The organism is Escherichia sp. WS3227_2 (genome assembly GCF_046486495.1).
Taxonomy (GTDB): Bacteria; Pseudomonadota; Gammaproteobacteria; order Enterobacterales; family Enterobacteriaceae; genus Escherichia; species Escherichia coli.
Genome location: NZ_JBJQLG010000001.1, coordinates 517,152 through 574,822, shown reverse-complemented (window position 1 = coordinate 574,822; position 57,671 = coordinate 517,152). Strand labels below are relative to the sequence as shown.

The window sequence follows — 57,671 nt, the reverse complement described above, 5'->3', positions numbered from 1 at the left end:
GCGCAAATCTGTGCTTTAGCGCGCAACCTTATGTGCATATGCTCAAAATAATATTTAAATAGTACTGATTAAATTAGCATTTGCACAATGATTATTATTCTCCCGCTGCTTATACTAATTCCCGAGTTCATTGTCGTAACGGCATAAATAAAACTCATAAATAACACCTTCCCCATAATAATAAAAATCAGCATAAGTACCCGAGGTAAATAAAATGATTCTGGACACCGTTGACGTAAAAAAGAAAGGCGTGCATACCCGCTATTTAATATTACTGATTATTTTTATTGTTACCGCCGTTAACTACGCCGATCGTGCAACGCTGTCTATTGCTGGTACCGAAGTGGCAAAAGAGTTGCAGTTAAGTGCGGTTTCGATGGGTTACATCTTCTCTGCTTTTGGCTGGGCCTACTTGCTGATGCAAATCCCCGGCGGCTGGCTGCTTGATAAGTTTGGTTCGAAAAAAGTTTACACCTACAGCCTCTTTTTCTGGTCGCTATTCACCTTCCTGCAAGGCTTTGTTGATATGTTCCCGCTGGCCTGGGCAGGGATCTCCATGTTCTTTATGCGCTTTATGCTGGGGTTCTCGGAGGCGCCATCATTCCCGGCGAACGCCCGTATTGTCGCCGCCTGGTTCCCAACGAAAGAACGTGGTACTGCCTCCGCCATCTTTAACTCGGCGCAATATTTCTCGCTGGCGCTCTTTTCGCCGCTGCTTGGCTGGCTGACTTTCGCCTGGGGCTGGGAGCACGTCTTTACCGTTATGGGGGTAATTGGTTTTGTGCTGACGGCGCTGTGGATCAAGTTGATTCATAACCCGACAGATCACCCACGTATGTCTGCGGAAGAGCTGAAGTTTATCTCAGAAAATGGCGCGGTGGTCGATATGGACCACAAAAAGCCGGGCAGTGTGGCAGCAAGCGGTCCCAAACTGCATTACATCAAGCAATTGCTCTCTAACCGCATGATGCTGGGCGTATTTTTCGGACAATATTTTATCAACACCATCACCTGGTTCTTCCTCACCTGGTTCCCAATTTATCTGGTGCAGGAAAAAGGCATGTCGATTCTGAAAGTGGGTCTGGTCGCCTCGATTCCGGCACTGTGTGGCTTTGCGGGCGGCGTGCTGGGAGGTGTCTTCTCGGATTATCTGATCAAACGCGGTTTGTCCCTGACCCTGGCACGTAAGCTACCGATTGTGCTGGGAATGTTGCTGGCTTCCACCATCATCTTATGTAACTACACCAACAACACCACGCTGGTGGTCATGCTGATGGCGCTGGCTTTCTTTGGCAAAGGATTTGGTGCGCTGGGCTGGCCGGTAATTTCTGACACCGCGCCGAAAGAGATTGTTGGCCTCTGCGGCGGCGTCTTTAACGTCTTTGGCAATGTTGCCTCCATTGTCACTCCACTGGTGATTGGCTATCTGGTAAGTGAACTGCACTCCTTCAATGCAGCACTGGTTTTCGTGGGATGTTCAGCGCTGATGGCGATGGTCTGCTACCTCTTCGTAGTTGGCGACATTAAACGTATGGAATTGCAGAAATAAGCAAAGGTATAAGCGATGAATAACGATGTTTTCCCGAATAAATTCAAAGCCGCACTGGCTGCGAAACAGGTACAAATTGGTTGCTGGTCAGCACTCTCTAACCCGATTAGCACTGAAGTTCTTGGTTTGGCTGGGTTTGACTGGCTGGTGCTGGATGGCGAACATGCGCCAAACGATATCTCCACGTTTATTCCGCAGTTAATGGCCCTGAAAGGCAGCGCCAGCGCGCCAGTAGTGCGAGTGCCGACCAACGAGCCGGTAATTATTAAGCGTCTTCTGGATATCGGTTTCTATAACTTCCTGATTCCTTTTGTAGAAACAAAAGAGGAAGCAGAGCAGGCGGTGGCATCAACTCGTTACCCACCGGAAGGCATTCGCGGCGTCTCCGTTTCTCACCGCGCCAATATGTTTGGCACCGTGGCGGATTATTTCGCTCAGTCGAACAAGAACATCACTATTCTGGTCCAGATAGAAAGTCAGCAGGGCGTAGATAACGTCGATGCCATTGCCGCTACCGAAGGCGTAGACGGTATCTTCGTCGGCCCCAGCGATCTGGCTGCGGCATTAGGCCATCTCGGCAATGCCTCGCACCCGGATGTACAAAAAGCAATTCAGCATATTTTTAACCGTGCCAGTGCGCACGGCAAACCCAGCGGTATCCTCGCACCGGTCGAAGCCGATGCGCGTCGTTATCTGGAATGGGGGGCGACGTTTGTGGCTGTCGGCAGCGATCTCGGCGTCTTCCGCTCTGCCACTCAGAAACTGGCTGATACCTTTAAAAAATAACCACCACCGCAACAAGAGAGATGATTGATATGACTATGAAAGTTGGTTTTATTGGCCTGGGGATTATGGGTAAACCAATGAGTAAAAACCTTCTGAAAGCAGGTTACTCGCTGGTGGTTGCTGACCGTAACCCAGAAGCTATTGCTGACGTGATTGCTGCAGGAGCAGAAACAGCCTCTACGGCTAAAGCGATCGCTGAACAGTGCGACGTCATCATAACCATGCTGCCAAACTCCCCTCATGTGAAAGAGGTCGCGCTGGGTGAGAATGGCATTATTGAAGGCGCGAAGCCTGGTACGGTATTGATCGATATGAGTTCTATCGCACCGCTGGCAAGCCGTGAAATCAGCGAAGCGCTGAAAGCGAAAGGCATTGATATGCTGGATGCTCCGGTGAGCGGCGGTGAACCGAAAGCTATCGACGGTACGCTGTCAGTGATGGTGGGCGGCGACAAGGCTATTTTCGACAAATACTATGATTTGATGAAAGCAATGGCGGGTTCCGTGGTGCATACCGGGGAAATTGGTGCAGGTAACGTTACCAAACTGGCGAATCAGGTCATTGTGGCGCTGAATATTGCCGCGATGTCAGAAGCGTTAACGCTGGCAACCAAAGCGGGCGTTAACCCGGATTTGGTGTATCAGGCAATTCGCGGTGGACTGGCGGGCAGTACCGTGCTGGATGCCAAAGCGCCGATGGTGATGGACCGCAACTTCAAGCCGGGCTTCCGTATTGATCTGCATATTAAGGATCTGGCGAATGCACTGGATACTTCCCACGGCGTCGGCGCGCAACTGCCGCTCACAGCTGCGGTTATGGAGATGATGCAGGCACTGCGAGCAGATGGTTTAGGAACGGCGGATCATAGCGCTCTGGCGTGCTACTACGAAAAACTGGCGAAAGTCGAAGTTACTCGTTAATGACGTCGTGCCCGGATGGCGTATTGCAATCCGGGCCTGGAATCCAGGCCGAATAAGAGAAACGCCCTCCGGCGTCATGTGGTAACAGGCATAGGTATGAAAATCGTAATCGCCCCAGACTCTTATAAAGAAAGTTTATCTGCCAGCGAGGTTGCGCAGGCGATAGAAAAAGGATTTCGGGAAATTTTTCCTGATGCACAGTACGTTTCTGTTCCGGTTGCCGACGGTGGCGAAGGAACGGTGGAAGCGATGATTGCAGCCACCCAGGGTTCCGAACGTCACGCCTGGGTTACAGGGCCGCTGGGCGAGAAAGTGAATGCCAGTTGGGGGATCTCCGGCGATGGCAAAACCGCGTTTATTGAAATGGCGGCGGCCAGTGGGCTGGAGCTGGTACCTGCGGAAAAACGCGATCCACTCGTGACCACTTCACGCGGCACAGGCGAGTTAATCCTGCAGGCGCTGGAGAGCGGTGCAACAAACATTATTATCGGCATTGGCGGCAGCGCTACAAATGATGGCGGCGCAGGCATGGTACAGGCGCTGGGGGCGAAATTATGCGACGCCAACGGCAATGAAATTGGTTTTGGCGGCGGTAGCCTTAATACTCTGAATTATATTGATATTTCCGGCCTCGATCCGCGCTTAAAAGATTGCGCCATTCGTGTCGCTTGTGATGTCACCAATCCGCTGGTGGGCGATAACGGCGCATCGCGCATCTTTGGCCCACAAAAGGGAGCCAGTGAAGCGATGATTGTCGAGCTGGACAATAACCTCTCTCACTATGCCGATGTCATTAAAAAAGCGCTGCATGTTGATGTGAAAGATGTCCCCGGCGCAGGAGCTGCGGGTGGTATGGGCGCGGCGCTGATGGCGTTTCTTGGTGCAGAACTGAAAAGTGGTATTGAAATAGTCACTACGGCGCTGAATCTGGAGGAACATATTCACGATTGTACGCTGGTGATCACCGGTGAAGGGCGTATTGACAGCCAGAGTATTCACGGCAAGGTTCCGATTGGCGTCGCAAACGTGGCAAAAAAGTACCATAAACCGGTGATTGGCATTGCGGGTAGCCTGACCAATGATGTTGGCGTTGTACATCAGCATGGCATTGATGCGGTCTTCAGCGTATTGACCAGCATTGGTACGTTGGACGAAGCATTCCGCGGGGCTTATGACAATATCTGCCGTGCTTCACGTAATATCGCCGCGACACTGGCGATTGGAATGCGCAACGCGGGGTGACAAGGGCGCGCAAACCCTCTATACTGCGCGCCGAAGCTGACCAGACAGTCGCCGCTTCGTCGTCGTCCTCTTCGGGGGAGACGGGCGGAGGGGAGGAAAGTCCGGGCTCCATAGGGCAGGGTGCCAGGTAACGCCTGGGGGGGAAACCCACGACCAGTGCAACAGAGAGCAAACCGCCGATGGCCCGCGCAAGCGGGATCAGGTAAGGGTGAAAGGGTGCGGTAAGAGCGCACCGCGCGGCTGGTAACAGTCCGTGGCACGGTAAACTCCACCCGGAGCAAGGCCAAATAGGGGTTCATAAGGTACGGCCCGTACTGAACCCGGGTAGGCTGCTTGAGCCAGTGAGCGATTGCTGGCCTAGATGAATGACTGTCCACGACAGAACCCGGCTTATCGGTCAGTTTCACCTGTTTTACGTAAAAACCCGCTTCGGCGGGTTTTTGCTTTTTGGAGCATAGTGTAAGATGAATAAATATCTGCGGTATTAATAATAGACTTTGTAAGAAGTTATTAAGTCTATATTGCATTTAAAAGGTCGTAATCATACGTATAGTCCTCTCTGGTATAATATTGCTTCTCTGAGTTATAAGCTTCATATGTATTATATTTTACGACTTCAAAGCAATTGTCTGGAGAATTTTCGTCATTCTCGAGTGTATTATCTGGAAGGAATTCCTCTGAGCTAGAGTCCTCTATGTTTAAATCTGTATTGTAATTAATTTTTGGAACGATTAGATAAGCATTTTCTTTGACGCTTTCATAATCTTTAATGATTATATCGATGTAATAATCTATTTTTTCTAATGAGAATGCTTTCATCTCTGGTAATTTAATTCTGTTCAAGTAATTGTTAATTTTCGATGAGCTTTTATATATTTCTTTTGTTAATTCATTTTCTAATTCATCTGTTAGAGTTGCTCTTGGTATAGATTCTATAATTGCAAGTCTCATAATTTTTAATTGTTCTTCGGTAATATCTCCAAGCGCATTTAAACAACTTTCGACAAGCTTAATTTTTTCTTCAGAATACATATCGCTAATGCTTGTTATAACAGGCGTTATTTTTAGTAAATAATCCCAGGAGATTGTGGCGTTTTGTGTTGAACTAACGAAATTTACCTGAAACATGTTGGCATTAGTAAAATCTGTGTCATCCAATTTAAAAGGATTTAAAATTGTATTGGCCATATGTTTATCTGTAAAATCATAAAGTTCTAAATCGACATTCCGTAAGTCCAGAGAGGATAGATCAACTATACCTCCAGTCCCACAACTAAAGATTACGTTCAACCTCCTGATTTCATTGTAAATGTCTTTCAATGGGCAATTAACATTGATATTGCCTGTGGATATTTCCTGGTTTTTTAACGGTTCATTAATGGTAAGTTCACAGGTATTGTCTGATCGTTGAATAATTCGGGCGTTATAACCAAAAAAATCCATACGAAGAGACGAATCATTATAAAGAATTACATTTTGTAAGTACGCTAATTCTTTTTGAAAATCACCAGTGATAATGCATTTCCCACCTGGTTGTAGCGCGTTAAGTAAAGTGACCATTTCAATAGAGGTCTGTTTTAGTTTTTCTATACCTGGTGCTAGTGCTTCGAGGTTATTAACTATGGGGCTTTCAGGAAGATCATTCATTTTTCGACGGACTAAATCACTACTAATATCATTACCAATTGATGAAACAGGGGACATTATTTTATCCTTTATAAATAATCAATAAAAATCATTATTAAAATGATCGGGTGAAAAAAGAGAATTTGCCAACAATCTGAAGGAATGGAGGTTTTATTAAAGTACGTAGGGGGGGGTAAGATGGCTTCTTTTCGGGTGAATTTTGCACAATACTTAGAAATCGTCTCCTTAATACACTCCAGCTCTTTTTTATTGACGGCTGAGCAAGTACATTGTTCGCCAAAAGGTGCAAAAGTGCCTACATCTAATGTTTGTATGATATAATCGTCATGTTCTCCTGTAGAAATATCTATGATGAATGGACTCATATTTTCCGGTTGGATTCGGATCATGACAGAAGGAACATCGCCTTGATAGAAATTCAATGCAGTAATTGCAGATAATACTCTCCGCAGTTCATTACTTATACTGTATATTTTATTAACGTCATTGGTGGAGACAATTTCTGCAAACTTTCTTTTTACCGTCCAATAATCAATATTTCTATTGTGATTGTTAACCACTGCGTGCATTGGCGGGATTGAAGGGTGAAAAATATGTGCAATTGGGAAGCCTTTCATTGATGCCTGCCTTGTCATCATGACAAACAATAATAGATGCTTATTTTCCTCGCAGGGTTCTTTCGCACTATCAAAAAACGCTCATTTACCCGGCATTACAGTAAACGAAGCAACATTCTGTGGCCTACGCCGATCAAAAGCTCTGTGAAAATTCCCCTTGTTGTCTTTGGCAGACCTTATCGCGGCGACCAGCAATTATTCGTTTTGTGATCCTCAACACAAAATGCTATTCGTCACCTATGAGGGGAGAAGAATTTATGGAAAACGATTGCATTCACAAAATGACGTCCTGTCAGAAGAGAAAAAGTTGACGTTAATCAATTGTTCGAGATGATCAATACCTGTATTCGAAATTTTAAAAAATTGATAAAATAAATGTTTGTTCTCCAACAAATAGCGTGAAAAAATGTGACGTGCCGCATTATTTATCACTGAAAATGATTTATTTATAATAAAATTTGAGAACTTGCTCATTAAATTTAACTCAAAATTTGCCTGGTAATTATCCGGTAATTGCTTGAAATATGGTCTCAGCCCCTTTTTTGTATTAACCACATAACGAATGATGTTATCGCCATAAAATATGGTTATCCCCGTCATTTTTTTTGACAAAAATCAGGGTTTATGCTGATTTTTATACTTTAACTTATTGATATATAAAGATATTTAATTGGAATAACGATGCCATGGAAAGTATTGAAAGTTAATTTGTGAGTGGTCGCACATATCCTGTTCATTTCATTTTGATACACTTCATGCCGTCAATGAGGTAATTAACGTAGGTCGTTATGAGCACTATTCTTCTTCCGAAAACGCAGCACCTGGTAGTCTTTCAGGAAGTCATTAGAAGTGGCTCTATCGGCTCGGCTGCAAAAGAATTAGGGTTAACTCAACCGGCCGTCAGTAAAATCATTAACGATATTGAAGATTATTTTGGCGTGGAATTAGTGGTGCGGAAAAATACCGGTGTAACATTAACACCTGCCGGTCAATTGTTACTCTCCCGTTCCGAATCCATTACCCGTGAAATGAAAAATATGGTTAATGAGATAAGCGGTATGTCTTCTGAGGCGGTGGTGGAAGTCTCATTTGGTTTTCCTTCATTGATTGGTTTTACTTTTATGTCCGGGATGATCAACAAGTTCAAAGAGGTGTTCCCGAAAGCGCAGGTTTCTATGTATGAAGCGCAACTGTCTTCGTTCTTACCGGCAATCCGCGACGGTCGACTGGATTTTGCGATTGGTACGTTAAGTGCAGAAATGAAGCTTCAGGATTTACATGTTGAGCCGCTGTTCGAGTCCGAGTTTGTGCTGGTAGCCAGTAAGTCCCGAACATGCACCGGCACCACCACGCTGGAGTCGTTGAAGAACGAACAGTGGGTGTTGCCACAAACCAATATGGGGTACTACAGCGAGCTACTTACTACGTTACAAAGAAATGGCATCAGTATTGAAAACATCGTTAAAACCGACTCAGTCGTGACAATTTATAATCTTGTTCTCAATGCTGATTTCTTAACTGTAATTCCTTGTGATATGACATCACCTTTTGGTTCAAATCAATTTATTACTATTCCGGTTGAAGAAACATTACCTGTGGCACAATATGCCGCGGTATGGTCGAAAAATTATCGTATTAAAAAAGCAGCATCGGTTTTGGTGGAATTAGCCAAAGAGTATTCATCTTATAATGGGTGTAGACGAAGGCAATTAATTGAAGTTGGTTAGTTATTTGTTTTTATTTAAACATAAATAATCCACCTGTCTGTTTTGCAGGTGTCGGTTACGGTTACCTACATATTTAATTCAGGCTAAGAGGTTTTATAATGCATATTACATACGATCTCCCGGTTGCTATTGATGACATCATTGAAGCTAAACAACGACTGGCTGGGCGAATTTATAAAACAGGCATGCCTCGCTCCAACTATTTTAGTGAACGTTGCAAAGGTGAAATATTCCTCAAATTCGAAAACATGCAGCGTACCGGTTCATTTAAAATTCGTGGCGCATTTAATAAATTAAGTTCACTGACCGATGCGGAAAAACGTAAAGGTGTAGTGGCCTGCTCTGCGGGCAACCATGCGCAAGGGGTTTCGCTCTCCTGCGCGATGCTGGGTATCGACGGTAAAGTGGTGATGCCAAAAGGCGCGCCGAAATCCAAAGTAGCGGCAACGTGCGACTACTCTGCAGAAGTCGTTCTGCATGGTGATAACTTCAACGACACTATCGCTAAAGTGAGCGAAATTGTCGAAATGGAAGGCCGTATTTTTATCCCACCTTATGATGATCCGAAAGTGATTGCTGGCCAGGGAACGATTGGTCTGGAAATTATGGAAGATCTCTATGATGTCGATAATGTGATTGTGCCAATTGGTGGTGGCGGTTTAATTGCTGGTATTGCGGTGGCAATAAAATCTATTAACCCGACCATTCGTGTTATTGGCGTACAGTCAGAAAACGTTCACGGCATGGCGGCTTCTTTCCACTCCGGAGAAATAACCACGCACCGAACTACCGGCACCCTGGCGGATGGTTGTGATGTCTCCCGCCCGGGTAATTTAACTTACGAAATCGTTCGTGAATTAGTCGATGACATCGTGCTGGTCAGCGAAGACGAAATCAGAAACAGTATGATTGCCTTAATTCAGCGCAATAAAGTCGTCACCGAAGGCGCAGGCGCTCTGGCATGTGCTGCATTATTAAGCGGTAAATTAGACCAATATATTCAAAACAGAAAAACCGTCAGTATTATTTCCGGCGGCAATATCGATCTTTCTCGCGTCTCTCAAATCACCGGTTTCGTTGACGCTTAATTAATTCGTTGAGGATAGGATATGAGTACTTCAGATAGCATTGTATCCAGCCAGACAAAACAATCGTCCTGGCGTAAATCAGATACCACATGGACGTTAGGCTTGTTTGGTACGGCAATCGGCGCCGGGGTGCTGTTCTTCCCTATCCGCGCAGGTTTTGGCGGACTGATCCCGATTCTTCTGATGTTGGTATTGGCATACCCCATCGCGTTTTATTGCCACCGGGCGCTGGCGCGTCTGTGTCTTTCTGGCTCTAACCCTTCCGGCAACATTACGGAAACGGTGGAAGAGCATTTTGGTAAAACTGGCGGCGTGGTTATCACGTTCCTGTACTTCTTCGCGATTTGCCCACTGCTGTGGATTTATGGCGTTACTATTACCAATACCTTTATGACGTTCTGGGAAAACCAGCTCGGCTTTGCACCGCTGAATCGCGGCTTTGTGGCGCTGTTCCTGTTGCTGCTGATGGCTTTCGTCATCTGGTTTGGTAAGGATCTGATGGTTAAAGTGATGAGCTACCTGGTATGGCCGTTTATCGCCAGCCTGGTGCTGATTTCTCTGTCGCTGATCCCTTACTGGAACTCTGCAGTTATCGACCAGGTTGACCTCGGTTCGCTGTCGTTAACCGGTCATGACGGTATCCTGATCACTGTCTGGCTGGGGATTTCCATCATGGTTTTCTCCTTTAACTTCTCGCCAATCGTCTCTTCCTTCGTGGTTTCTAAACGTGAAGAGTATGAGAAAGACTTCGGGCGCGACTTCACCGAACGTAAATGCTCCCAAATCATTTCTCGTGCCAGCATTCTGATGGTTGCAGTGGTGATGTTCTTTGCCTTTAGCTGCCTGTTTACGCTGTCTCCGGCCAACATGGCGGAAGCCAAAGCGCAGAATATTCCAGTGCTTTCTTATCTGGCTAACCACTTTGCGTCCATGACCGGTACCAAAACAACGTTCGCGATTACACTGGAATATGCGGCTTCCATCATCGCACTCGTGGCTATCTTCAAATCTTTCTTCGGTCACTATCTGGGGACGCTGGAAGGCTTGAATGGCCTGATTCTGAAGTTCGGTTATAAAGGTGACAAAACCAAAGTGTCGCTGGGTAAACTGAATACTCTCAGCATGATCTTCATCATGGGCTCCACCTGGGTTGTTGCCTACGCCAACCCGAACATCCTCGACCTGATTGAAGCCATGGGCGCACCGATTATCGCATCACTGCTGTGCCTGTTGCCGATGTATGCCATTCGTAAAGCGCCGTCTCTGGCGAAATACCGTGGTCGTCTGGATAACGTGTTTGTTACCGTGATTGGTCTGCTGACCATCCTGAACATCGTATACAAACTGTTTTAATCCGTAACTCAGGATGAGAAAAGAGATGAATGAATTTCCGGTTGTTTTGGTTATTAACTGTGGTTCATCTTCGATTAAGTTTTCCGTGCTCGATGCCAGCGACTGTGAAGTATTAATGTCAGGTATTGCCGACGGTATTAACTCGGAAAATGCATTCTTATCCGTAAATGGGGGAGAGCCAGCACCGCTGGCTCACCACAGCTACGAAGGTGCATTGAAGGCAATTGCATTTGAACTGGAAAAACGGAATTTAAATGACAGCGTGGCCTTAATTGGCCACCGCATCGCTCACGGCGGCAGTATTTTTACCGAGTCCGCCATTATTACCGATGAAGTCATTGATAATATCCGTCGCGTTTCTCCACTGGCACCCCTGCATAATTACGCCAATTTAAGTGGTATTGAATCGGCGCAGCAATTATTTCCTGGCGTAACTCAGGTGGCGGTATTTGATACCAGTTTCCACCAGACGATGGCTCCGGAAGCTTATTTATACGGCCTGCCGTGGAAATATTATGAAGAGTTAGGTGTACGCCGTTATGGTTTCCACGGCACGTCGCACCGCTATGTTTCCCAGCGCGCACATTCTTTGCTGAATCTGGCGGAAGATGACTCCGGCCTGGTTGTGGCGCATCTTGGCAATGGCGCGTCAATCTGCGCAGTTCGCAACGGTCAGAGTGTTGACACTTCAATGGGAATGACGCCGCTGGAAGGCTTGATGATGGGTACCCGCAGTGGTGATGTCGACTTTGGTGCGATGTCCTGGGTCGCCAGCCAAACCAACCAGAGCCTGGGTGACCTGGAACGCGTAGTGAATAAAGAGTCGGGATTATTAGGTATTTCCGGTCTTTCTTCGGATTTACGTGTTCTGGAAAAAGCCTGGCATGAAGGTCACGAACGCGCGCAACTGGCAATTAAAACCTTTGTTCACCGAATTGCCCGTCATATTGCCGGACACGCAGCCTCATTACGTCGCCTGGATGGAATTATATTCACCGGCGGAATAGGAGAAAATTCAAGTTTAATTCGTCGTCTGGTCATGGAACATTTGGCTGTATTAGGCGTAGAGATTGATACAGAAATGAATAATCGCTCTAACTCCTGTGGAGAGCGAATTGTTTCCAGTGAAAATGCCCGTGTCATTTGCGCCGTTATCCCAACCAACGAAGAAAAAATGATTGCTTTGGATGCCATTCATTTAGGCAAAGTGAACGCGCCCGCAGAATTTGCATAATTTAGTTGAAGTATTGTAGAGAGATTATTTTTCATGAAGGTAGATATTGATACCAGCGATAAGCTGTACGCCGACGCATGGCTTGGCTTTAAAGGTACGGACTGGAAAAACGAAATTAATGTCCGCGATTTTATTCAACATAACTATACACCGTATGAAGGTGATGAATCTTTTCTCGCCGAAGCGACGCCAGCCACCACGGAATTGTGGGAAAAAGTGATGGAAGGCATTCGTATCGAAAACGCAACCCACGCGCCGGTTGATTTCGATACTAATATTGCTACCACCATTACCGCTCATGATGCGGGATATATTAACCAGCCGCTGGAAAAAATAGTGGGCCTGCAAACGGATGCGCCATTAAAGCGTGCGCTGCATCCGTTCGGTGGCATTAATATGATTAAAAGTTCATTCCACGCCTATGGCCGTGAAATGGACAGTGAATTTGAATATCTGTTTACCGATCTGCGTAAAACCCATAATCAGGGCGTATTTGATGTTTACTCACCAGATATGCTGCGCTGCCGTAAATCGGGTGTACTGACTGGTTTGCCAGATGGTTATGGCCGTGGGCGCATTATCGGTGACTACCGCCGCGTGGCGCTGTATGGCATCAGTTATCTGGTGCGTGAACGCGAACTGCAATTTGCCGATCTCCAGTCCCGTCTGGAAAAAGGCGAAGATCTCGAAGCCACCATCCGTCTGCGTGAGGAGCTGGCAGAGCATCGTCATGCGCTTTTGCAGATTCAGGAAATGGCGGCGAAATATGGCTTTGATATCTCTCGCCCGGCGCAGAATGCGCAGGAAGCGGTGCAGTGGCTCTACTTCGCTTACCTGGCGGCAGTGAAATCACAGAACGGCGGCGCGATGTCGCTGGGTCGCACGGCATCGTTCCTCGATATCTACATTGAGCGCGACTTTAAAGCTGGCGTACTCAATGAGCAGCAGGCACAGGAACTGATCGACCACTTCATTATGAAGATCCGTATGGTGCGCTTCCTGCGTACGCCGGAATTTGATTCGCTGTTCTCCGGCGACCCAATCTGGGCGACGGAAGTGATCGGCGGGATGGGGCTGGACGGTCGTACGCTGGTGACCAAAAACTCCTTCCGCTATTTGCACACCCTGCACACTATGGGGCCTGCACCGGAACCTAACCTGACCATTCTTTGGTCGGAAGAATTACCGATTGCCTTCAAAAAATATGCCGCGCAGGTGTCGATCGTCACCTCTTCCTTGCAGTATGAAAACGACGATCTGATGCGTACTGACTTCAACAGCGACGATTACGCGATTGCCTGCTGCGTCAGCCCAATGGTGATTGGTAAGCAGATGCAGTTCTTTGGTGCGCGCGCTAACCTGGCGAAAACACTGCTGTACGCAATTAACGGCGGGGTGGATGAGAAGCTGAAGATTCAGGTCGGGCCGAAAACAGCACCGTTGATGGACGACGTGCTGGACTACGACAAAGTGATGGACAGCCTCGATCATTTCATGGACTGGCTGGCGGTGCAGTACATCAGCGCGCTGAATATCATCCACTACATGCACGACAAGTACAGCTATGAAGCCTCGCTGATGGCGCTACATGATCGTGATGTCTATCGCACCATGGCGTGCGGCATCGCGGGCCTGTCGGTGGCAACGGACTCCCTGTCTGCCATCAAATATGCCCGCGTGAAACCAATCCGTGACGAAAACGGCCTGGCGGTGGATTTCGAAATCGACGGTGAATATCCGCAGTACGGCAACAACGACGAGCGCGTAGACAGTATTGCCTGCGACCTGGTTGAACGCTTTATGAAGAAAATTAAAGCGCTGCCAACCTATCGCAACGCCGTCCCCACCCAGTCGATTCTGACTATCACTTCTAACGTGGTGTACGGCCAGAAAACCGGTAACACGCCAGACGGTCGTCGCGCGGGTACACCGTTCGCACCGGGCGCTAACCCGATGCACGGTCGTGACCGCAAAGGTGCCGTGGCCTCGTTGACGTCGGTGGCGAAACTGCCGTTCACCTACGCCAAAGACGGGATCTCGTACACCTTCTCGATCGTGCCTGCGGCGCTGGGCAAAGAAGATCCAGTACGTAAAACCAACCTTGTCGGCCTGCTGGATGGGTATTTCCACCACGAAGCGGATGTCGAAGGCGGTCAACACCTCAACGTCAACGTAATGAATCGGGAAATGCTGCTGGATGCCATCGAGCACCCGGAAAAATATCCTAACCTGACAATCCGTGTCTCTGGCTACGCCGTGCGCTTCAACGCACTGACCCGTGAACAGCAACAGGATGTTATTTCACGTACTTTTACCCAGGCGCTCTGACGCCGGAGGATGTATGAAAAAGATTATCGAAACGCAACGTGCCCCAGGCGCAATCGGCCCTTATGTTCAGGGCGTTGATTTAGGCAGCATGGTCTTCACCTCCGGGCAAATTCCGGTTTGCCCACAGACCGGTGAAATCCCGGCTGATGTGCAAGATCAGGCGCGTTTAAGCCTCGAAAACGTCAAAGCGATCGTGGTTGCTGCCGGGCTGAGCGTGGGCGATATCATCAAGATGACCGTGTTCATCACCGATCTGAATGATTTTGCCACCATCAATGAAGTCTATAAGCAGTTCTTCGATGAGCATCAGGCGACCTACCCGACCCGGAGCTGTGTACAGGTCGCGCGTTTGCCGAAAGATGTGAAGCTGGAAATTGAAGCCATCGCAGTACGTAGTGCGTAAAGCCTCGTGAGCGGGACGGTCGCAAGGTCGTTCCGCTCCACTTCACTGAACGGCAATCCGAGGGTGTGGATATGATTAGTGCATTCGATATTTTCAAAATTGGGATTGGTCCCTCCAGTTCGCATACCGTGGGGCCAATGAATGCCGGAAAAAGTTTTATTGATCGGCTGGAAAGTAGCGGCTTATTAACCGCGACGAGCCATATTGTGGTCGATCTGTACGGGTCGTTGTCACTGACGGGCAAAGGCCATGCCACGGATGTCGCCATTATCATGGGACTGGCAGGAAACAGTCCGCAGGATGTTGTCATTGATGAGATCCCTGCATTTATAGAGTTAGTAACGCGCAGCGGGCGGCTGCCAGTGGCATCTGGTGCGCATATTGTTGATTTTCCTGTAGCAAAGAACATTATCTTCCATCCCGAAATGTTGCCTCGCCATGAGAACGGAATGCGGATCACTGCCTGGAAGGGACAGGAAGCGCTATTAAGTAAAACCTATTACTCTGTCGGCGGCGGGTTTATTGTCGAAGAAGAACACTTCGGCCAGTCGCACGATGTCGAAACGTCCGTACCTTACGATTTCCACTCAGCAGGTGAACTGCTGAAAATGTGTGATTACAACGGCCTGTCTATATCTGGTCTGATGATGCACAACGAGCTGGCGCTGCGCAGCAAAGCGGAAATTGACGCAGGGTTTGCCCGTATCTGGCAAGTGATGCATGACGGTATTGAACGCGGGATGAACACTGAAGGCGTGCTGCCTGGTCCGCTCAATGTGCCGCGTCGTGCCGTAGCGCTGCGTCGTCAGCTGGTTTCCAGCGATAACATCTCTAACGATCCGATGAATGTCATCGACTGGATCAATATGTACGCGCTGGCGGTTAGTGAAGAAAACGCAGCTGGTGGGCGCGTGGTAACGGCACCGACTAACGGTGCGTGCGGCATTATTCCGGCAGTGCTGGCTTATTACGATAAGTTCCGTCGTCCGGTAAACGAGCGGTCAATTGCCCGCTATTTTCTGGCCGCGGGGGCTATTGGCGCGCTGTATAAAATGAACGCCTCCATCTCTGGCGCGGAAGTCGGCTGTCAGGGGGAGATTGGCGTGGCCTGTTCAATGGCGGCGGCAGGGTTAACTGAACTACTGGGCGGCAGTCCGGCGCAGGTATGCAATGCGGCGGAAATCGCGATGGAACATAACCTTGGGCTGACCTGCGATCCGGTTGCCGGACAGGTACAAATCCCGTGCATTGAACGTAATGCCATTAATGCCGTGAAAGCAGTAAACGCCGCGCGGATGGCGATGCGCCGCACCTCGGCACCGCGTGTTTCACTCGATAAAGTGATCGAGACGATGTATGAAACCGGCAAAGATATGAACGATAAATACCGCGAAACATCACGCGGAGGACTGGCCATTAAAGTGGTCTGCGGCTGACATTGCTGTCAGCTTTCATCCTTGGGTGCACAAATGTGCACCTTTTTTTTGTGATCTGCCGCAAATAGAGAATGAATATTCTCTTGCGATTAATTTAGTAGAAAATTCTTATCCATCTCCGTTATTTCAAAGTCTTGATTGTGAAGATTTTCTCTGACCTCGCGCGTATCATTTCTTTATTCTAATAACTCGCCTGCAAAAACGTAGACCGCATATCGCCTTGATGCGGCTCGGAAAAAAATAATAAGCCCTACAAAATATTGAGCGAGAAATTATGGAAATTGCATCGAATAAAGGCGTCATTGCAGACGCTTCGACCCCGGCGGGTCGTGCTGGAATGAGTGAGAGCGAGTGGCGAGAAGCGATCAAATTCGACAGTACTGACACCGGCTGGGTGATTATGAGTATCGGGATGGCGATTGGCGCGGGGATTGTTTTTCTCCCGGTGCAGGTCGGTTTGATGGGATTGTGGGTATTTTTGCTCTCATCGGTGATTGGTTACCCGGCAATGTATCTGTTTCAGCGGTTGTTTATTAATACGCTGGCAGAATCACCAGAATGTAAAGATTACCCGAGCGTCATTAGCGGCTATTTAGGTAAAAACTGGGGCATCCTGTTAGGTGCACTCTATTTCGTAATGCTGGTGATTTGGATGTTCGTCTATTCCACCGCCATCACCAACGATAGTGCTTCCTACCTGCATACCTTCGGCGTGACGGAAGAGTTGCTGTCAGACAGTCCCTTTTATGGTCTGGTACTGATTTGCATTCTGGTGGCGATCTCCTCACGCGGCGAGAAATTGTTATTCAAAATTTCGACGGGGATGGTGCTGACCAAGCTGCTGGTGGTCGCGGCGCTGGGCGTGTCGATGGTGGGAATGTGGCATCTGTATAACGTCGGTTCGCTACCGCCGCTGGGGCTGCTGGTGAAAAACGCCATTATTACGCTGCCGTTTACCCTGACGTCGATTCTGTTTATCCAGACGTTAAGCCCGATGGTGATCTCTTATCGCTCGCGGGAAAAATCGATTGAAGTGGCGCGGCATAAAGCATTGCGGGCCATGAATATCGCGTTTGGCATTTTGTTTGTCACCGTCTTTTTCTACGCCGTGTCGTTCACGCTGGCGATGGGACATGACGAAGCGGTAAAAGCCTACGAGCAGAATATTTCCGCGCTGGCAATTGCGGCGCAGTTTATTAGCGGTGACGGCGCAGCGTGGGTGAAAGTGGTCAGCGTCATTCTCAATATCTTTGCAGTAATGACCGCGTTTTTTGGCGTCTATTTAGGCTTTCGCGAAGCAACGCAAGGGATCGTAATGAACATCCTGCGTCGCAAGATACCTGCCGAGAAGATTAACGAAAATCTCGTTCAGCGCGGCATCATGATTTTCGCCATTTTGCTGGCCTGGAGCGCCATCGTACTGAACGCCCCGGTGTTGAGCTTCACCTCTATCTGTAGCCCGATTTTCGGCATGGTAGGGTGCCTGATCCCGGCGTGGCTGGTTTACAAAGTACCGGCATTGCACAAATACAAAGGGATGTCTCTGTACCTGATTATCGTCACTGGTTTGTTGCTTTGTGTTTCTCCGTTCCTGGCATTTTCTTGATTTACCTGAAATTTTAAGGTTTTTAATATGTTTGATTCGACTTTAAATCCGTTATGGCAGCGTTACATCCTCGCCGTTCAGGAGGAGGTAAAACCGGCGCTGGGGTGTACTGAACCGATTTCACTGGCGCTGGCGGCGGCGGTTGCTGCGGCAGAACTGGAAGGTCCGGTTGAACGTGTAGAAGCCTGGGTTTCGCCAAATCTGATGAAGAACGGTCTGGGCGTCACCGTTCCCGGCACGGGAATGGTGGGGCTGCCGATTGCGGCGGCGCTTGGGGCGTTAGGTGGAAATGCTAACGCCGGGCTGGAAGTGCTGAAAGACGCAACTGCGCAGGCAATTGCCGATGCCAAAGCACTGCTGGCGGCGGGGAAAGTCTCAGTTAAGATCCAGGAACCTTGCGATGAAATCCTCTTCTCACGCGCCAAAGTCTGGAACGGTGAGAAGTGGGCGTGTGTCACCATCGTCGGCGGGCATACCAACATTGTGCATATTGAGACGCACAATGGCGTGGTGTTTACCCAGCAGGCGTGTGTGACAGAGGGCGAGCAAGAGTCGCCGCTGACGGTGCTTTCCAGGACGACGCTGGCTGAGATCCTGAAGTTCGTCAATGAAGTCCCGTTTGCGGCGATCCGCTTTATTCTCGATTCTGCGAAGTTAAATTGCGCGTTATCGCAGGAAGGTTTGAGTGGTAACTGGGGGCTGCATATTGGTGCGACGCTGGAAAAACAGTGCGAGCGCGGTTTGCTGGCGAAAGATCTCTCTTCATCCATTGTGATTCGTACCAGCGCGGCATCCGATGCGCGTATGGGCGGCGCTACGCTTCCGGCGATGAGTAATTCAGGCTCGGGTAACCAAGGGATCACTGCAACAATGCCTGTGGTGGTGGTAGCAGAACACTTCGGGGCCGATGATGAACGGCTGGCGCGTGCGCTGATGCTTTCGCATTTGAGCGCGATTTACATCCATAACCAGTTACCGCGTTTGTCTGCGCTTTGTGCCGCAACGACCGCAGCAATGGGGGCCGCCGCCGGGATGGCATGGCTGGTGGATGGGCGTTATGAAACCATCTCGATGGCGATCAGCAGTATGATCGGCGATGTCAGCGGCATGATTTGCGATGGTGCGTCGAACAGCTGCGCGATGAAGGTTTCGACCAGTGCTTCGGCTGCGTGGAAAGCGGTGTTAATGGCGCTGGATGATACCGCTGTGACCGGCAATGAAGGGATTGTGGCGCATGATGTTGAGCAGTCGATTGCCAACCTGTGTGCGTTAGCAAGCCATTCGATGCAGCAAACGGATCGGCAGATTATCGAGATTATGGCGAGCAAGGCCAGATAAACGCCAGGTTTTGGGTATCGTGCCGGATAAGGCGTTTACGCCGCATCCGGCACCTGTCTTTACGCGGTAGCTTCATCCTCGGCTAAACGCGTTTCAGCATCCGCGACGATGGCTTCCAGCTCGCTCAACATCTCTTCATAGCCAAAATTATTGGCGGTGCGAGCAGGTTCTTTCGCCACCACGGGCTTCACTGGCTGACGCTTTTTGGCCGATTTTTTACTCATCATCATCTCCCTGTAAAAACAACTAGACAGGCAAATCTATCAGCAAAGCGCGCAGTGGGGAATCGGCAACCAGCGTAATGTTAGCCTCGTCACGAATAAACGCCCCATCACCGCAGGTTAGCGCCGCTTTCTCTTCATGATGCGTAAGCGCATGAAATTGCCCGTGAATCGATTGCAAATACGCGCGTGGCCCATGCAACTGGAAATTCGCACTTTCGCCTTTGTCGAGCACGATATGGTGCAGCCATACTTGTTGGCGTAATTGCAGGCTTCCCATCGCACCCTCTGGCGAGGCGATTAATTGCTGCTTGTCCATATTAAGCGCCAGCTTTTGAATCAGCGGATTCTCTCGCTGCGGGCAGGCATCCAGCCAAAGCTGCATTCGCGTTAACGGTTTGTCTTTGCTGAGATTGTGTTCGCTATAGCTGACACCCGGCTGGGTAGAGAGCAGCAACACCTCACCAGCGCAGGCCTGAACATGATTGCCTTCGCTGTCGCGATACTCTGCTTCTCCATCCAGAATCACATTTAAAATATCGACTTTGGGATAGGTTCGCGGCTGAAAGGCGGCACCTGGGGCCAGCACTTCCTGGTTAAGCACGCGCAGGGAGGCATAGCCTAACAATTTCGGGTCGAAGTAGTGTCCAAAGGAAAAAGTATACCGGGCCTGCAACCATCCGTAGTCTGCTTGTCCACACTGCCTGGCAGTTCGGGTAGTAATCATAATTCTTGACCTCTCTTTACTTCCTTTTATGGTAAGGGGCTGGACGCTACATTGTTAGCCAGATATTCTGCCCGGTATGTTCAAATTTCCTGAATGAGAACGAAATGGCCAAAGAAAGGGCATTAACGCTGGAAGCACTACGGGTTATGGATGCGATCGATCGCCGGGGCAGTTTTGCGGCGGCGGCGGATGAGCTGGGACGCGTGCCTTCCGCACTTAGCTACACCATGCAAAAACTGGAAGAAGAGCTGGATGTGGTGCTGTTTGACCGCTCGGGTCATCGCACCAAATTCACCAATGTCGGGAGGATGTTGCTGGAGCGAGGGCGCGTTTTGCTGGAAGCCGCAGATAAACTGACTACTGATGCGGAAGCTCTCGCGCGCGGTTGGGAAACGCATCTCACCATTGTGACCGAGGCGCTGGTACCGACACCTGCCTTATTCCCGTTAATCGACAAACTGGCGGCAAAAGCCAATACCCAACTGGCAATCATCACCGAAGTGCTGGCGGGGGCGTGGGAACGGCTGGAGCAGGGGCGGGCGGATATCGTTATCGCGCCGGATATGCATTTTCGTTCCTCGTCGGAGATCAACTCGCGCAAGCTCTATACCTTAATGAACGTCTACGTTGCCGCGCCTGATCACCCGATTCATCAGGAGCCGGAACCGTTATCTGAAGTGACGCGCGTGAAATATCGTGGAATTGCGGTGGCGGATACCGCTCGTGAGCGCCCGGTGTTGACCGTACAGCTGCTGGACAAACAGCCGCGCTTAACGGTGAGCACGATTGAAGATAAACGTCAGGCATTACTGGCGGGGCTTGGCGTGGCGACGATGCCGTATCCGATGGTCGAAAAAGATATTGCGGAAGGGCGGTTGCGTGTCGTCAGCCCAGAATCGACCAGCGAGATCGATATTATTATGGCCTGGCGTCGTGACAGTATGGGGGAAGCGAAATCCTGGTGTCTGCGGGAAATTCCCAAACTTTTTAGCGGAAAATAATATTTGTTATTGTTAATAAAAAGGGGCGAAATATCGCCCCAATTTTAATATTAATTTGAACCAAACTTCGGATCGTTTCCGTAACGATTGCTGCCAGAAGTACCTTCTAAACAGGCAAATACAAACAGAACTAACCAGCCAATGACCGGTACCAGATAGAGAAGCGCCCACGCACCTGAACGGTCAGTATCGTGCAGACGACGAACGCACAGAGCAATGACCGGAATGATTGTTGCTGCCAGGTAAATGAGAGAAAGGAATGGAAACTCTAAACCTAAAATCAATTGAATGACATTGATAATAGCGCCGACGATGGCGTTAATCAGAGTAAACATCCAGTACTCTTTACGACGTGCGCGACCAGAGAAACCAACATAATTTTTTAATACGGCTAAATACCACTGCATAAAAACATCCCTTTAATTAAAAGTTGCGAAAGTCTATTCCGGGGATGGAGTAAATGCTATTCGTATCTTTCTTTTTCGGATGTTATAAAGGTTTTGATATTTAAGATAAATATATGGTTATTTTTTATAGGTAATTTATATAACGACATTGAAATATTTTAAATAAACATTAGTAAATTATTCATTCATCAACATGATGATAAAAGCCGGATGAGTCAGACATCCGGCGAGCAGATTTGTTTTAAGGTTCCAGTTTTGGATCTGGTCCAAAGCGGTTTTCGCCTGGCGTACCCGCCTGGCAGTTAAAGACGATGATAATAAGCCAGCCGATAAACGGGATTAAGAATAGCAGTGCCCACCACGCCGAGCGGTCGGTGTCGTGCAGGCGGCGGAACTGAACCGCCCACCACGGTAAAAACACCAGAATACCGTAGATTGTCGTCAGGATGCCTTCGCCACCAGCGCGTTGCCAGCCTAACATTTTATCCAGCAGCCCCAGCACGAACGTAAAGATGATGTTGACCAGAATAAACATCCAGTACTCTTTGCGCCGCGCACGACCCCGGAAACCGACATAATTTTTTAGTACTTTCAGATACCAGTCCATTTTTGCCTCAATTTTGCTCAATCACTTGTTTTTAAAGCAGCAAATTAAGAATAGACGTGAATGAAATGGCAGTAAATATTCGTTCAATGAATTAATAAGGTGCTTTGAAGGCGCGCTAAAACTGATGACAAGTGCAAAATTGCCAGATGCACTACGCTTATCTGGCTTACGCTGTCCTTGCAACATATTGAATATAAAAAGTTTTGTGGGTTGAATAAGGCGTTCACGCCGCATCCGACATGCACAACATGCACTTAGCTAATAATCAGAGGCACCCCGTAAGGTGCCTTTTTTTAACCGAAGCGAACATCTCGTCCATGCGGTTCATCGAGATCCTGCCACGGACCAATTGAAATAATCCCCGTAGGGTTGATGGTCTTATGACTGCGGAAGTAATGATTACGGATGTGATCGAAATTGACGGTTTCGGCAATCCCCGGCATCTGGTAGATATCGCGCAGAAAACCATACAGGTTCAGATAATCGCTGATGCGGTGCTTATCACACTTGAAGTGGGTGACATACACCGGATCAAAACGCACCAGCGTGGTCCACAGGCGAATATCGGCTTCGGTTAGCTGGTTGCCGGTCAGGTAACGATGCTGGCCTAAAATCTGTTCCAGTCGCGCCAGCGATTCAAACACTTTCACTACCGCCTCGTCGTAGGCTTGCTGGCTGGTGGCAAAACCGGCTTTATACACGCCGTTGTTAACGGTGTCATAAATCCAGCCGTTAAGTTCGTCAATTTTCGGTTGCAGGGCTGGTGGGTAGTAATCTCCAGCTTTCGCACCCAGCGCATCAAACGCGGTATTGAACATGCGGATGATTTCCGCTGATTCGTTGCTGACGATGGTGTGGTTCTTTTTGTCCCACAGCACGGGAACAGTAACTCGTCCGCTGTAGTGTGGATCGGCGTGGAGATAAAGCTGATACAGAAATTCATGTTGATAGAGCGTATCTCCGGTTGCTCCCGGAAAACTGTCATCAAAGGTCCAGCCGTTTTCCAGCATCAGCGGGTTCACTACGGAAACGGAAATAAACGGTTCCAGTCCTTTGAGTTTACGCATGATCAGCGTGCGGTGCGCCCACGGGCAGGCGAGTGAAACATAGAGATGATAACGATCTTTCTCTGCGGTAAAACCGCCTATGCCAGTGGGGCCAGGAGTGCCATCGGCAGTGAGCCAGTTACGAAATGCGGAAGCTGAACGTTGAAATTTACCGCCGGTGGATTTGGTATCGTACCAGGTGTCATGCCAGACGCCGTCAATCAGTTGACCCATTTTTCTCTCCTCCAATAGCAAAAACGAGGAGCTTCCTCCTCGTTTTTTATCGTTAAGTATAGCTCGTGCTTACCACTTTTTATTCAGCAGGCGGTCGATGCTATACGCGCCCGGACCGGTAATTGCCAGCAGCAGGAATCCGCCAGAAATTGTCAGGTTTTTCATGAACATCAGTGAGTTGACGCCTTCAGCAAAGTTGCTGTGAAATAAAAATGCCGTCAGCAGCGTAAAGCCCGCAGTAAACAGGGCTGTGGTGCGAGTCAGGAAACCGAACAGGATTGCCAGACCACCACCAAACTCAAGCAGAATCACCAGCGGCAGCATAAAACCCGGGACGCCCATCGCTTCCATATATTGTTGGGTACCCGCGTAACCAGTAATTTTTCCCCAGCCTGCGGTAATAAACAGAATCGGCATTAAAATGCGCGCTACCAGTACACCAACATCTTCTAATTTTTTCATCATACTCTCCACTGCGCCACTCAGGCTGCTGATTGTTTTTTTGTGCAAGGGCGCGGTATTAGCGTCGTTGCTGTCGATGGAGAGAATCATAAACGTGGTGAATGATGATTGTTAGCAAGGAAAACTGTCAAAAATCTTCAAAAAATTTGATGGATAAGGCCGGAATGGCTCCGGCCAGAGGGAAGTTAACCGCGAAGTTGTTGCTGCTTGAGGGTCGTTTTCACCAGACGCCAGGCGCTCCATACGCCAAAACCGCGTCTGGCCCAGCGGACCAGCATATTAGGATGGCGAATCGTCCAGATCGCCATCACGCTACTGCCTACCAGCGCCCAGGAGCGCAGACTTAGCAGCATATTCCAGCGACGATCGTAAGCGCCTGTTGCCTCCAGCCATTCACGACGACTGGCGGAAAGATCCAGCCGTTGTTGCTGGATCTGGCTCAGCAGTTGCGCCTTACGTCGTTCACGTTCGACTTTACTGCTCACGGGACTCCTCCTCGAGCAGCTGCCGATCGTTTGCCAGCTCATGGCGTGTATGGCGCAGCAGGGTGGATTTACGCGATTTACGTAACGTCCAGATACCGCCAATCAGTGCCAGTAGCAGCAACACCACGGTGGTGGCAATCATCGCATTCAGGCGATATTGCGGATCAACCGCCCAAATAATCAGCACCATCAGGCTCATAAGACCAAATGCAGCGAAAAGCATCGTCAGGCCCAGCATCAGTAAAAGTTGAAAGAGATTCGCTTTTTCCTCTTCCAGCTCCACCACCGCCAGCCGCAGACGTGTTTCCACCATTTCAACCATGATGGAAACAATTCGCTGCCCGATGCCCAGAACGCTTTTACCGGGCCCTTGCGCGTGATGAGTGTCCGCCATAATTAACGACGCGACAGCAGAACGCCGAGCACTACACCGATTGCAGCGCCAATGCCCACGCCCGTCCATGGATTTTCACGCACATACTCATCGGCACGCGCCGCCGCGACACGGGTTTGTTTGGCGATGGCATCACCGGTTTCACCCAGGCGATAACGGCTCTGTTTCAGTGCCTGCTCCGCTTTGCTACGAATCTTACTCAACTCTTCTTTTGACTTCTCGCCAGATGAGCTAAGCACCTCTTCCAGCGTATCGGAAAGGGATTTCAACTCAGCACGCAGATGTTCCGTAGTGTGTTCTTTCGACATAGTTTTCTCCAGGTGAGTAAGTAGTGACTATTGTGAGTTAGTAGTCGCGCGCTTCCAGCTTTTTCAGCTCTTCCTGCGCTTCTGCCAGTTTCCGTTCGCGTTTGGCAATCTTATCGGCATCGCCTTTTTGCTTCGCCTCGGCTAAATCTTGCTGGCGTTCCGCCACCTCATCTTTCTGCTTTGCGATTTTCTTCTGATGATCGGCACGCAGCTGGCTATCTGAACAGTTGGCCCGGACTTCACTCAGGGCTTTATTCAGACCGTCAATACGATTCTGGTTTTGGTGTTTTTCGGCATAGCTGATCTCCTTAAGGATATTTTGCTCCTTTTCCTGACACAGGGTAGTGGCATAACTACCGGCACTAAGAGCAAAGAGAGAAACAGCTAAAGCGATGCGGTATTTCATTCTTGAACCTTCCATTGTGATTCGGACCTATTACAAAGGAACGATTGTCCAGACAACGAAGCGGTAGTGTTAACCACCGCCTCATTAATCATAGACAGTTACGGTGAAATCACCAAAGTCAGTGATATGTTTCGGATAACAGGAAGTTATCCGAAGCGATGAGAGTTATCCCGCAACCGGGTCAGCCACTGCATAGCCTGACTATTATTGTCCTGCTGCGCGATGATGTAGCCATGGGGCAATGTTCTGTCGAGGACCGCTTTTGCGGCGGCACTCTGGTCGCTGGAGTCAAAGGTAATTAACAGAGTGTCATTTTTGGGGGTGATACTTTTGAAAGGAATGCCGTGAGCGTCAAGGTGATGCCAGATTGAAAAACCGTCTGGCATCGTTGTCCCTTGATGAACGGCACGAATCGCCAGCGTAGACTCTTGCTGGCGAACCGCGGACCAGGCCAGCAACAGTGTGCCGACCAGAAGTAAAACAGCGCCGGACCAGGCTAGCTGGCGAAGCGACATGCGAGGTATTTGCATCCCTTACCCCCGATTTCCATATTTCTTTTTCCATAACACGACCAGAGAACCTGCCAGGCCAAACACCAGCAGCACCACCGGGAGCAGCATCAGGCATGACATCAGCTGGTCCTCGTACTTTAAAAATACCGGCGTTTTGCCGAGCATGTAACCCAGAGTTGTCAGGATCAATACCCACAGCAGACCGCTCATCCAGTTGAAGAACTGAAAGCGCGCGTTGTTCAGCCCTGATAATCCGGCAATCGTCGGCAGCAGTGTTCTGACAAATGCAATAAAGCGACCAATTAACAGCGCCGATAAACCGTGTTTATGAAAAAGATGGTGTGCGCGTTGATGATAATGCGCGGGTAAATGAGATAGCCAGTTTTGTACGGTGCGGGTATTGCCCAGCCATCGCCCCTGAATATAGCTGACCCAGCAACCGAGGCTGGCGGCAACGGTCAGCAGCAGAATCGTTTGCGGATAGCCCATCGCGCCTTTCGCAATCAATACGCCGACCAACACCAGTAAACTGTCGCCCGGTAAAAAGGCCGCCGGAAGCAAGCCGTTTTCAAGGAACAAAATTACAAACAAGACAAAATACAACATGCCAATCATCGACGGATTGGCCAGGGTTTCAAAATCCTGCGCCCACAGGGCTTGCAGCAATTGGGTCAAAAGTTCCATTCATTATTCCTGGTGAATCGGTTAACGCCACGCTGGTTTTAAAAGATGCACTACCGCAATGTTATTGCTGTTTTGGTATGTTTTGCGGGTTTGATACATCAACACAGCCTGAACTATTCCCTGTTAAATCGTGAGATAAGAAAGCATTCAAAAGCATAAATTCAAATTGAATCTAATTGTAACAAAGGTCAACGTTGTTCGTTATCAAAATTACATGTCCGTGGAGTCTGATTTTGCTGATTGCAGGGGAGGGTGGCGAGAGGATTTACACAGGCTGACACTTTATACTTTTCGCTTACCGACGAAGCAAACAGGCGCATTGCAGCGCCTGTCGGATGGAAATTTCATTTGCTGCCGCTGGTGGCCGTATCGAGATGCACTACCGGGTTTTCTGCGAACAGATAGCGGTCGGCATTGAACTCGAAATCGTCGCTGGTTTCGTTAAATAACATGATTTTGGTGTTTTCCAGATGCTGCCACATTGCCAGCTTAGCAGCATGAGGATCTTTGCGAATTAACGCCTTGAGGATCTGATCGTGGTCATCGCACCAGTTATCGACAGTACGGGCATCAATGTGTTCGTGCAGTTTTTTCCAGTACGGGTTATGGCTACGTTGGGTCCACATTTTTTCAACGATAGCCGCCAGGGCGGAGTTCTGCGTCGCCAGGGCTACCTGAATGTGGAACTGCAAATCCCACTCGGAATCACGGAAGCATTGTTCGCCGCGCGCCTGCTCCTGGATGGCCATCAGTTTCATGATGTCCTGTTTCGTTACCTGAGTTGCCGCGAACTCGGCAATATTACTTTCGATGAGCTGGCGAGCCTGGAGCAACTCAAACGGACCGTAATTGGCGAATTCCATATTATTGTCCGCCACCTGCTGATGACGCGGCTGGTTGGAAACCACGTGAATACCTGAACCTTTACGCACCTCCACATAGCCTTCAACTTCCAGCATGATGATGGCTTCACGAACTACCGTACGGCTGACGTTCTTTTCATCGGCAATAAAGCGCTCAGCAGGCAGTTTATCACCCACCAGATAGACGCCCTGTTCGATGCGCTCTTTCAGATCAGCGGCAAGTTGTTGATACAAACGGCGTGGTTCAGTGATTTCCATATGCGCTCCAGGCATGATACGGCAGACTATATTTGTTATACCACTTTTGCGAGTTTAGCTCTACTCACAGTGATGAAAAAGCCGCCTGAGAAGGCGGCTTTGAAGGGAAACTAAAACTTACACGAAGCCTTAATGTTGCGGTGCAGGATCGTTATGTGTTTCCTGCGCCACCTCAATCGCCGGTTTGTTCTGCAACACCGTCCAGATAACCAGCGCACCCAGCAGGTCAAATACTGCCAGAACTGCGAACAGCGGGCTGAAGCCGATGGTGTCAGCCAGTGCACCGACAACCAGCGCAAACAGCGTACTTGCCAGCCATGCGGACATCCCGGTTAAACCGTTCGCCGTTGCCACTTCGTTACGACCAAACACGTCGGAAGAGAGCGTAATCAGCGCGCCAGACAGTGCCTGGTGGGCAAAACCACCGATACACAGCAGCATAATTGCGACATACGGGTTGGTGAACAGACCGATCATACCCGGGCCAATCATCAGCACTGCACCCAGCGTTACGACCATCTTACGAGAAACGATCAGGTTCACACCAAACCAACGCTGGAACAGCGGCGGCAGGTAACCACCGAGGATACAACCGAGGTCAGCAAACAGCATCGGCATCCAGGCGAACATCGCAATCTCTTTCAGGTTAAAGCCGTAAACTTTAAACATGAACAGCGGGATCCACGCGTTAAAAGTACCCCAGGCCGGTTCTGCCAGGAAACGCGGCAGCGCGATACCCCAGAACTGACGGTTACGCAGGATCTGACCAACGGACATTTTCTTCGCCGTGCTCACCTGGTGCTGGGCTTCCTGACCATTAATAATGTAGTCGCGTTCTTCATCGGTCAGATGCTTCTGGTCGCGCGGATGTTTATAGAAAATCAGCCATGCCATTGCCCAGATAAAGCTCAATGCACCGGAGATGATAAATGCCATCTGCCAGCTGTGCATCACGATTGCCCATACCACCAGCGGCGGTGCAATCATCGCACCAATCGAAGAACCTACGTTAAAGTAACCTACCGCGATGGAACGCTCTTTCGCCGGGAACCATTCGGAGCTGGCTTTCAGACCCGCCGGGATCATCGCTGCTTCCGCGGCACCGACCGCACCACGAGCAACAGCCAGTCCGCCCCAGCTACCTGCCAGCGCGGTTGCACCACAGAACACGGCCCACAGCACAGCAAACATTGCATAACCGATTTTCGTACCCAGCACATCCAGTACATAACCTGCTACCGGTTGCATGACCGTATAAGCAGCAGAATAGGCTGCGATGATATAGGAATACTGTTGGGTGGAGATGTTTAACTCTTCCATCAGAGTTGGCGCAGCTGCCGCCACAGTGTTACGCGTCAGGTAACCAAGCACGGTGCCGAGCGTCACCAGTGCGATCATATACCAACGTAACCCTTTAATTTTACGCATGTAAAACCTCATCGTTTTGTTATATCCGCAGGAAGCGCGGCCATCATCCCGCCAGAGGCTGAAGATGTTAGTTACGACCGGGTAACCGAAAAAAAACCGGCACGCCCCGAACGTTGCCATGAAAGTTTCGTGCTAATTCGGCTTCCGTACCGGTTAACCCGATTCATCTAACAAATGAATGAATCGGCAATTTGCATTCCGTCGACTTATGATTTGCGACGGCAGAAAGATAACTTGTCATACAACTTTAAAAGGTGAGAGCCATCACAAATGTGGGAATATTTGTAGGGACATTACCTGACGACAGCGAGGCCAGTACTGGCGCGGCCTGCAGCGAGATTTACCACTTTGAGAGTAATTTTTTTAACTACGTTTATTGATCTATCTCACGAAAATATCTTCGGACTCTGGAAATTGGTGTGATAACTTTGTCAGCATCGCACCATAAGCAAGCTAGCTCACTCGTTGAGAGGAAGACGAAAATGACTCCGTTTATGACTGAAGATTTCCTGTTAGATACTGAATTTGCCCGCCGTCTGTATCACGACTACGCAAAAGACCAGCCGATTTTCGATTATCATTGCCATTTGCCGCCGCAGCAGATTGCGGAAGACTATCGTTTTAAAAACCTGTATGACATCTGGTTGAAGGGCGATCACTACAAATGGCGCGCTATGCGTACCAACGGTGTGGCCGAGCGTCTGTGCACCGGTGATGCGTCTGACCGTGAAAAATTTGACGCCTGGGCGGCGACTGTTCCGCACACTATCGGCAACCCGTTATACCACTGGACGCACCTCGAACTGCGTCGTCCGTTTGGTATCACTGGCAAATTGCTTTCTCCGTCAACTGCCGATGAAATCTGGAACGAATGTAATGAACTGCTGGCGCAGGATAACTTCTCCGCGCGCGGCATCATGCAGCAGATGAACGTGAAAATGGTCGGCACCACCGATGACCCGATCGATTCTCTGGAGCATCACGCAGAGATCGCCAAAGACGGCTCTTTCACCATCAAAGTGCTGCCGAGCTGGCGTCCGGACAAAGCCTTTAACATCGAACAGGCGACCTTTAACGACTACATGGCGAAGCTGGGTGAAGTCTCTGATACCGACATCCGCCGCTTTGCTGATCTGCAAACTGCCCTGACCAAACGTCTGGATCACTTCGCCGCTCACGGCTGTAAAGTGTCTGACCACGCGCTGGATGTGGTGATGTTTGCTGAAGCGAACGAAGCGGAACTGGACAGCATTCTGGCGCGTCGTCTGGCTGGCGAAACCCTGAGCGAGCACGAAGTGGCACAGTTCAAAACTGCGGTGCTGGTGTTCCTTGGTGCCGAATATGCGCGTCGCGGCTGGGTACAGCAGTACCACATTGGCGCGCTGCGTAATAACAACCTGCGTCAGTTCAAACTGCTGGGGCCGGATGTAGGTTTTGATTCCATCAACGACCGTCCGATGGCGGAAGAGCTGTCTAAGTTGCTGAGCAAGCAGAACGAAGAAAACCTGCTGCCGAAAACCATTCTCTACTGCCTGAACCCGCGCGATAACGAAGTGCTGGGCACCATGATCGGTAACTTCCAGGGCGAAGGTATGCCGGGCAAAATGCAGTTCGGTTCCGGCTGGTGGTTTAACGATCAGAAAGACGGTATGGAACGTCAGATGACCCAACTGGCGCAGCTCGGTCTGCTGAGCCGCTTTGTCGGTATGCTGACTGACAGCCGTAGCTTCTTGTCATACACCCGTCACGAATACTTCCGCCGCATTCTGTGCCAGATGATCGGTCGCTGGGTGGAAGCGGGCGAAGCACCGGCGGACATCAACCTGCTGGGCGAGATGGTGAAAAATATTTGCTTTAACAATGCGCGTGACTACTTCGCCATTGAACTGAACTAAGGTCTGGGGTTGATATGCAATACATCAAGATCCATGCGCTGGATAACGTCGCGGTCGCTTTAGCAGATTTGGCGGAAGGCACAGAAGTCAGTGTCGATAACCAGACTGTTACGCTGCGCCAGGCTGTTGCTCGTGGACATAAATTTGCGTTAACGGATATCGCAAAAGGGGCCAACGTCATCAAATATGGCCTGCCGATTGGTTATGCATTGGCGGATATTGCGGCGGGGGAACACGTTCACGCCCACAATACGCGCACGAATCTGAGCGATCTGGATCAGTATCGCTATCAACCTGATTTTCAGGATCTGCCTGCGCAAGCGGCAGATCGTGAAGTGCAGATCTATCGTCGCGCTAACGGCGATGTCGGGGTGCGCAATGAGCTGTGGATCCTGCCAACCGTGGGCTGTGTTAACGGCATCGCGCGGCAGATCCAGAACCGTTTCCTGAAAGAGACCAACAACGCCGAAGGTACTGACGGCGTGTTCCTCTTCAGCCACACCTACGGCTGCTCACAGCTGGGCGACGATCACATCAATACGCGGACTATGTTGCAAAACATGGTGCGCCACCCGAACGCGGGCGCAGTGCTGGTGATTGGTCTGGGCTGCGAAAACAACCAGGTTGCCGCATTCCGTGAAACGCTGGGCGATATCGATCCTGAACGCGTTCATTTCATGATCTGCCAACAGCAGGATGATGAGATCGAAGCCGGGATCGAGCATCTGCATCAGCTGTATAACGTGATGCGCAACGACAAGCGCGAGCCAGGCAAACTTAGCGAACTGAAGTTTGGTCTGGAGTGCGGTGGTTCTGACGGTCTTTCTGGTATTACTGCTAACCCGATGCTGGGGCGTTTCTCTGACTACGTGATTGCTAACGGCGGTACTACCGTACTGACCGAAGTGCCGGAGATGTTCGGCGCAGAGCAGTTGCTGATGGACCATTGCCGTGACGAAGCAACGTTTGAAAAACTGGTCACCATGGTCAATGACTTCAAACAGTACTTTATTGCCCATGACCAGCCGATCTACGAAAACCCATCGCCGGGGAACAAAGCGGGGGGTATCACCACGCTGGAAGATAAATCCCTTGGCTGTACCCAGAAAGCCGGTTCCAGTGTCGTGGTTGACGTGCTGCGTTACGGCGAGCGTCTGAAAACGCCGGGGCTGAACTTGTTAAGTGCGCCAGGTAACGATGCCGTAGCGACCAGCGCTCTGGCGGGTGCGGGCTGCCATATGGTGCTGTTCAGTACTGGTCGCGGCACGCCATACGGCGGCTTTGTACCGACGGTGAAAATCGCCACCAACAGCGAACTGGCGGCGAAGAAAAAACACTGGATCGACTTTGACGCGGGTCAGCTGATCCACGGTAAAGCGATGCCGCAGTTGCTGGAAGAATTCATCGATACCATCGTTGAGTTTGCCAACGGTAAGCAAACCTGTAACGAGCGTAACGACTTCCGCGAACTGGCGATCTTCAAAAGCGGCGTAACGCTATAAAGTCGAAATGAGTTGTTAATAAAAAACGGCGTTTCATAATGTGAAGCGCCGTTTGCTTTTCCAGACCTGCTAAGGATTTATCATGACCGCGTATTGGCTGGCCCAGGGCGTGGGTGTCATCGCCTTTCTGATTGGTATCACAACATTTTTCAACCGTGACGAACGCCGCTTTAAAAAGCAGCTTTCGGTCTATAGCGCCGTTATTGGCGTACATTTTTTTCTTCTGGGCACCTATCCCGCCGGTGCCAGTGCCATCCTTAATGCCATTCGTACATTGATTACCTTACGCACGCGCAGCTTATGGGTAATGGCGATTTTTATTGTGCTGACTGGCGGAATTGGCCTCGCGAAGTTCCATCATCCTGTCGAACTACTGCCGGTAATCGGCACGATTGTCAGTACCTGGGCGTTGTTCCGCTGTAAAGGGCTGACCATGCGCTGCGTAATGTGGTTTTCAACGTGTTGCTGGGTGATTCACAACTTCTGGGCGGGGTCGATAGGCGGCACGATGATTGAGGGGAGTTTTCTGCTGATGAATGGTCTGAATATCATTCGTTTCTGGCGGATGCAGAAAAGGGGAATTGATCCTTTTAAAGTAGAGAAAACCCCTTCCGCCGTAGACGAAAGGGGTTAAACAATTAATTACGCAGGGCGCTATTTGCCAGACGATCGTCTTCTGCCTGGCAAGCTGCCGCAGTGAACAGCACGTCAGTTGAAGAGTTCAGCGCGGTTTCGCAAGAGTCCTGCAATACGCCGATGATAAAGCCAACGGCAACCACCTGCATGGCGATATCGTTCGAAATACCGAACATATTACAGGCCAGTGGGATCAGCAGCAGAGACCCCCCCGCCACGCCGGATGCGCCACAGGCACACAGAGAAGCCACTACGCTCAACAGCAGCGCTGTGGGCAGATCGACCGGAATACCCAGCGTATTAACCGCAGCCAGCGTCAACACGGTAATGGTGATTGCTGCGCCCGCCATATTGATGGTGGCTCCCAGCGGAATAGAAACGGAATAGGTATCGCGATCCAGATTCAGCTTTTCACACAGCGCCATATTCACCGGAATGTTCGCTGCAGAGCTGCGGGTGAAGAAGGCATACACACCGCTTTCACGCAGGCACAGCAGCACCAGCGGGAACGGGTTACGACGAATTTTCCACCACACCAGCAATGGGTTAACCACCAGCGCCACCAGTAACATACAGCCAACCAGCACGACCAGCAGTTGCGCGTAGCCCCACAGTGTGGAGAAACCGGTGGTTGCCAGGGTAGAAGAAACCAGACCAAAAATACCGATCGGTGCGAAGCGAATGACCAGTTTCACCATAAAGGTGACGGCATTCGACATATCGTTGACCAGGTTTTTGGTGGTCTCGTTACCGTGACGCAGTGCGAAACCGAGGCCAATTGCCCACACCAGAATCCCGATGTAGTTACCTTTCAGCAGCGCGTCGATGGGGTTGGAAACCATGCTCATTACCAGCCCGCGCATCACTTCGACAATGCCAGACGGCGGCGAAATATCACCCGCGCTACTGGACAAGTGCAGGGTAGAAGGGAAGGCAAAGCTGAAGACTACTGCGGCCAGAGCAGCAGAGAAGGTGCCCAGCAGATAGAGGAACAAAATAGGGCGGATATTGGTTTTCTGCCCGTGCTGGTGGTTAGCAATAGATGCCATTACCAGCATCAACACCAGGATGGGGGCAACGGCTTTCAGTGCGCCGACGAACAAAGTACCTAACAGACCAACAGCTTCCGCCGCGGGTTTTGAGATCCATGCCAGAAGAATCCCCAGAACAAGGCCGACCAGGATTTGTTTTACCAGGCTGCCATGAGCCAGACGCCGGAATAGCCCCGGTGAACGTTGCGTAGTCATTTTTCGATCCTTTCATTGTGTTGTCGCACATCCCTGGTGCGTTCTGTCGACGCATCTTTCAGGATGTAACAAAGTGTTTGCAAGGTCGAGTATAAGGAAAGTTACAGCTTCGGGAAGCGAAAAATGCTGGATTTTAAAGAGAGGTCATATTTTGCAACTTAATGGTTACATTTATTTGACATAAACAGAGGGAAGGACTGGCTACTAAGGCTGATTAGATAACATATGGGCAAAACTATTTGGAATATGAGAACGGTTGCGCTCCTTTAATGTGCTATGCCATATAAAGTCACTGCCGCAGGGAGCGCGCAGGGGGCGGCCAATCGCCGCCGCCCCCTGCACCCCCAGGCTCTGGCGAACAAAATCGCCGCTGCGCGGTTCCCTCAGCTTATCCCTTGCGGCTACCGGGTCGGGCGCAAGGGAACGTCCCTGTAAGATGCGCCCTCGCCGCGCATCCATGCGCGTCGCCCCGGCCTCCAGGGAACGCTTCGGCGATTTTGACGCCACCAACACCCGTGCGGTCTTTTTGTAAAGAGCTATAAGCCGATTACATAATTAATAGCTCACCTTTGTCTGGAATGAGTTATCGCTAGTAATGGCTTAATATACAGCGAATCATTCTCCCCGCTGCTTATCATGCCGATAATTCACCCAGGCGTTGATAATAAACGTCATCACCAGAATGCCAAAAACCACGCCCAGCGAGACGGCGATTGGAATATGGTAGAAGTCGACAATCAGCATCTTGATACCGATAAACACCAGAATCACCGCCAGGCCATATTTGAGCATCGAGAAACGTTCTGCTACGCCCGCCAGCAGGAAATACATCGCACGCAGGCCGAGGATCGCAAACAGGTTTGAGGTCAGCACAATGAACGGGTCAGTGGTCACGGCGAAGATAGCCGGAATGCTATCCACGGCGAAAATCACGTCGCTCAATTCCACCAGAATCAGCACCAGCATCAGCGGCGTGGCATACAGCAAGCCATTCTTACGCACAAAGAAATGCTCGTTGTCGATGGTGTCGGTCATGCGCAAATGACCGCGCAGCCAGCGCACCAGCGGCTTGTCGCCAATGCCTGATTCATCTTCATGGGCCAGCGCCATCTTCACGCCGGTAAACAGCAGGAAGGCACCGAAGATATACAGGATCCAGTCGAACTGCGAAATCAGCCAGCTGCCAGTGAAGATCATGATGGTACGCAGAACAATCGCCCCGAGTACGCCATACACCAGCACGCGCCGTTGTAACGCCGCCGGAACAGAGAAATAGCTGAACAACATCAGCCAGACAAAGACGTTATCGACCGCCAGCGATTTCTCAATCAGATAACCCGTGAGAAAGGCCAGTGCCTGTGGATCGGCAACGGCGCGACCTTCGGTTTGCACCAGATACCACCAGAAAGCGGCGTTAAACAGTAACGACAGCGTCACCCAGACCAGCGACCAGGCCGCAGCCTGTTTCATGGTCATAGCATGTGCCCCACGACGCCCCTGCAACAACAGGTCGATAGCCAGCATAATGGCGACAACAACAGCGAATCCGCCCCATAGCAACGGCGTGCCGACAGTATTCATAGAAGTTCCTTACACATAAAAAAACGGCCAACGTCGGAAGACGTCAGCCGCTGCTTTTTATGCATAGACCTCGCCTTCCGGCAAGGTCTCACTTACAACAAAAAAGGAATACGTCTGCGTATTCCTTTCGGGTTGCCCGGTGACCGGATGTGGTTTTGCACACATCGTAATGACGATCGACCGGCAATGAAGTTACTCCCCTTTGCAGGTAACAAAGTATGACAGACCATTCAGTCAGTCAATGGTCTGTTACATGCCTTTTACACTGCTTTACGGTAACCATTATTGTTTTACGCTATCTGCCGGAAAAATCACCCCAGTCTGGCGGCGGATCTCAGTCAGCAGTTTGGCGGTGATGCGACTGACCGCCAGCCCTGGATGATCCACCAGATGTTCATCCACCATTTCAGCAAACAGCTCTGCTTCGTAGAGCATGGTATTAATATGCTGCGGTTGGGTGAGATCCTGCATCTGGCTGCCACGCGGAACAAAGCAAACTTTCTGGCATTCAGACAGTTTTTCAATCACCAGCGATCCTGCTTCGCCCTGAATCTCGCTTGCCAGGACAGAATCGCTCACTTTTGAGTGCTGCAACGTAACGCTGAAATCACCGTAATCCATCACCACCACGCCGTGGGCATCCACACCGCTTGCCAGCAAACTGGCGGTTGCCTGCACGCTTTTCGGTTCACCGAATAATGCCACCGCCGACGCCAGGCAGTAAAAGCCGATATCCATAATTGAACCGTTAGAGAATGCCGGATTAAAGGTGTTGGGATTCTCACCATCCAGGTAACGTTGATAGCGTGAGGAATACTGGCAATAGTTGAAAAAGACTTTACGCAGTTTGCCGACTTTCGGCAGTGCCTGGCGTAACAGATGAAAGTTCGGCAGGCTGGCGGTTTTAAATGCCTCAAACAGCACCACCTGATTTTCCCGCGCACAGGCAATGGCGGCATCCACTTCCGCCAGATTCGATGCCAGCGGCTTCTCGCAAATCACATGAATTTTGTGGCTAAGGAAAAGTTGTGTCTGGGAAAAGTGCAGGGCATTCGGGCTGGCAATATACACCGCGTCAATGGCATCGCTTTCTGCCATCGCTTCCAGCGACGTAAACAGATGCTCGACAGAAAAATCATTGGCAAAGTGCTGGGCCTGTTCAAGGCTGCGGGAATATACGGCGGTTAACTTGTATTTACCGCTCTCATGGGCGGCCTCGACGAACTGGCGAGTGATCCAGTTCGTACCAATCACAGCGAAACGTATCATAACGCGTGGATACTCCATAAAGGGATTCTGCCGTCAATGTAGCACGCCTTTTTCATCTTCGACGTGCGCAGATACGCATTATTTCTGCGCCGGACAGCCATGCTCACTAAACGGCCCAATCATGACCGATGGCCCGAGATATTTCGGCTGGCGATGGAGGATTTTGGCGTCAATCACCGCGCTGACTCTGGCGAGTTTCTCCCGTAACTGAGTATAAAAACCGTGCTTCATATTGAGGTCTGGCGCGTTAAAGCCGATAGCGTCGATGCCGTACTGTTTTGCCAGCCAGATGGCGCGTTGGTTATGAAATTCTTGCGAAATAATGGTGATATGGTTTTCACCAAACACCTTTTTGGCACGCACCACGGAATCAAGCGTTGAGAATCCGGCATAGTCGCAGAAGATCACTTTCGCCGGTACGCCTTTAGCGATCAAAGCCTGCTGCATACCTGAGGCTTCATCGTAATTTTTACGTCCGTTATCGCCACTTACCAGTAGCCATTTCACTTTTCCGGCGTGGTACAACGCTGCTGCGGTATCAATACGTCGGGTAAAGTAGCGATTACCCGGCCTCGCCCCCAGCAATAAACCCACGTTACGCGCCGGAACTGCATTGACATCGCTCCAGGTCAGCTGCTTGCTGGCGTTGACCATAACGCGATCGGCAATAAAAATGGTCGCTCCTGCTATAAGCAACAATAAACAGCCAAGCTTTAGAGTCCGGCGAGAAAAACAAATACGGAGAAGAAGGCGGGCAAAGGCGCGCAGCATGGTCGTTATCCTTAACGAAAGGGGGGAGGTCGATTTTAGGCGCTAAAGGAAGAAAAGATAACGCCTGACATCATTTTCAGATTTTGTCCTGCCCAAGCGACAACTGGGTTAGCCACAGTCGGGTGTCGAACTCAAGCTGGTGGTACTGGGGTTCCATATGACAGCACAACTGGTAAAACGCTTTGTTATGCTCTTTCTCCTTCAGGTGCGCCAGCTCGTGCACCACGATCATGCGCAAAAACGGTTCCGGCGCGTTGCGAAACACGGTAGCGACGCGGATCTCCGCCTTTGCTTTCAGCTTACCGCCCTGCACACGCGAAACGGCAGTATGTAATCCGAGCGCGTTTTTCAGCACGTGGATCTTATTGTCATACATCACTTTATTGATCGGCGGGGCATTGCGCAGAAACTGATTTTTCAGATCCTGGGTATATTGCCAGAGGGCTTTATCGGTGGCGTAGTCGTGTGTTCCCGGATAACGTTTTGCCAGCACATCGCCCAGACGCTGTTCGTTAATCAGCGTTCGCACCTGGGAAAGTAGCTGGTCGGGATAACCCTGAAGATAAGTAAGATTGCTCATAACCGCCCACGAAAAAGAGAAAAAGGGTATACTCACGCACCCTTTTCAGGGGCAACGTCGAAATTTTATCATTCAGGAGGGCCGATGAGCCACTTAGACAACGGTTTCCGTTCACTGACACTACAACGTTTTCCGGCGACGGATGACGTTAACCCACTACAGGCGTGGGAAGCGGCGGATGAATATTTGCTGCAACAGTTGGACGACACAGAAATCCGCGGCCCGGTGTTGATCCTGAATGATGCCTTTGGTGCGTTAAGTTGTGCGCTGGCGGAACATAAGCCATACAGCATTGGCGACTCATACATCAGCGAACTGGCGACGCGCGAGAATTTACGCCTCAACGGGATTGATGAGTCGAGCGTGAAGTTTCTCGACAGCACCGCCGACTACCCGCAACAGCCGGGCGTGGTACTGATCAAAGTACCGAAAACACTGGCGTTGCTGGAACAACAACTGCGTGCGCTGCGCAAAGTGGTCACGCCGGATACACGTATTATTGCCGGTGCCAAAGCCCGTGACATCCACACTTCCACGCTGGAACTGTTCGAAAAAGTGCTCGGCCCGACCACCACCACGCTGGCATGGAAGAAGGCACGCTTAATTAACTGTACTTTCAACGAGCCGCCGCTGGCCGATGCGCCGCAGACCGTTAGCTGGAAACTGGAAGGTACTGACTGGACTATCCACAACCATGCGAATGTCTTCTCCCGCACCGGGCTGGATATTGGCGCGCGCTTCTTTATGCAGCATCTGCCAGAGAATCTCGAAGGTGAGATTGTCGATCTCGGTTGTGGTAATGGCGTTATTGGTCTGACGCTGCTTGATAAAAACCCGCAGGCGAAAGTGGTGTTTGTCGATGAATCGCCGATGGCGGTTGCTTCCAGCCGTTTGAACGTTGAAACCAACATGCCAGAGGCGTTGGATCGCTGCGAGTTTATGATCAACAACGCGCTCTCCGGCGTGGAGCCTTTCCGCTTTAATGCTGTGCTCTGCAACCCGCCGTTTCATCAGCAACATGCGCTGACCGATAACGTCGCCTGGGAGATGTTCCACCACGCCCGCCGCTGTCTGAAAATCAACGGCGAGCTATATATCGTTGCCAACCGTCACCTGGATTACTTCCATAAACTGAAGAAGATTTTCGGCAACTGCACCACCATCGCCACGAATAATAAATTTGTGGTGCTGAAAGCAGTGAAGCTGGGGCGTCGTCGGTAAGATTGGCAGCTACCTGCCAGATAAGGCGTAAACGCCTTATCTGGCATACGTTCAGCACGTTACCCCCAGGTCGGATAAGACGCGGCAAGCGTCGCATCCGGCGCTTCAAATAACGATTTAAATCTCCAGCGCCAGCCGTGTTCCCTGGGCAATTGCCCGTCGTGCGTCCAGCTCCATAGCTACATCGCAGCCGCCAATTAAATGCACAGTTTTCCCGCTATCAATCAGCGGTTGCGCCAGCGCGCGGTTTGGCTCTTGCCCTGCGCAGATCACCACATTGTCCACTGCTAATACCTGCGTTTCGCCGTTGATCACCACATGCAGCCCGTCATCGTCGATCTTCTGATAACTTACGCCTGGGATCATTTTCACGCCGCGCGAGAGCAGGGTGGTGCGATGGATCCAGCCGGTGGTTTTGCCTAACCCCTGTCCCGGTTTGCTGGCTTTGCGCTGGAGCATCACAATCTGCCGTGGGCTACGCGGGATCTGCATTCCCTGCGGGCTTAAGCCACCAGCCTGTTGCAGGCTGCTGTCGATCCCCCACTCATTACAGAACTCGGCAATGTTCTTGCTGGTGGACTCACCCGGCTGACTTAAAAACATCGCCGTATCAAAACCAATCCCGCCACAACCGATGATTGCTACCTTTTTGCCCACAAGCGCTTTGTCGCGCAGTACGTCGAGATAACTCAACACCTTCGGATGATCGATTCCGTCGATAGGTGGAATGCGCGGTACGATCCCGCTAGCGAGGATCGTTTCATCGAACGACTGTAACTGATCCGCCGTCACGGTGTGATTGAGTTTCAGCGTCACGCCCGTCACTTCGATCATCCGGCGGTAATAGCGCAGCGTTTCGTAAAACTCCTCTTTGCCAGGGATCTGTTTGGCGATATTAAACTGACCGCCGATCTCACTGTGAGCATCAAACAACGTTACCTGATGACCACGCGCCGCCGCGTTAATGGCAAACGCCAGCCCTGCCGGACCTGCGCCGACCACCGCCAGATTTTTTTTCTGCACGGCAGGAAGGATCGGCATTTTGGTTTCGTGGCAGGCGCGAGGATTCACCAGGCACGAGGTGACTTTGCCCACGAAGATCTGATCGAGACAGGCCTGGTTGCAGCCAATACAGGTGTTGATCTCATCGGCTCGTCCCGATTGCGCTTTTGACAGCAGCTCCGCATCAGCAAGAAACGGTCGTGCCATCGACACCATATCGGCATCGCCGCGCGAGAGAATGTCGTCGGCAACCTGCGGATCGTTAATTCGGTTGGTGGTCACCAGCGGCAGCGAAACGTGGCCTTTCAGTTTGCGCGTGACCCAGCTAAATGCGCCGCGCGGCACGGGCGTGGCGATGGTCGGAATACGCGCTTCATGCCAGCCAATGCCAGTATTAATAATGGTTGCACCAGCCGCTTCGATGGCCTGCGCCAGTTCTACCGTTTCGGCAAAAGTGCCGCCGCCTTCGACCAGGTCGAGCATCGACAAACGGTAGATAATAATGAAGTCATTGCCGACGCGTTCGCGCACCGCACGCACTACTTCTACGGCAAATCGCATCCGGTTGCGGTAATCGCCGCCCCACTGGTCACTGCGCTGATTGGTGCGCAGCGTCAGAAATTCGTTGATCAAATACCCTTCGGAACCCATCACCTCTACACCGTCGTATCCTGCCTCCCGCGCCAGTTGCGCGCAGCGGGCGAAATCGTCGATCAGTTGCAGGATCTCTTCATGGCTTAACTCATGGGGAACGAAACGGTTGATGGGAGCCTGCAATGCGGAAGGAGCGACCAGATGCGGTTGGTAGCTGTAGCGCCCGGTATGCAAAATTTGCAGGGCGATTTTGCCGCCTTCCTGATGTACGGCTTCGGTAATGGTGCGATGGTGTGGGATCTGGCTTGCGTCATTGAGCATTGCGCCGCCTTCCATGCCAACGCCTGTTAAATCTGGTGCAATACCGCCGCTGACAATCAACGCCACGCCGTGACGGGCGCGTTCAGCATAAAACGCTGCCAGCCGTTCAGCGCCGTCCGGGTATTCCTCCAGTCCCGTGTGCATTGAACCCATCAGTACTCGGTTTTTTAACGTGGTGAAGCCTAAATCCAGCGGGGCGAACAGCGACGGGTAGCTCATAAAATTGTCCAGTATGTAAAATAATTGTTATGTGGTCGGATGAGTTCTAATTTAGCCGTCGCCGGGGAAAAGGGAAAAAGGGAGTGCGGGGTTTGTGATGGGATTCAAAAAGAATACGCCCATTGGAAATGCCGGATACGACGCTTGTCGCGTCTTATCTGTATATGGACACCTCTCGTTGTGCAAGTACGGTGTTCGAAAAATTAATAGGTAACGTGGTGGTCGTCCTGACAGGACGGCAGGCTACGGAGATAGTAAATCACGCTATCTTTAGCCCGCTCATCCGGGGGCATCTTCGACCATTTCAGGATGACTTCGTCGATAATGGGGGCTTTTTGGTCCCTTTCTGTCTTGCTAGGACGGAGGGCAATTGCGGGCCAGGCGCATGTTCCGCACTCTGATTTCCATCCATCAGTAAGGGCTGTGAAGACCTGAAACTTCGGATGTTTTTGACATGGGGGCTGGCCCTTTTGGCCACTTTCCGCCTAACCTGGACGCGGGGGCGGGTGGGCAGTGGCGGGGTAGCCTCATTTTCCGTGCTCAGGTTTCCTTCCGCCAGGAAGGGGAGGGAGGATCTGAAATCAAGTGTTCCTTGCTGGTTGCTTGATACCAGTGCTGCGGCAATGGTGCGAAACAGAGTACGGTCAGCTGTTGCACAAGCTGGCACCCCGCCCCCACAGACCTTAAGGTTCACAGAGCGACTATACCTTCCCGGCGTGACGGTGATGGTATGGCCGGAAAACCCGAAACTGAACGATTCAGGGATTATCTGCTTATCACCCCTCACCGTCTGGTACCGATATAGTGCGTTCGTCATGGCAACTGCCAGTTCGTTAACCCGGTCAGGAACAGCTATGCTGCGGTCCGTATCCGCGTTGATTAATTTTATCATCAGCTTCAGAATTACCCGACTGTGCAGGGTCTGCTGCAGGGCCAGGGAAGTTGCAGCGGCCTCACTGATACGGCATGACACCATTGCCGCGGCAATGGTGCGAAACCGGGCACTGCCAACACATTCACGGACCGTCACCCCGCCCCTACTGACCTCAATCTGCACTAATTTGCTATTACTCTCCGCCTTCGTAAAGGTGATGGTGTGGCTGGAAAAAAAGAAACTGAACCTGAACGGCTCAGTGAATGGCTCAGTGCGTTGCAGCTCAGTCCTCACCACCGTCTGATACAGAAACAGCGCGTTCGTCATGGCAACTACCAGTTCATTAACCTCGTCCGTATCCGCGTTGATTAAATTTATTATCTTATTCAGAATTTCACAGCCGTGCTGGTTCTGCAGCAGGGGCCGGGACATTATCGCGCCCGCGCTGATGCTGGAGTTGCGTGGTGTTACCATGAAATGCATTCCTTCCCCTTGTTTTTCTTCCTTGAGTGAGGGAAAGAAATCATATGTTCCTGGCTGGCGACTGCGTGACATCATTGTTGTGACAAAGGCGTGAAACAGGGCACAGTCAGCATCGCCACGGGCATTCCCCCCGTCCTTGCTGACCGCAATGTTCACGAGATTGTCCCCGTTGTAATCCCTTTTCGTGTTCGTGAAGGTGATGGTGTGGCCGGAAAAACAGAAACTGAACGGCTCAGGAATGTACAGGACACGTCCCGGCATGTTCGGATACTCCGGCAGTTCGTTCGTCATCACTGTGTACGGCTGCAGAGCGTCCGCCATGGTAGCCACCAGTGCGTTAACCTGGTCAGGAACACCCGTGCTGCAGTCTATATTCCTGTTGATTAAATTTAACATCTCTTCCAGACGTGTCCTGCAGCTCTCCTGGTTCTCCAGGGCCAGGGGCAATGTCATACCTGCACTGGCTTTGATGTGGCATGGTGTTACCATGTAATGAATTCCTTTCTCTCAGGGGGGCATATAGTGCCATGTTTGCTCACTGGCCCCCCGGAGAGCGGCTGACCCGTTTGTTCAACTCAACAGCTCCAGCACCAGTCAGTGAACAGGGCGCATAACCGTCGAACCATTAAACGTCAGACGGCAAATCAGTATTATTTTATTAATTTCGGTCAGTTGCATTCCGGTTTTTACCGCAGTTTAAAAGAAAAGAGTGCGTATACCCCCGATGCCGCAGGCCAGGGCGGATAAGGCGTTCACGCCGCATCCGCCAGCTGTTGCAAATTACTGCTTACGGAAAAAACCGTTATACAACATATACAAATGCGCGGCGCTCCAGGAGAAATTTGGTGCTCCTTGCTGTGCGCCGGTCAGCGGGTTGTAATTTTCCTGAATCGGGCCGTCGGCGGTTAACCCTTTGGCGTGCCGGAAGAACGTATCCGCCAGTTTCAGGGCATCATCGCGATAACCGTAACGTTCCATCCCTTTCAGACCAAACCAGAACTGATCCACCCATACGCGCCCGCGCCAGTAGATATCAGCGCCAAAAGCCGGATTGGTTAACGCCGCCGTTCCCAGCGGAACAAAGGTGTTGAACTCTTTAGGATCGAGCATCACCTTCACCACCGCGTCTGCGTTGGCCTGCGTTGCCGCACCGTTAAACAGCGGTGACCAGCCTTCTGGCCCTTTACCGCGCTCGACAATCGGTTTGCCCGCGCAGCCGTTCGCCAGTGGTTTATCTTCAATGCGCACGTCATAGTAGAACTGTGTAGTCGGGTCGAACATACAGGTGTTGATGTAGTCCGCGAGCTGCTGTGCCAACTGGCGATAGCGTTTGGCCTCTTCCGGCTTACCGAGTATGGTTGCCATCTCCGCCAGATAATGGTTATCGCTGTACATATAGCTGGCTTGATCCACCGACTCCTGCAATAGCGAGTAGCCCAGCAACGTTCCGTCCTGACTGCGGTTTTCGGCGAATTTCACCGTCCAGTCGCTACGTTTGCCGCCATTAGCGACATATTTATCCAGCTGTTCTTTGTCGATAAACCCAAAGACGGCGGCGTCATCACGACCTGATTCCCACGACGCAGCAACCTGTGCCGGAATTTCCAGACTGTCGTACTGGCCTTTCTCCACCACGCGGGCGTAGTTGTTCAGCCCAGACTGCGTCTCTTCTTTGTCACCTTTTTTCACCGTAAACAGCATCTCGCCGCTCTCAGTGTTGTGGGCTTTGTCGCGGGTCGCGCCATATTCCGGCACGCCGTTGCTGTTATGATCGCGGTTACGTAACCACCAGTCGTGATAGGCCACCAGTTTCGGGTACATCTCTGCCAACCAGGCTTTATCCTGGGTGACGTTGTACACTTCCATCACCGACCAGGCGGCAAGGCTGGGTTTGGTATTACGTTCGTTCCAGTTGCCGCCATCGCCGCCACGCTCGGGGCTAAGGTTCCACGCTATCAGGTCGGGGACAAAGCCCACATCCTGCGGACGCACGCGGTCGCCGGGCTGGATCTGCCAGGAGAAGACCGCGCGGATATTCTCTTTGGCGATGTCCGGATTGAAATGCGCCATCGCAAACGCCTGCTTCCAGGTATCCCACGGCCAGGTCTGGTTGCCGGAGAACCAGCGTCCGGTCACCGACGGCGTGACGGTGTTATATTTCACCGCACCGCCCGGTGAGCGCCAGTTACCGTTGAGTGTTTCGATCGCTTTCACCGCGACGCGCGTCTGTTCCGGCGTCGCATCCGGATTGGTTAACCCTTTCTTCAGATACTCTTCCCAGCGTTGCTGCGAGGCGGTGAGATAAAACGCCGGACGCGCCAGAATATCGCGGATCTGCATTTGCTCTTTGCTAACTTCCTGAGCGGTCAGCAGATGGGAATAGGTGGTGTAGAGCGTCGTCGAACCGTTGATATGCGCCTTACTGGTAAAGCGATTACCGTTGATTTCAGTCTGCACCGGCAGGGATTTATGCACCTGATATTCTGATTCACCGGAGGTCAGCAGATCCCAGGTGGCGCGCACTTTGCCAAAGGTGACTTTCAGGCCATCACGGGTGGCGCTGATTTTGCGCTGATAGTCAGGGTACTCGCCAGCAATGGTTTTATCGGAAAGCGGTTTCCCTTCTTTCGCTTCCAGTTTTTCCAGCAGTTCGCCGTCCCACACCAGATCCAGCGGTTTATTGCTGGTGATTTTGGTTTCCAGTAGTGACGTGCGCGGCGTGGCGAAGCGAAGAGTCATTTCGACCTGTACATCTTTTGCTGTCAGTTTTTGCACCAGCGCGCCGGGAATACTGTATGCCTCCAGCGTGAAGTCGACTTTCTTACCGTCCTGCCAGACGGTCAGGCGGTCGAAATTGCTGGCCATAAAGTTGATGTACTCTTCCGTCAGCAGCGCAACGCCCGGAAAGCCGCCCATGGTGTTCGGGCCGTCTGGCAACAGATGGCCATGCCAGGCTCCGAGATCGAAAAACGGATTAAAACGCTGGTGATCGTCGTAATCGTAATCCTTCATGTACTGCGGCGCGCCAGTACGGTTAATCACGTTTTTATAATTGTCGGCGTTAGCGGCATGGGCGGAAAAACTTATCAGCAGAGCGCAGGTTACTGGCGTTAAAATAGTTTTGATTTTCATGAAATTACAGTCCTTATTACCAGTAGAAATATTGCATCAGGAAGATTTGGTCGCTGGGATCGTGAGAGGCATTTTTCATGTAGAAGCGGCTATCAAAAGCCGTTGCGAAACGTCCGCCGCCGTATTCGTACCAGATACCAAACTGCATGAAAGAGGTGGTTTCATCGTCAGCGTGGTCAGGGCGATGTTTGGCGTAGGTGTAAGCGGTGGAGAGATAAACGCCCTTTAAAGCTTCATACATGGCGCTCACCATCATCCCGCTTTCACTTCCCGGTACGTCCAGCCCGTCGGCGCGTCCGGTATGGTGCCAGGCGCGAGCGGCAAAGTTAGGGGTAAGCAGGCCCGTCAGATAGAGTTGTCCTGTGCCGTCGGTGATTTCCAGACCGTTCATCCAGGTGATGCCTTCGGCAAGGTCATACTGGATGTAACCGTTCATCATTGCCGGATAGGTGTATTTGTCGTCGTAGCGATCGTACTTGCCAAAATGTAGCCAGGCTTTGCTTTCGTCATGATGTCCGGCAGGCGTGGCGGTGACGCTATAACGAAAGTTGCCGCTTAAGTTCTGCACCTTCAGCGCGGTCATAATGTCGCGGGTATTGGGAATGACGTAGCCCAGATCGGGGGTGAAGTCGCCCCACCATTGCAGGTCATCCAGCGAGGAATCCTGACGCAGACTGAGCATGATTTCGGTGCCATCATTGGTTCGATAACCGCCATAGAAACGGTTAATCCCACCTTCGAAACCACCCCAGCTATGGTCAGGCACCCAGGCATTACCGTCGTGGTCGGCCTGTACGGTCCAGCCTTCGCCGTAAATCAGGCCGAACCAGGAGCCGTACTTCATCTCCAGTCCACCTTCAATATAGGTGCCGTCGCTGTATTTATGTTTATTCTCACCCTCTAAATCCATATATCCACCAACCCCTAATTCGCCGTAAAAACGAAATGAAGGAGAAGATGTCGAGGTAATGGCGGGTGTTTTTGTGTCGTCATGTTCTGCCGGACGAGCTTCTTCTCCTGCCGCAGAAAAGGCGTAGCAAAACGGCAGAGCAAGTAATGCTCTGCATGGTGCAGTGATTAATTTCATTGTGTTAATCCATGAGCTAAAGAAAAAGTACAGCCTTTTATCGTTGTAATTATAAAAATATAAAGGCAGAAACTATTTTCCCTCTCCCCATCCAGGAAGAGGGAAAATGCCTGCTCATTTTTTATTAGTCTGCTTAATCAACATTGCTGGCTGGCGTCGCTTCAATATGGCGCTCTTCAGCCGTTAATCCCTTTATATATTTACTGTATTTCCACCACGCAAAGCCGAGGAAGATAACAATACCGCCGACGTTATAAAAAATGATGGTCAGAATATTCGCGCCAGTCGGGAATGTCGAAGCGACAAACCCTACGGCAAATATCGCAATCAGCATTGAAACAACGATAATACCGGTGCGGCGGGAGCCCATGCGGAAATCGCGTGGCAGGTGATCTAATTTGGCGCGTAAATTCAGGTAAGCCAGCATGATGAATAACGGCGGAAGCATGGACGCTGCGGCAGTCATATTAATAATAGTATTCATCAGATCCTGCACGGTATTGGAACCGAGCATCGGGATAATCATCAGCGGGATGACGATCAGGAACTGGATCCACGCTGCACGCGCCGGAACGCCATTTTCGTTCAGTTCGACGGTTTTCTTACCAAAGATGCCTTCCGGGATTTCGGAGAAGAAAATTTTCACCGGCGTTGCGGTCCACATCAGCAGGGAACCGAACATCGCGGTAAAGGACACCAGACCGACAAAGCGATTCATCAACGCTTCCGGCAGACCAAAATACGCCGCCATGCCGTGGAATACCTGTACCGAGCCGCCAGTAAATTTCAACTCTTTGCTGCTGACGAAGACGTTAATCAGCACCGAGGAAACGGAATACAGTACGCCGATAAAAATCCCGGCGAGGATGATCACTTTAACGAACGATTTCGAACCGCCTTTGACGTCGTTAACGTACACCGCGACGGACTCCGCGCCACCTGCGGCCATAAAGATCCAGGTGGTAACGCCGAGGAACGCCCAGTTGAAGTTCGGGATCATCGCGTCAACGGTGATCGGATCGGCAGGCTGTACGCCGCCAACCAGTGCCGTACCTGCCAGTAAAATGTAGGAGAGCGTTAACAGCAGCATCAGCGTTGAAGTGACGGAGGTAATTGGCCCCAACATTTTCGCCCCGTTGGTAGAAACCCAGGTGGAGAAGGCGAACAGCACCATACTGATAATGGTGGTGGCAACCGGTGTCATAATATATTCGTAGCCGAGGAAGGCATACGAAGCATAAGCAATAACGCGCGGTAACAGCGAGGTGAAAAAGAACAGGTTTACGAACCAGTAGGTATAGGCAGTAATAAATGCCCAACGCCCGCCCAGCGAACTTTTTACCCACGCGTAGACACCAGCTTCTGAGTTTTTATTTAACGAAACAAATTCTGCGATGATCAGACAGAAGGGAATAAAATAAAAAATCGTCGCGAGGAAAAACATCGGTGCCGAGGCCAGTCCAAGCTCAATATTATTATTGATAACGTTGTTAAAGCTGTAAACGGCGGCAAAAGTCAGCGAGAGCAAGCCGAATTTGCCGATTGTATTACGTTTGGTATCAGACATAACACATCTCCGAAAATGAGTAGGGTAGCGGTGGCGGCAAACTCCTTTTGCCGCCGTAGTTGTTATTTGTTATGGAAATAACCATCTTCGATGGTGACTTTGAGAACCACTTTTTTGACCGCGTTATTGCAGATAAACCGATAAGCTTCATGGATATCGCAAATAACGATTTGCCCTTCGTGGACCTCAACGGTTTCTCCGCAGCCTTTTAAATATTCACGGTCAGTTTCATCACGATAATATTCCACTACTTGTAATGTCTCTTTCGGCGCATATTCAATTTTTTGCTGCCCTTGCAGGTAGTAATGCACTTCAAAATAGCGTCGATGCCCGGTAAATAGCGCATCGGTCGCGGAGTCATTTTCCACACGGTAGGTCAATGAATCACCGATGGAGTGGGCGACGCCAGGCTGAATGTTGTCGATATTTTCAATCGCTTCAACGCAGCGTTGCCACTTCTTGCCAGAGGCGTAAATCTGGCGGAACTGTTCTAAGTTATCGATGATCCTCATTGCTTATTCTCGCTGTGCAAATTCGTGGAAAAGAACCCTGCGCCGAACTCATACGACGCCAGGCTTTGCGCGGTAGCTTCTCCGCCAGAAACCGGCAGCAACGTAAAGCCGTAGCTGAAGTCACGGAACCAGACGCGCCAGGAGTCCAGCACCTCGCTGCCCCAGGAGTTGGAGCCGAGGCCAAGCAGCTGGTGGTCGAGATTCAGAGTGATGTCATCACTGCGCTGAAGCTCGTTACAGTGCTGGGCAGCGTGGATGTTTTCCTGGGTATAGCGCCAGGCGCTGAAGTTAATGGGGCGCTGTGGAACCACCAGCAGACCGTTGCCGTGGCGGTTAGTGAGTGCCGTCCAGCGGACATGCTGACGGTTACCGTTGTTCTGCGGGAAGGGATAGTTCTCGAACATGGCATCGACGGTGCTGCGCCAGATATCAATGATGTTAGCCTGCTGGCTGTCGGCGTAGTTTTCGCCCGGTCCACGACCGTAATACGCCACCTGGTCGTATTCGCCGTTAATCCCCATGGTGAAACCGATGCACGGAATGATGTGCGGATAGTCGCCGTAACGCTCGCCGGAAAGCGCCACGTTAACCTGGCCATCGGCAGCGATGCGCCAGATGTAGGTGCAGCGCATTCCGAAGTCAAACACCGGCGGTGCTATAACCGTGCGGCTGATGATCAACACTTCACCATCGCTCTGTTCTACGGCAAAGTCGCGCAGATGTTCCTGCATGATCTGCAAATGATTCGGTTGCCACAGCCCTTCGTATTCCTGCTTGTGGTTGTCGATCATCGGCTTGAAGAAGTTGATCTTTGGCTCGCGGGTCAGCAGCGACTCGCCATTCACCTGCCAGGATGTCGGTTTGCCACTCATTTTTGAGAAGGTGATTGCGAAGTTGTAGCCGCGAACGGTGCAGCTCAAACGATCGTCTTCCAGCGTCAGCGGACGCGCATTATTCGGCGCGAAAGGCACAGGCTGCGCGGTGTTTTCCTTCAGCGGGAACTGATAAGTGGCGATAGGGTGTCCGGCTTCGCTGTAGCGGGTGCGGGAATCTTTGGTCACCGTAATGTTGAGAAACGCTTCACGAGCGTCCAGTTGCGGCAGCGTGATCTGCAAGGAGGCTTCGCTGTTCGGTGCAACGTCGCACAGTTTAATCTGCTGCGTCGCGAGCGTTTCACCTTCGGCGCGCACCTCTGCGTGCAGGGTGTAGTCATCAAGCGTGGTAAACCACAGTTTATTTTCGACTTTCAGTTCGCCGCGAGTCAGATCCAGCGCGTGGATTTTTACCGGCGCAATAACCTGTTTGTACTCTTTCAGGCCCGGTCCCGGCGTCTGATCGGAATAGATCAAACCATCAAGACAGAAGTTATAGTTGTTGGGATAGTCGCCGTAGTCGCCGCCGAATTTATACCAGACATTGCCGTTGTCATCCTGCGCCTGGATCCCGTGGTCGCACCATTCCCAGACATAATGTCCCTGAATGCAATCGTGCTTATAGAAGACGTTCTGGTACTCCGTCAGCCCGCCCGGTCCGTTCCCCATCGCATGAGCATATTCACAGATGATGCGCGGCTTCGGATGCGGGTATTCACCAAACTCATTCATCAGCGGCACGCGGGTGTACATGGTGGAAATAATATCGACCACTTCAGCATCGCGATCTTCTTCGTAATGCACCAGTCGCGTGTCATCCAGCGCCTTCGCCGCATGGTACATCGCGCGGATGTTACAGCCATAGCCGGATTCATTGCCCAGCGACCAGATGATGATCGAAGGATGGTTTTTCTGCGCGTGAATATGGCGAACAATGCGCTCGACGTAGACGTTTTCCCACTGCGGATCGTCGGTAATACGGCTGATATCGCCGACATTGGCAAAGCCGTGCGATTCGACGTCGGTTTCCGCCATCACAAACAGGCCGTAGATATCACACAGTTCGTAAAAACGCGGATCGTTCGGGTAGTGAGCGGTACGCACGGAGTTGATGTTGTGCTGCTTCATCAACTGGAGATCTTTCTCGACGCGATCCATTCCAACGGCGCGGCCTTTGCGATGATCGTTGTCGTGACGGTTGACGCCGTGCAGCATCACATAACGGTTATTGATCCAGAACAGACCGTCGCGCACTTTGATATCACGGAAGCCAACACGTTGTGGCACAACTTCCAGAACGTTGCCGTCGGTGTCTTTCAGCGTCATGACCAGATGGTAAAGATAAGGGGATTCCGCTGACCATTGCTGCGGCTGTTCGACAGTAAAAGCAAAGCTGGCGCTGGTCAGTTTTTCAATTGCCAGATGATCAATGGTGCTACTGTGCACCACGCGTTCGCCATCAAACAGGGTATATTCCAGCGTTGTGACGACAGGGGAGGCGGCGAGATTTTCCAGCACCACTTCGCAGGAAAGCGTGGCATCGCAATAGGCTTCGTCAAAGTCGGTACGAACGGTGAAATCGTTAATATGCGTGAGTTGTTTTCCGACCAGATAAACATCGCGGAAGATCCCCGCCGACCACCACATATCCTGGTCTTCCACGTAGGTGGAATCCGCCCACTGCATCACGCGCACACACAACAGGTTGTCGCCAGTTTTAACCATCGCGCTGATGTCAAACTCTGCGGTCAGGCGACTGCCCTTGCTGAACCCCACATACTGACCGTTAACGTAGACTTCAAAATAGGTTTCGACGCCGTCAAATTTAATCAGCGTCTGTTTACCCTGCCAGCCGTCGCTGAGGGTGAAAATACGTTGATAGGCACCGGTTGGGTTATCGCTGGGGACAAACGGCACATCGATAGGGAACGGAAAACCTTCGTCGGTATATTGCAGTTTGCCGTGACCTTCCATTTGCCACATGGCGGGGACGGTAATATGCCCCCAGTCAGCCATTAACTCAGAGGTGAAGGCTTCTGGCACTTGCAGCGGATGGTCAAAAAAGTGGAAATTCCACTGACCGCTTAAGGGCAGAAACAGGCTGCTCGTTTCGCGGGCAAAGGTACGCGCCTGCGCAACAGAATCATATGAAAAAAAGTACGCACGCGGCGCAAGTCGGTTTTCGTGGGTGAGCTGAATGTTTTCCCAGCGATTCATAGGGCCTCCCGGTAGAGAGATATCGAAACCATTCATGGTGATGGTAGTTTGTGTAATTGCTGGGGAGTTTAGTAAAATTTTTACTAAAAAGTAGCGGGTAAATGCATTTACTTTAACTGGATCACGAAAATAAACGGCAGCACTGTCCGGCAAAAACGATTGCCGGACAGTGTGTAAGGGGATTTAGCGGGTCGTGCCGCGCAGTTTTAATTTGCTGGGAACGAAGACTAACAGCGGCAGCGCGCGACCATCGCGAGCCTTTTCATACAACAGGTTAACGCCCTGACTTCCCATCATCTCGGAATGGATGCGCACGGTTGAGAGCGGCGGAAAGGTAAATCGCGCGGTGGGGATGTCGTTCACGCTGATAAGCGAAATATCCTGTGGGATGTTCAGGCCTCGTTCATGAATTGCCCGCAGTACGCCGATAGCAATGGAATCAGAAGCGACAAACAACGCCTTCGGGTAGTCTTCCCGCGCCAGCATTTGTTTTGCCAGTTCATAGCCCGACGAACTGGAAAAGCCTCCGCGCCAGATATCCTCTTCGCGTACCACTTGTTTCAGTCGGCCATATTCCGCAAAGGCGACCTCACGAATATCCGCCTTGCCAGGCTCATCTTCACCGCCAATAAAACCAATACGATTAACGCCCTGATTGATATAGAAGTCGATGATTTCTTTACTGATGCGTGCCAGATCGATATCCACCGCATCGTAACCGCTGCCGGGTTCGTGAAAGTCGATAAAACAGATATTGTCGGTCAATGCGCTGGCAGCGGCGCGCAGGGCGGGCGTGGGTTTGCCGACAATTAAAATACCGGTGACGTTTTTAATGTCTGGTAAGCCGTTGTGTTCATAACAGTTGGTCAGTTCGATCGCCAGCTTTTCGCACTGAGTTTCAATGCCGTGGCGGATCGCCAGATAGTAAGGATCGTTGATCTCCAGCTCCTGCTGGTAGCTGTAGATAGCCAGAATATGGTGTTGGTTAACTGCACCTGTCTGGAGTTTACGGGCGCTACTGGTCTTGTACTCCAGCTTTTCGGCGATCTCCAGAATGCGATGTTTCGTCTCTTCTTTCACATTCAATGTTGGATCGTCATTTAAGACCCTGGATACTGTCGCTAGGGATACGCCAGCTTCGATTGCGATGTCTTTTAGTGTTGCCATGTTTACCTTTTTTACTTTCCCTGATGTGCGCTTCCATTGTAGAGGAAGTGCTTATCGGGTCACCTGTTTTCAGTAAATAAAGCGCGTTTCTTTGACGCTGTAACGGTAACACAGCGGCTTACGAATGTGATCACGCCTGCATTCTCCATTTTTAGCCTACAGGATTGAGAAAAACTTTTGCTATAGTTTAGTAAAATTTTACTTGAAGGGAGGAAGCAATGGAAACCGTGGCTTACGCTGATTTTGCACGTCTGGAAATGCGCGTCGGAAAGATTGTGGAAGTGAAACGCCATGAAAACGCCGACAAGCTGTACATCGTACAGGTTGATGTGGGGGAAAAAACACTGCAAACCGTGACCAGCCTGGTGCCGTACTACAGCGAAGAAGAGTTGATGGGAAAAACGGTGGTGGTCTTATGCAATCTGCAAAAAGCGAAAATGCGTGGTGAAACGTCGGAATGCATGCTGTTGTGTGCGGAAACCGATGACGGCAGTGAAAGCGTGCTGTTAACGCCGGAGCGGATGATGCCTGCGGGCGTACGTATCGTATAAAAAGATCGGATGGCGACGTCGTATCGCCATCCGATTTGATACTACGCTTCTTCGACACTTACTCGCATGGCCGCCAGCGCCTTACGCGCCGCTTTGATCACCAGTTCACACTGTTCAATGGTCAGTGTCAGTGGCGGTTCAATGCGGATCGTTTTGGCGTTATTGAGCGTTCCGGCCACCAGGACGCGCTGACGGAACATCTCGCTGGCAAAGTTATAGCCGATTTCGTTATCAACAAACTCAATCGCCATCAACATTCCTTTACCACGCGCCTCTTGCACCAGATCGGGATATTCCCGCGCCAGTTGACGGAAACCGTCCAGCAACATATCGCCTTTTTGTTCAGCCTGAGCCGGTAAGTTCTGCTCCAGCAACACATTGATGGTCGCCAGCGCCGCCGCACAGGCCAGCGGGTTGCCGCCAAAGGTAGTGGTATGCAGGAACGGGTTGTCGAACAGAACGGAAAACACCTCTTCAGTGGCGATGGTTGCGCCAATCGGCATCACGCCGCCGCCGAGGGCTTTTGCCAGGCACAGGATGTCCGGCTGTACGTTCTCATGCTCGCAGGCGAACATCTTACCCGTGCGCCCCATGCCTGTTTGTACTTCATCGAGGATCATCAGTGCGCCGAACTCATCGCACAGCTTACGCACGGCGGTGAGATAGCCCGGCGGCGGCAGAATGACGCCACCTTCGCCCTGAATCGGCTCAAGGATCACTGCAGCAACATCATCACCGGTTTTTTTGCACTCGCTAAGGGCCGTGCGCATGGCTTCGATATTGCCAAATGGTACATGACGGAACCCTGGCAGCAGCGGCATAAATGGTTTGCGGAAGGTCGATTTCGCCGTGGCCGACAGCGCGCCAAGGGATTTACCGTGGAACGCGCCGCTGGTGGCAATAAAAGTAAACTTGCCGCGCGGTGACTGATAAGCCTTCGCCAGCTTCAGCGCTGCTTCAACGGACTCGGTGCCGCTATTACAGAAGAAGCTGTATTTCAGTTTACCGGGCGTTAGCGCCGCAAGGGTTTTCGCCAGCATCGCCCGTAACGGATCGAGCAGCTCCTGGCTATGTAACGGTTGCTTCGCAAGTTGATTCTGTACGGCGGAAACCACAACTGGATTACGGTGCCCCACGTTGAAAATTCCAAAACCTCCAAGGCAGTCGATAAACTCCTGTCCCTGGGTGTCGACAAGCGTATTTAAACCTCCCGCTTGCCACTCTACGGCTCCGTAATCCCCGCCGGCGGTAACAGATTTGCGATACTCTAAAAACCCCGGATTGACATGCTCTTTGAAGTATTCAATCACCTCCCGGTTAAGTGCTTTCATCTCCTCATGATCCAGCGTTCGCTTCTCAATGAGATTCAGGGCGTGGGCGCTGCACGCTAAAGCCGATGCGCTCGAAGGTAACCTGTTCAAAATATGCTCCGGAGGCTCGCGTATCACATGATACCGATTTAAGTATTGCAGGGATTGCGCCACTCCGGCTGCGATCGCGAAAATCGGGATAAACACAAATGTGGTTATCATTTGCGCAATATTTAATGCTATTTGTTAACATCTGTTGTTATTTTGCACGGTTTTTGTCGGGTATGGATTTGGCGATTGCTGCGCAAATGCACACTTTCAGGGCAACAACTGCCTGATTTTTGGGCAAGATAATTAACGTTTTCGTATAGTAACAGAGTGAAAGTATTTTAAATCAAGGGATTAGATTTATGCTTTAATCGCAAATTGCGATCTAAATCAAATTAATCAGTTAAAGATAACCGCAGCGGGGCCGACATAAACTCTGACAAGAAGTTAACAACCATATAACCTGCACAGGACGCGAACATGTCTTCTCATCCGTATGTCACCCAGCAAAATACCCCGCTGGCGGACGATACCACTCTGATGTCCACTACCGATCTGCAAAGCTATATCACTCATGCTAATGACACTTTTGTGCAGGTGAGCGGCTTTACCTTGCAAGAGTTACAAGGGCAGCCGCACAACATGGTGCGTCACCCGGATATGCCAAAAGCGGCGTTTGCAGATATGTGGTTCACCCTGAAAAAAGGGGAGCCCTGGAGCGGCATCGTGAAAAATCGCCGCAAAAATGGCGACCATTATTGGGTGCGGGCCAATGCGGTACCGATGGTGCGCGAGGGAAAAATCAGTGGCTATATGTCGATTCGCACCCGGGCGACGGATGAAGAGATCGCGGCGGTGGAGCCGCTGTACAAAGCGTTGAACGCCGGACGTACCAGTAAGCGTATTCATAAAGGCCTGGTGGTGCGTAAAGGCTGGCTGGGTAAACTGCCTTCATTACCGCTTCGCTGGCGGGCGCGTGGCGTGATGACCCTGATGTTTATCTTGCTGGCGGTCATGCTTTGGTTTGTTGCTGCCCCGGTGGTGACGTATATCCTCTGTGCGTTAGTGGTATTGTTGGCAAGCGCCTGTTTTGAATGGCAGATTGTCCGCCCGATAGAAAATGTCGCCCGTCAGGCACTGAAGGTGGCGACCGGAGAGCGTAATAGTGTTGAGCATCTGAATCGCAGCGATGAGCTGGGGCTGACATTACGCGCGGTAGGGCAGCTTGGCCTGATGTGCCGTTGGCTAATTAACGATGTCTCAAGCCAGGTGTCCAGTGTCAGAAATGGCAGTGAGACGCTGGCGAAAGGCACCGATGAACTGAACGAACATACCCAGCAGACAGTTGATAACGTTCAGCAAACGGTGGCGACCATGAACCAAATGGCGGCGTCGGTGAAACAGAACTCTGCCACGGCGTCGGCTGCCGATAAACTTTCTATCACTGCCAGTAATGCGGCAGTGCAGGGCGGGGAGGCGATGACCACGGTGATCAAGACAATGGACGATATCGCCGACAGTACCCAGCGCATTGGCACCATTACTTCGCTGATTAACGATATTGCGTTTCAGACCAATATTCTGGCCCTGAATGCGGCGGTGGAAGCGGCACGAGCCGGCGAACAAGGCAAAGGTTTTGCAGTGGTGGCAGGGGAAGTGCGTCATTTAGCCAGCCGCAGCGCCAATGCTGCCAACG

51 protein-coding genes, 1 other RNA gene and 1 pseudogene (1 of these 53 only partly in view) are annotated in these 57,671 nt (G+C 50.9%); 21 read left to right on the top strand and 32 right to left on the bottom strand.

Annotated elements, in window-relative coordinates; genetic code table 11:
• Nucleotides 1-214: 214 nt before the first annotated feature.
• The 5 genes from garP (at nucleotide 215) to rnpB (ending at nucleotide 4,906) form a co-directional block, all read left to right on the top strand.
• Complete coding sequence (gene garP, locus ACJHXB_RS02770) at nucleotides 215-1,549, top strand: galactarate/glucarate/glycerate transporter GarP (protein WP_000599654.1); 1,335 nt, start codon at nucleotides 215-217, stop codon at nucleotides 1,547-1,549.
• 15 nt (nucleotides 1,550-1,564) lie between these two features.
• Entirely contained in the window at nucleotides 1,565-2,335 is a 771-nt protein-coding gene (garL, locus tag ACJHXB_RS02765) for a 2-dehydro-3-deoxyglucarate aldolase (RefSeq protein WP_001058227.1), read from the top strand.
• A gap of 29 nt (nucleotides 2,336-2,364) precedes the next feature.
• A complete protein-coding gene (garR, locus tag ACJHXB_RS02760; RefSeq protein WP_001303675.1) occupies nucleotides 2,365-3,255 on the top strand; it encodes a 2-hydroxy-3-oxopropionate reductase in 891 nt (296 codons plus the stop codon).
• A 96-nt stretch (nucleotides 3,256-3,351) separates the two neighbouring features.
• Nucleotides 3,352-4,497, top strand: coding sequence for a glycerate 2-kinase (garK, locus tag ACJHXB_RS02755; protein WP_410233460.1), 1,146 nt, complete (start codon nucleotides 3,352-3,354; stop codon nucleotides 4,495-4,497).
• Nucleotides 4,498-4,529: 32 nt separating this feature from the next.
• An RNA gene (gene rnpB / locus ACJHXB_RS02750) (RNase P RNA component class A) lies at nucleotides 4,530-4,906 on the top strand.
• A gap of 107 nt (nucleotides 4,907-5,013) precedes the next feature.
• Here the strand turns inward: rnpB and ACJHXB_RS02745 are convergent.
• The 3 genes and pseudogenes from ACJHXB_RS02745 to tdcR form a co-directional block, all read right to left on the bottom strand.
• Nucleotides 5,014-6,201, bottom strand: coding sequence for a YhaC family protein (locus tag ACJHXB_RS02745; RefSeq protein ID WP_000075597.1), 1,188 nt, complete (start codon nucleotides 6,199-6,201; stop codon nucleotides 5,014-5,016).
• A 21-nt stretch (nucleotides 6,202-6,222) separates the two neighbouring features.
• Nucleotides 6,223-6,761 (bottom strand): annotated as a pseudogene (yhaB, locus tag ACJHXB_RS02740) (protein YhaB).
• A gap of 255 nt (nucleotides 6,762-7,016) precedes the next feature.
• A complete protein-coding gene (gene tdcR / locus ACJHXB_RS02735) occupies nucleotides 7,017-7,235 on the bottom strand; it encodes a transcriptional activator TdcR (RefSeq protein WP_171850256.1) in 219 nt (72 codons plus the stop codon).
• A 314-nt stretch (nucleotides 7,236-7,549) separates the two neighbouring features.
• On the opposite strand from tdcR, the gene tdcA reads away from it, so the two are divergent.
• The 9 genes from tdcA to cyuA all read left to right on the top strand — a co-directional run bounded on the left by tdcA (nucleotide 7,550) and on the right by cyuA (nucleotide 19,274).
• The gene (gene tdcA / locus ACJHXB_RS02730; protein ID WP_000104211.1) at nucleotides 7,550-8,488 is read left to right on the top strand and encodes a transcriptional regulator TdcA; all 939 of its coding nucleotides are present in this window, start codon (nucleotides 7,550-7,552) and stop codon (nucleotides 8,486-8,488) included.
• 98 nt (nucleotides 8,489-8,586) lie between these two features.
• Nucleotides 8,587-9,576: a bifunctional threonine ammonia-lyase/L-serine ammonia-lyase TdcB gene (gene tdcB / locus ACJHXB_RS02725; RefSeq protein WP_000548347.1), complete on the top strand. Its 990-nt coding sequence runs from the start codon at nucleotides 8,587-8,589 to the stop codon at nucleotides 9,574-9,576.
• A gap of 21 nt (nucleotides 9,577-9,597) precedes the next feature.
• Nucleotides 9,598-10,929, top strand: a complete 1,332-nt coding sequence (tdcC, locus tag ACJHXB_RS02720) for a threonine/serine transporter TdcC (protein ID WP_000107718.1) — start codon at nucleotides 9,598-9,600, stop codon at nucleotides 10,927-10,929.
• 25 nt (nucleotides 10,930-10,954) lie between these two features.
• Complete coding sequence (tdcD, locus tag ACJHXB_RS02715) at nucleotides 10,955-12,163, top strand: propionate kinase (RefSeq protein ID WP_001297162.1); 1,209 nt, start codon at nucleotides 10,955-10,957, stop codon at nucleotides 12,161-12,163.
• A 33-nt stretch (nucleotides 12,164-12,196) separates the two neighbouring features.
• A complete protein-coding gene (gene tdcE, locus ACJHXB_RS02710) occupies nucleotides 12,197-14,491 on the top strand; it encodes a 2-ketobutyrate formate-lyase/pyruvate formate-lyase (RefSeq protein ID WP_000861734.1) in 2,295 nt (764 codons plus the stop codon).
• A gap of 13 nt (nucleotides 14,492-14,504) precedes the next feature.
• Nucleotides 14,505-14,894 carry an enamine/imine deaminase gene (locus ACJHXB_RS02705; protein WP_000719990.1) on the top strand — a complete coding sequence of 130 codons (390 nt, stop codon included), beginning with the start codon at nucleotides 14,505-14,507 and terminating at the stop codon, nucleotides 14,892-14,894.
• Nucleotides 14,895-14,965: 71 nt separating this feature from the next.
• On the top strand, nucleotides 14,966-16,330 hold the full coding sequence (gene tdcG / locus ACJHXB_RS02700; RefSeq protein ID WP_000622121.1) for an L-serine ammonia-lyase: 1,365 nt from the start codon (nucleotides 14,966-14,968) through the stop codon (nucleotides 16,328-16,330).
• Nucleotides 16,331-16,604: 274 nt separating this feature from the next.
• Entirely contained in the window at nucleotides 16,605-17,936 is a 1,332-nt protein-coding gene (locus ACJHXB_RS02695) for an amino acid permease (protein ID WP_000401574.1), read from the top strand.
• A 27-nt stretch (nucleotides 17,937-17,963) separates the two neighbouring features.
• Nucleotides 17,964-19,274 carry a cysteine desulfidase gene (cyuA, locus tag ACJHXB_RS02690; RefSeq protein ID WP_000460505.1) on the top strand — a complete coding sequence of 437 codons (1,311 nt, stop codon included), beginning with the start codon at nucleotides 17,964-17,966 and terminating at the stop codon, nucleotides 19,272-19,274.
• A gap of 59 nt (nucleotides 19,275-19,333) precedes the next feature.
• Here cyuA and yhaL read toward each other — a convergent pair whose 3' ends face one another.
• Nucleotides 19,334-19,498 (bottom strand): protein YhaL, encoded by a 165-nt coding sequence (yhaL, locus tag ACJHXB_RS02685; protein ID WP_001306007.1) that lies wholly within the window; start codon nucleotides 19,496-19,498, stop codon nucleotides 19,334-19,336.
• A 22-nt stretch (nucleotides 19,499-19,520) separates the two neighbouring features.
• On the bottom strand, nucleotides 19,521-20,222 hold the full coding sequence (locus ACJHXB_RS02680; protein ID WP_000633566.1) for a pirin family protein: 702 nt from the start codon (nucleotides 20,220-20,222) through the stop codon (nucleotides 19,521-19,523).
• A 104-nt stretch (nucleotides 20,223-20,326) separates the two neighbouring features.
• Here ACJHXB_RS02680 and yhaJ point away from each other — a divergent pair, with 104 nt between their 5' ends.
• Nucleotides 20,327-21,223 carry a DNA-binding transcriptional regulator YhaJ gene (gene yhaJ / locus ACJHXB_RS02675; RefSeq protein ID WP_001041019.1) on the top strand — a complete coding sequence of 299 codons (897 nt, stop codon included), beginning with the start codon at nucleotides 20,327-20,329 and terminating at the stop codon, nucleotides 21,221-21,223.
• Between the two features lie 50 nt (nucleotides 21,224-21,273).
• Here yhaJ and ACJHXB_RS02670 read toward each other — a convergent pair whose 3' ends face one another.
• The 13 genes from ACJHXB_RS02670 to exuT form a co-directional block, all read right to left on the bottom strand.
• Nucleotides 21,274-21,630, bottom strand: a complete 357-nt coding sequence (locus ACJHXB_RS02670; protein ID WP_001198784.1) for a DUF805 domain-containing protein — start codon at nucleotides 21,628-21,630, stop codon at nucleotides 21,274-21,276.
• Between the two features lie 241 nt (nucleotides 21,631-21,871).
• Nucleotides 21,872-22,237, bottom strand: coding sequence for a DUF805 domain-containing protein (locus ACJHXB_RS02665; RefSeq protein ID WP_000384145.1), 366 nt, complete (start codon nucleotides 22,235-22,237; stop codon nucleotides 21,872-21,874).
• A gap of 293 nt (nucleotides 22,238-22,530) precedes the next feature.
• Nucleotides 22,531-23,517, bottom strand: a complete 987-nt coding sequence (gene yqjG, locus ACJHXB_RS02660) for a glutathionyl-hydroquinone reductase YqjG (RefSeq protein ID WP_000531217.1) — start codon at nucleotides 23,515-23,517, stop codon at nucleotides 22,531-22,533.
• Nucleotides 23,518-23,586: 69 nt separating this feature from the next.
• On the bottom strand, nucleotides 23,587-23,979 hold the full coding sequence (locus ACJHXB_RS02655; RefSeq protein ID WP_000732240.1) for a DoxX family protein: 393 nt from the start codon (nucleotides 23,977-23,979) through the stop codon (nucleotides 23,587-23,589).
• Between the two features lie 185 nt (nucleotides 23,980-24,164).
• Nucleotides 24,165-24,464, bottom strand: a complete 300-nt coding sequence (locus tag ACJHXB_RS02650) for a YqjK-like family protein (protein WP_000096086.1) — start codon at nucleotides 24,462-24,464, stop codon at nucleotides 24,165-24,167.
• The gene (locus tag ACJHXB_RS02645) at nucleotides 24,454-24,858 is read right to left on the bottom strand and encodes a phage holin family protein (RefSeq protein ID WP_000785722.1); all 405 of its coding nucleotides are present in this window, start codon (nucleotides 24,856-24,858) and stop codon (nucleotides 24,454-24,456) included. Before ACJHXB_RS02645 ends, ACJHXB_RS02650 begins: the two co-directional genes overlap by 11 nt.
• A 2-nt stretch (nucleotides 24,859-24,860) precedes the next feature.
• Nucleotides 24,861-25,166, bottom strand: coding sequence for a YqjD family protein (locus ACJHXB_RS02640; protein ID WP_000031415.1), 306 nt, complete (start codon nucleotides 25,164-25,166; stop codon nucleotides 24,861-24,863).
• Nucleotides 25,167-25,203: 37 nt separating this feature from the next.
• Nucleotides 25,204-25,572, bottom strand: a complete 369-nt coding sequence (gene yqjC, locus ACJHXB_RS02635) for a DUF1090 family protein YqjC (RefSeq protein WP_001295543.1) — start codon at nucleotides 25,570-25,572, stop codon at nucleotides 25,204-25,206.
• Nucleotides 25,573-25,718: 146 nt separating this feature from the next.
• Complete coding sequence (mzrA, locus tag ACJHXB_RS02630) at nucleotides 25,719-26,102, bottom strand: EnvZ/OmpR regulon moderator MzrA (RefSeq protein WP_001166760.1); 384 nt, start codon at nucleotides 26,100-26,102, stop codon at nucleotides 25,719-25,721.
• Nucleotides 26,103-26,105: 3 nt separating this feature from the next.
• Nucleotides 26,106-26,768 carry a DedA family general envelope maintenance protein YqjA gene (gene yqjA, locus ACJHXB_RS02625; protein ID WP_000422149.1) on the bottom strand — a complete coding sequence of 221 codons (663 nt, stop codon included), beginning with the start codon at nucleotides 26,766-26,768 and terminating at the stop codon, nucleotides 26,106-26,108.
• 21 nt (nucleotides 26,769-26,789) lie between these two features.
• Nucleotides 26,790-26,873, bottom strand: coding sequence for a hypothetical protein (yqiM, locus tag ACJHXB_RS02620; protein ID WP_212735802.1), 84 nt, complete (start codon nucleotides 26,871-26,873; stop codon nucleotides 26,790-26,792).
• A 239-nt stretch (nucleotides 26,874-27,112) separates the two neighbouring features.
• The gene (gene exuR / locus ACJHXB_RS02615; RefSeq protein WP_000406499.1) at nucleotides 27,113-27,889 is read right to left on the bottom strand and encodes a transcriptional regulator ExuR; all 777 of its coding nucleotides are present in this window, start codon (nucleotides 27,887-27,889) and stop codon (nucleotides 27,113-27,115) included.
• 129 nt (nucleotides 27,890-28,018) lie between these two features.
• Nucleotides 28,019-29,317, bottom strand: coding sequence for a hexuronate transporter ExuT (gene exuT, locus ACJHXB_RS02610; RefSeq protein ID WP_001226465.1), 1,299 nt, complete (start codon nucleotides 29,315-29,317; stop codon nucleotides 28,019-28,021).
• 482 nt (nucleotides 29,318-29,799) lie between these two features.
• On the opposite strand from exuT, the gene uxaC reads away from it, so the two are divergent.
• From uxaC to ACJHXB_RS02595, 3 genes are all read left to right on the top strand, one after another.
• Nucleotides 29,800-31,212, top strand: coding sequence for a glucuronate isomerase (gene uxaC, locus ACJHXB_RS02605; RefSeq protein ID WP_000187442.1), 1,413 nt, complete (start codon nucleotides 29,800-29,802; stop codon nucleotides 31,210-31,212).
• A gap of 14 nt (nucleotides 31,213-31,226) precedes the next feature.
• The gene (gene uxaA / locus ACJHXB_RS02600; protein WP_001199356.1) at nucleotides 31,227-32,714 is read left to right on the top strand and encodes an altronate dehydratase; all 1,488 of its coding nucleotides are present in this window, start codon (nucleotides 31,227-31,229) and stop codon (nucleotides 32,712-32,714) included.
• Between the two features lie 82 nt (nucleotides 32,715-32,796).
• Complete coding sequence (locus tag ACJHXB_RS02595; protein ID WP_000128138.1) at nucleotides 32,797-33,348, top strand: YgjV family protein; 552 nt, start codon at nucleotides 32,797-32,799, stop codon at nucleotides 33,346-33,348.
• A gap of 4 nt (nucleotides 33,349-33,352) precedes the next feature.
• Here the strand turns inward: ACJHXB_RS02595 and sstT are convergent, their stop codons facing one another.
• From sstT to ACJHXB_RS02570, 5 genes are all read right to left on the bottom strand, one after another.
• On the bottom strand, nucleotides 33,353-34,597 hold the full coding sequence (gene sstT / locus ACJHXB_RS02590) for a serine/threonine transporter SstT (RefSeq protein ID WP_000211655.1): 1,245 nt from the start codon (nucleotides 34,595-34,597) through the stop codon (nucleotides 33,353-33,355).
• Between the two features lie 615 nt (nucleotides 34,598-35,212).
• Complete coding sequence (alx, locus tag ACJHXB_RS02585) at nucleotides 35,213-36,178, bottom strand: TerC family membrane protein Alx (protein ID WP_001098805.1); 966 nt, start codon at nucleotides 36,176-36,178, stop codon at nucleotides 35,213-35,215.
• A 282-nt stretch (nucleotides 36,179-36,460) separates the two neighbouring features.
• Nucleotides 36,461-37,447, bottom strand: coding sequence for a Gfo/Idh/MocA family protein (locus tag ACJHXB_RS02580; RefSeq protein ID WP_410233459.1), 987 nt, complete (start codon nucleotides 37,445-37,447; stop codon nucleotides 36,461-36,463).
• Between the two features lie 78 nt (nucleotides 37,448-37,525).
• Entirely contained in the window at nucleotides 37,526-38,218 is a 693-nt protein-coding gene (locus tag ACJHXB_RS02575) for a vancomycin high temperature exclusion protein (protein ID WP_000942561.1), read from the bottom strand.
• A 76-nt stretch (nucleotides 38,219-38,294) separates the two neighbouring features.
• Complete coding sequence (locus ACJHXB_RS02570) at nucleotides 38,295-38,798, bottom strand: M48 family metallopeptidase (protein ID WP_001308964.1); 504 nt, start codon at nucleotides 38,796-38,798, stop codon at nucleotides 38,295-38,297.
• 84 nt (nucleotides 38,799-38,882) lie between these two features.
• On the opposite strand from ACJHXB_RS02570, the gene rlmG reads away from it, so the two are divergent.
• Nucleotides 38,883-40,019, top strand: coding sequence for a 23S rRNA (guanine(1835)-N(2))-methyltransferase RlmG (gene rlmG / locus ACJHXB_RS02565; protein WP_000018671.1), 1,137 nt, complete (start codon nucleotides 38,883-38,885; stop codon nucleotides 40,017-40,019).
• A gap of 117 nt (nucleotides 40,020-40,136) precedes the next feature.
• On the opposite strand, the gene fadH is transcribed toward rlmG, so the two are convergent.
• From fadH to ebgR, 8 genes are all read right to left on the bottom strand, one after another.
• A complete protein-coding gene (gene fadH / locus ACJHXB_RS02560) occupies nucleotides 40,137-42,155 on the bottom strand; it encodes an NADPH-dependent 2,4-dienoyl-CoA reductase (RefSeq protein WP_000121427.1) in 2,019 nt (672 codons plus the stop codon).
• A gap of 304 nt (nucleotides 42,156-42,459) precedes the next feature.
• Nucleotides 42,460-44,001 carry a hypothetical protein gene (locus ACJHXB_RS02555; protein ID WP_000258472.1) on the bottom strand — a complete coding sequence of 514 codons (1,542 nt, stop codon included), beginning with the start codon at nucleotides 43,999-44,001 and terminating at the stop codon, nucleotides 42,460-42,462.
• 291 nt (nucleotides 44,002-44,292) lie between these two features.
• Nucleotides 44,293-46,644, bottom strand: a complete 2,352-nt coding sequence (gene ygjK / locus ACJHXB_RS02550) for an alpha-glucosidase (protein ID WP_000695493.1) — start codon at nucleotides 46,642-46,644, stop codon at nucleotides 44,293-44,295.
• A gap of 16 nt (nucleotides 46,645-46,660) precedes the next feature.
• On the bottom strand, nucleotides 46,661-47,731 hold the full coding sequence (gene ygjJ / locus ACJHXB_RS02545) for a protein YgjJ (protein ID WP_000767652.1): 1,071 nt from the start codon (nucleotides 47,729-47,731) through the stop codon (nucleotides 46,661-46,663).
• A 133-nt stretch (nucleotides 47,732-47,864) separates the two neighbouring features.
• Nucleotides 47,865-49,298: an amino acid permease gene (locus ACJHXB_RS02540; RefSeq protein ID WP_001285446.1), complete on the bottom strand. Its 1,434-nt coding sequence runs from the start codon at nucleotides 49,296-49,298 to the stop codon at nucleotides 47,865-47,867.
• Nucleotides 49,299-49,360: 62 nt separating this feature from the next.
• A complete protein-coding gene (locus ACJHXB_RS02535; protein ID WP_001219943.1) occupies nucleotides 49,361-49,810 on the bottom strand; it encodes a beta-galactosidase subunit beta in 450 nt (149 codons plus the stop codon).
• Nucleotides 49,807-52,899: a beta-galactosidase subunit alpha gene (ebgA, locus tag ACJHXB_RS02530; RefSeq protein WP_001082903.1), complete on the bottom strand. Its 3,093-nt coding sequence runs from the start codon at nucleotides 52,897-52,899 to the stop codon at nucleotides 49,807-49,809. Before ebgA ends, ACJHXB_RS02535 begins: the two co-directional genes overlap by 4 nt.
• Nucleotides 52,900-53,082: 183 nt before the next feature.
• Nucleotides 53,083-54,066 carry a transcriptional regulator EbgR gene (gene ebgR, locus ACJHXB_RS02525; RefSeq protein WP_000212444.1) on the bottom strand — a complete coding sequence of 328 codons (984 nt, stop codon included), beginning with the start codon at nucleotides 54,064-54,066 and terminating at the stop codon, nucleotides 53,083-53,085.
• A gap of 218 nt (nucleotides 54,067-54,284) precedes the next feature.
• Here ebgR and ACJHXB_RS02520 point away from each other — a divergent pair, with 218 nt between their 5' ends.
• Nucleotides 54,285-54,617: a tRNA-binding protein gene (locus ACJHXB_RS02520; RefSeq protein WP_000450588.1), complete on the top strand. Its 333-nt coding sequence runs from the start codon at nucleotides 54,285-54,287 to the stop codon at nucleotides 54,615-54,617.
• Nucleotides 54,618-54,658: 41 nt separating this feature from the next.
• Here ACJHXB_RS02520 and ygjG read toward each other — a convergent pair whose 3' ends face one another.
• On the bottom strand, nucleotides 54,659-56,038 hold the full coding sequence (gene ygjG, locus ACJHXB_RS02515) for a putrescine aminotransferase (RefSeq protein WP_001309772.1): 1,380 nt from the start codon (nucleotides 56,036-56,038) through the stop codon (nucleotides 54,659-54,661).
• Between the two features lie 417 nt (nucleotides 56,039-56,455).
• Here ygjG and aer point away from each other — a divergent pair, with 417 nt between their 5' ends.
• Nucleotides 56,456-57,671, top strand: the 5' portion of a protein-coding gene (aer, locus tag ACJHXB_RS02510) for an aerotaxis sensor receptor Aer (protein ID WP_000094690.1). The gene runs 305 nt beyond the window's last position; 1,216 of the gene's 1,521 nt are visible here — the first part of the coding sequence; it begins with the start codon at nucleotides 56,456-56,458; its stop codon lies beyond the right edge, outside the window.

Bases quoted from the DNA above. Each gene is read 5' to 3' on its own strand.
- ACJHXB_RS02745 (WP_000075597.1), bottom strand. From the start codon at position 6,201: ATGTCCCCTGTTTCATCAATTGGTAATGATATTAGTAGTGATTTAGTC.
- ACJHXB_RS02580 (WP_410233459.1), bottom strand. From the start codon at position 37,447: ATGATACGTTTCGCTGTGATTGGTACGAACTGGATCACTCGCCAGTTC.
- ACJHXB_RS02555 (WP_000258472.1), bottom strand. From the start codon at position 44,001: ATGGTAACACCATGCCACATCAAAGCCAGTGCAGGTATGACATTGCCC.
- ACJHXB_RS02535 (WP_001219943.1), bottom strand. From the start codon at position 49,810: ATGAGGATCATCGATAACTTAGAACAGTTCCGCCAGATTTACGCCTCT.
- ebgA (WP_001082903.1), bottom strand. From the start codon at position 52,899: ATGAATCGCTGGGAAAACATTCAGCTCACCCACGAAAACCGACTTGCG.
- garK (WP_410233460.1), top strand. From the start codon at position 3,352: ATGAAAATCGTAATCGCCCCAGACTCTTATAAAGAAAGTTTATCTGCC.
- ebgR (WP_000212444.1), bottom strand. From the start codon at position 54,066: ATGGCAACACTAAAAGACATCGCAATCGAAGCTGGCGTATCCCTAGCG.
- alx (WP_001098805.1), bottom strand. From the start codon at position 36,178: ATGAATACTGTCGGCACGCCGTTGCTATGGGGCGGATTCGCTGTTGTT.
- ACJHXB_RS02575 (WP_000942561.1), bottom strand. From the start codon at position 38,218: ATGCTGCGCGCCTTTGCCCGCCTTCTTCTCCGTATTTGTTTTTCTCGC.
- tdcR (WP_171850256.1), bottom strand. From the start codon at position 7,235: ATGAGCAAGTTCTCAAATTTTATTATAAATAAATCATTTTCAGTGATA.
- ACJHXB_RS02695 (WP_000401574.1), top strand. From the start codon at position 16,605: ATGGAAATTGCATCGAATAAAGGCGTCATTGCAGACGCTTCGACCCCG.
- ACJHXB_RS02680 (WP_000633566.1), bottom strand. From the start codon at position 20,222: ATGATTACTACCCGAACTGCCAGGCAGTGTGGACAAGCAGACTACGGA.
- yhaJ (WP_001041019.1), top strand. From the start codon at position 20,327: ATGGCCAAAGAAAGGGCATTAACGCTGGAAGCACTACGGGTTATGGAT.
- ACJHXB_RS02670 (WP_001198784.1), bottom strand. From the start codon at position 21,630: ATGCAGTGGTATTTAGCCGTATTAAAAAATTATGTTGGTTTCTCTGGT.
- tdcG (WP_000622121.1), top strand. From the start codon at position 14,966: ATGATTAGTGCATTCGATATTTTCAAAATTGGGATTGGTCCCTCCAGT.
- rlmG (WP_000018671.1), top strand. From the start codon at position 38,883: ATGAGCCACTTAGACAACGGTTTCCGTTCACTGACACTACAACGTTTT.
- yhaL (WP_001306007.1), bottom strand. From the start codon at position 19,498: ATGAGTAAAAAATCGGCCAAAAAGCGTCAGCCAGTGAAGCCCGTGGTG.
- uxaA (WP_001199356.1), top strand. From the start codon at position 31,227: ATGCAATACATCAAGATCCATGCGCTGGATAACGTCGCGGTCGCTTTA.
- tdcB (WP_000548347.1), top strand. From the start codon at position 8,587: ATGCATATTACATACGATCTCCCGGTTGCTATTGATGACATCATTGAA.
- sstT (WP_000211655.1), bottom strand. From the start codon at position 34,597: ATGACTACGCAACGTTCACCGGGGCTATTCCGGCGTCTGGCTCATGGC.
- uxaC (WP_000187442.1), top strand. From the start codon at position 29,800: ATGACTCCGTTTATGACTGAAGATTTCCTGTTAGATACTGAATTTGCC.
- exuT (WP_001226465.1), bottom strand. From the start codon at position 29,317: ATGCGTAAAATTAAAGGGTTACGTTGGTATATGATCGCACTGGTGACG.
- ACJHXB_RS02520 (WP_000450588.1), top strand. From the start codon at position 54,285: ATGGAAACCGTGGCTTACGCTGATTTTGCACGTCTGGAAATGCGCGTC.
- ygjK (WP_000695493.1), bottom strand. From the start codon at position 46,644: ATGAAAATCAAAACTATTTTAACGCCAGTAACCTGCGCTCTGCTGATA.
- ACJHXB_RS02705 (WP_000719990.1), top strand. From the start codon at position 14,505: ATGAAAAAGATTATCGAAACGCAACGTGCCCCAGGCGCAATCGGCCCT.
- yqjA (WP_000422149.1), bottom strand. From the start codon at position 26,768: ATGGAACTTTTGACCCAATTGCTGCAAGCCCTGTGGGCGCAGGATTTT.
- ACJHXB_RS02570 (WP_001308964.1), bottom strand. From the start codon at position 38,798: ATGAGCAATCTTACTTATCTTCAGGGTTATCCCGACCAGCTACTTTCC.
- tdcC (WP_000107718.1), top strand. From the start codon at position 9,598: ATGAGTACTTCAGATAGCATTGTATCCAGCCAGACAAAACAATCGTCC.
- tdcE (WP_000861734.1), top strand. From the start codon at position 12,197: ATGAAGGTAGATATTGATACCAGCGATAAGCTGTACGCCGACGCATGG.
- yqjG (WP_000531217.1), bottom strand. From the start codon at position 23,517: ATGGGTCAACTGATTGACGGCGTCTGGCATGACACCTGGTACGATACC.
- garR (WP_001303675.1), top strand. From the start codon at position 2,365: ATGACTATGAAAGTTGGTTTTATTGGCCTGGGGATTATGGGTAAACCA.
- ACJHXB_RS02595 (WP_000128138.1), top strand. From the start codon at position 32,797: ATGACCGCGTATTGGCTGGCCCAGGGCGTGGGTGTCATCGCCTTTCTG.
- mzrA (WP_001166760.1), bottom strand. From the start codon at position 26,102: ATGCAAATACCTCGCATGTCGCTTCGCCAGCTAGCCTGGTCCGGCGCT.
- yqjC (WP_001295543.1), bottom strand. From the start codon at position 25,572: ATGAAATACCGCATCGCTTTAGCTGTTTCTCTCTTTGCTCTTAGTGCC.
- garP (WP_000599654.1), top strand. From the start codon at position 215: ATGATTCTGGACACCGTTGACGTAAAAAAGAAAGGCGTGCATACCCGC.
- ygjJ (WP_000767652.1), bottom strand. From the start codon at position 47,731: ATGAAATTAATCACTGCACCATGCAGAGCATTACTTGCTCTGCCGTTT.
- tdcD (WP_001297162.1), top strand. From the start codon at position 10,955: ATGAATGAATTTCCGGTTGTTTTGGTTATTAACTGTGGTTCATCTTCG.
- ACJHXB_RS02640 (WP_000031415.1), bottom strand. From the start codon at position 25,166: ATGTCGAAAGAACACACTACGGAACATCTGCGTGCTGAGTTGAAATCC.
- ACJHXB_RS02665 (WP_000384145.1), bottom strand. From the start codon at position 22,237: ATGGACTGGTATCTGAAAGTACTAAAAAATTATGTCGGTTTCCGGGGT.
- garL (WP_001058227.1), top strand. From the start codon at position 1,565: ATGAATAACGATGTTTTCCCGAATAAATTCAAAGCCGCACTGGCTGCG.
- fadH (WP_000121427.1), bottom strand. From the start codon at position 42,155: ATGAGCTACCCGTCGCTGTTCGCCCCGCTGGATTTAGGCTTCACCACG.
- ACJHXB_RS02540 (WP_001285446.1), bottom strand. From the start codon at position 49,298: ATGTCTGATACCAAACGTAATACAATCGGCAAATTCGGCTTGCTCTCG.
- tdcA (WP_000104211.1), top strand. From the start codon at position 7,550: ATGAGCACTATTCTTCTTCCGAAAACGCAGCACCTGGTAGTCTTTCAG.
- ACJHXB_RS02645 (WP_000785722.1), bottom strand. From the start codon at position 24,858: ATGGCGGACACTCATCACGCGCAAGGGCCCGGTAAAAGCGTTCTGGGC.
- exuR (WP_000406499.1), bottom strand. From the start codon at position 27,889: ATGGAAATCACTGAACCACGCCGTTTGTATCAACAACTTGCCGCTGAT.
- cyuA (WP_000460505.1), top strand. From the start codon at position 17,964: ATGTTTGATTCGACTTTAAATCCGTTATGGCAGCGTTACATCCTCGCC.
- ACJHXB_RS02655 (WP_000732240.1), bottom strand. From the start codon at position 23,979: ATGAAAAAATTAGAAGATGTTGGTGTACTGGTAGCGCGCATTTTAATG.